The organism is Streptomyces sp. NPDC004542 (assembly GCF_040610035.1).
Taxonomy (GTDB): domain Bacteria; phylum Actinomycetota; class Actinomycetes; order Streptomycetales; family Streptomycetaceae; genus Streptomyces.
This window is the reverse complement of the sequence record NZ_JBEXLP010000031.1, coordinates 1-55,229: the sequence shown is the minus strand read 5'-3', so window position 1 is coordinate 55,229 and position 55,229 is coordinate 1. Positions and strand designations below refer to the sequence as shown.

The 55,229-nt window shown below is 71.9% G+C and carries 56 protein-coding genes and 1 riboswitch (1 of these 57 running past the window's edge); of the genes, 20 read left to right on the top strand and 36 right to left on the bottom strand.

The annotated features are described in order from the left end of the window. On the top strand, nt 1-170 hold the 3' portion of the coding sequence (locus tag ABZX30_RS18975; protein ID WP_355934832.1) for an alpha/beta fold hydrolase. It extends 610 nt beyond the left edge of the window; only the last 170 of its 780 coding nucleotides appear in the window; its start codon lies beyond the left edge, outside the window; the stop codon is at nt 168-170. Further along, nucleotides 163-804, top strand: a complete 642-nt coding sequence (locus ABZX30_RS18970) for a hypothetical protein (RefSeq protein WP_355934830.1) — start codon at nt 163-165, stop codon at nt 802-804. The genes ABZX30_RS18975 and ABZX30_RS18970 overlap by 8 nt, the downstream gene beginning before the upstream one ends. Before the next feature lie 9 nt (nt 805-813). On the opposite strand, the gene ABZX30_RS18965 is transcribed toward ABZX30_RS18970, so the two are convergent. From ABZX30_RS18965 to ABZX30_RS18940, 6 genes are all read right to left on the bottom strand, one after another. Further along, nucleotides 814-1,560 (bottom strand): endonuclease/exonuclease/phosphatase family protein, encoded by a 747-nt coding sequence (locus ABZX30_RS18965; protein WP_355934829.1) that lies wholly within the window; start codon nt 1,558-1,560, stop codon nt 814-816. 82 nt (nt 1,561-1,642) lie between these two features. After that, on the bottom strand, nt 1,643-2,596 hold the full coding sequence (locus tag ABZX30_RS18960; RefSeq protein ID WP_355934827.1) for an ROK family glucokinase: 954 nt from the start codon (nt 2,594-2,596) through the stop codon (nt 1,643-1,645). A 119-nt stretch (nt 2,597-2,715) separates the two neighbouring features. Next, on the bottom strand, nt 2,716-3,225 hold the full coding sequence (locus ABZX30_RS18955; protein WP_355934825.1) for a DUF5304 domain-containing protein: 510 nt from the start codon (nt 3,223-3,225) through the stop codon (nt 2,716-2,718). 67 nt (nt 3,226-3,292) lie between these two features. Further along, nucleotides 3,293-4,462, bottom strand: coding sequence for an ArsA-related P-loop ATPase (locus tag ABZX30_RS18950; protein WP_355934823.1), 1,170 nt, complete (start codon nt 4,460-4,462; stop codon nt 3,293-3,295). A gap of 43 nt (nt 4,463-4,505) precedes the next feature. After that, nucleotides 4,506-4,949, bottom strand: a complete 444-nt coding sequence (locus tag ABZX30_RS18945; protein ID WP_355934822.1) for an SRPBCC family protein — start codon at nt 4,947-4,949, stop codon at nt 4,506-4,508. Between the two features lie 139 nt (nt 4,950-5,088). Beyond that, the gene (locus ABZX30_RS18940) at nt 5,089-5,886 is read right to left on the bottom strand and encodes a metallophosphoesterase (protein ID WP_355934821.1); all 798 of its coding nucleotides are present in this window, start codon (nt 5,884-5,886) and stop codon (nt 5,089-5,091) included. 481 nt (nt 5,887-6,367) lie between these two features. On the opposite strand from ABZX30_RS18940, the gene ABZX30_RS18935 reads away from it, so the two are divergent. After that, nucleotides 6,368-8,164 (top strand): AMP-binding protein, encoded by a 1,797-nt coding sequence (locus ABZX30_RS18935; RefSeq protein ID WP_355934820.1) that lies wholly within the window; start codon nt 6,368-6,370, stop codon nt 8,162-8,164. Nucleotides 8,165-8,184: 20 nt separating this feature from the next. On the opposite strand, the gene ABZX30_RS18930 is transcribed toward ABZX30_RS18935, so the two are convergent. Together ABZX30_RS18930 and ABZX30_RS18925 are read right to left on the bottom strand one after the other, a co-directional pair. Continuing rightward, on the bottom strand, nt 8,185-9,771 hold the full coding sequence (locus ABZX30_RS18930) for a GMC oxidoreductase (protein ID WP_355934873.1): 1,587 nt from the start codon (nt 9,769-9,771) through the stop codon (nt 8,185-8,187). 83 nt (nt 9,772-9,854) lie between these two features. Further along, nucleotides 9,855-10,997 (bottom strand): glycosyltransferase family 4 protein, encoded by a 1,143-nt coding sequence (locus tag ABZX30_RS18925; protein WP_355934818.1) that lies wholly within the window; start codon nt 10,995-10,997, stop codon nt 9,855-9,857. Nucleotides 10,998-11,116: 119 nt separating this feature from the next. Here ABZX30_RS18925 and ABZX30_RS18920 point away from each other — a divergent pair, with 119 nt between their 5' ends. Further along, complete coding sequence (locus tag ABZX30_RS18920) at nt 11,117-12,352, top strand: glycosyltransferase family 87 protein (RefSeq protein ID WP_355934817.1); 1,236 nt, start codon at nt 11,117-11,119, stop codon at nt 12,350-12,352. On the opposite strand, the gene ABZX30_RS18915 is transcribed toward ABZX30_RS18920, so the two are convergent. Beyond that, complete coding sequence (locus ABZX30_RS18915) at nt 12,282-13,640, bottom strand: MATE family efflux transporter (protein WP_355934815.1); 1,359 nt, start codon at nt 13,638-13,640, stop codon at nt 12,282-12,284. The two genes, ABZX30_RS18920 and ABZX30_RS18915, sit on opposite strands and share 71 nt — an antisense overlap. 85 nt (nt 13,641-13,725) lie before the next feature. Here ABZX30_RS18915 and ABZX30_RS18910 point away from each other — a divergent pair, with 85 nt between their 5' ends. Continuing rightward, entirely contained in the window at nt 13,726-14,268 is a 543-nt protein-coding gene (locus tag ABZX30_RS18910; protein ID WP_355934814.1) for a PadR family transcriptional regulator, read from the top strand. Here ABZX30_RS18910 and ABZX30_RS18905 read toward each other — a convergent pair. The 5 genes from ABZX30_RS18905 to ABZX30_RS18885 all read right to left on the bottom strand — a co-directional run bounded on the left by ABZX30_RS18905 (nt 14,244) and on the right by ABZX30_RS18885 (nt 19,563). Next, complete coding sequence (locus ABZX30_RS18905) at nt 14,244-15,434, bottom strand: hypothetical protein (RefSeq protein ID WP_355934813.1); 1,191 nt, start codon at nt 15,432-15,434, stop codon at nt 14,244-14,246. The two genes, ABZX30_RS18910 and ABZX30_RS18905, sit on opposite strands and share 25 nt — an antisense overlap. A gap of 30 nt (nt 15,435-15,464) precedes the next feature. Then, on the bottom strand, nt 15,465-16,496 hold the full coding sequence (locus ABZX30_RS18900; protein ID WP_355934811.1) for an NlpC/P60 family protein: 1,032 nt from the start codon (nt 16,494-16,496) through the stop codon (nt 15,465-15,467). 200 nt (nt 16,497-16,696) lie between these two features. Continuing rightward, on the bottom strand, nt 16,697-17,731 hold the full coding sequence (locus ABZX30_RS18895; RefSeq protein WP_355934809.1) for an NlpC/P60 family protein: 1,035 nt from the start codon (nt 17,729-17,731) through the stop codon (nt 16,697-16,699). Between the two features lie 213 nt (nt 17,732-17,944). After that, nucleotides 17,945-19,288 (bottom strand): NYN domain-containing protein, encoded by a 1,344-nt coding sequence (locus ABZX30_RS18890; RefSeq protein ID WP_355934807.1) that lies wholly within the window; start codon nt 19,286-19,288, stop codon nt 17,945-17,947. 35 nt (nt 19,289-19,323) lie between these two features. Next, entirely contained in the window at nt 19,324-19,563 is a 240-nt protein-coding gene (locus ABZX30_RS18885) for a hypothetical protein (RefSeq protein ID WP_355934806.1), read from the bottom strand. A gap of 155 nt (nt 19,564-19,718) precedes the next feature. On the opposite strand from ABZX30_RS18885, the gene ABZX30_RS18880 reads away from it, so the two are divergent. Continuing rightward, complete coding sequence (locus ABZX30_RS18880; RefSeq protein ID WP_355934804.1) at nt 19,719-20,462, top strand: rhomboid family intramembrane serine protease; 744 nt, start codon at nt 19,719-19,721, stop codon at nt 20,460-20,462. Beyond that, a complete protein-coding gene (locus ABZX30_RS18875; RefSeq protein WP_355934803.1) occupies nt 20,459-20,740 on the top strand; it encodes an Lrp/AsnC ligand binding domain-containing protein in 282 nt (93 codons plus the stop codon). The genes ABZX30_RS18880 and ABZX30_RS18875 overlap by 4 nt, the downstream gene beginning before the upstream one ends. 188 nt (nt 20,741-20,928) lie before the next feature. On the opposite strand, the gene ABZX30_RS18870 is transcribed toward ABZX30_RS18875, so the two are convergent. From ABZX30_RS18870 to ABZX30_RS18835, 8 genes are all read right to left on the bottom strand, one after another. Beyond that, a complete protein-coding gene (locus ABZX30_RS18870; protein WP_355934802.1) occupies nt 20,929-22,290 on the bottom strand; it encodes an aminotransferase class V-fold PLP-dependent enzyme in 1,362 nt (453 codons plus the stop codon). A gap of 162 nt (nt 22,291-22,452) precedes the next feature. Then, nucleotides 22,453-22,569, bottom strand: a riboswitch (SAM riboswitch). Between the two features lie 77 nt (nt 22,570-22,646). Further along, nucleotides 22,647-22,814: a hypothetical protein gene (locus ABZX30_RS18865; RefSeq protein ID WP_355934801.1), complete on the bottom strand. Its 168-nt coding sequence runs from the start codon at nt 22,812-22,814 to the stop codon at nt 22,647-22,649. Nucleotides 22,815-22,860: 46 nt separating this feature from the next. Next, the gene (locus ABZX30_RS18860; protein ID WP_355934799.1) at nt 22,861-23,217 is read right to left on the bottom strand and encodes a PRC-barrel domain-containing protein; all 357 of its coding nucleotides are present in this window, start codon (nt 23,215-23,217) and stop codon (nt 22,861-22,863) included. 104 nt (nt 23,218-23,321) lie between these two features. Next, nucleotides 23,322-24,386: an anthranilate phosphoribosyltransferase gene (trpD, locus tag ABZX30_RS18855; RefSeq protein ID WP_355934797.1), complete on the bottom strand. Its 1,065-nt coding sequence runs from the start codon at nt 24,384-24,386 to the stop codon at nt 23,322-23,324. Nucleotides 24,387-24,506: 120 nt separating this feature from the next. After that, nucleotides 24,507-26,144, bottom strand: a complete 1,638-nt coding sequence (locus ABZX30_RS18850; protein ID WP_355934795.1) for a cytochrome bc complex cytochrome b subunit — start codon at nt 26,142-26,144, stop codon at nt 24,507-24,509. After that, a complete protein-coding gene (locus tag ABZX30_RS18845; protein ID WP_355934794.1) occupies nt 26,141-27,199 on the bottom strand; it encodes a Rieske 2Fe-2S domain-containing protein in 1,059 nt (352 codons plus the stop codon). Before ABZX30_RS18845 ends, ABZX30_RS18850 begins: the two co-directional genes overlap by 4 nt. Further along, a complete protein-coding gene (locus tag ABZX30_RS18840; protein ID WP_355934792.1) occupies nt 27,196-28,008 on the bottom strand; it encodes a c-type cytochrome in 813 nt (270 codons plus the stop codon). The genes ABZX30_RS18845 and ABZX30_RS18840 overlap by 4 nt, the downstream gene beginning before the upstream one ends. Before the next feature lie 64 nt (nt 28,009-28,072). Then, complete coding sequence (locus ABZX30_RS18835; protein ID WP_355934791.1) at nt 28,073-28,693, bottom strand: heme-copper oxidase subunit III; 621 nt, start codon at nt 28,691-28,693, stop codon at nt 28,073-28,075. A gap of 211 nt (nt 28,694-28,904) precedes the next feature. On the opposite strand from ABZX30_RS18835, the gene ABZX30_RS18830 reads away from it, so the two are divergent. Beyond that, on the top strand, nt 28,905-29,306 hold the full coding sequence (locus tag ABZX30_RS18830) for a hypothetical protein (protein ID WP_355934790.1): 402 nt from the start codon (nt 28,905-28,907) through the stop codon (nt 29,304-29,306). Nucleotides 29,307-29,361: 55 nt separating this feature from the next. Here the strand turns inward: ABZX30_RS18830 and ABZX30_RS18825 are convergent, their stop codons facing one another. From ABZX30_RS18825 to coxB, 4 genes are all read right to left on the bottom strand, one after another. Then, nucleotides 29,362-30,627: an Ig-like domain-containing protein gene (locus ABZX30_RS18825; RefSeq protein ID WP_355934789.1), complete on the bottom strand. Its 1,266-nt coding sequence runs from the start codon at nt 30,625-30,627 to the stop codon at nt 29,362-29,364. Nucleotides 30,628-30,763: 136 nt separating this feature from the next. Then, nucleotides 30,764-31,162, bottom strand: a complete 399-nt coding sequence (locus ABZX30_RS18820) for a cytochrome c oxidase subunit 4 (RefSeq protein WP_355934787.1) — start codon at nt 31,160-31,162, stop codon at nt 30,764-30,766. Continuing rightward, nucleotides 31,159-32,895: a cytochrome c oxidase subunit I gene (gene ctaD, locus ABZX30_RS18815; protein WP_355934785.1), complete on the bottom strand. Its 1,737-nt coding sequence runs from the start codon at nt 32,893-32,895 to the stop codon at nt 31,159-31,161. Before ctaD ends, ABZX30_RS18820 begins: the two co-directional genes overlap by 4 nt. Beyond that, nucleotides 32,892-33,851 (bottom strand): cytochrome c oxidase subunit II, encoded by a 960-nt coding sequence (gene coxB / locus ABZX30_RS18810; protein ID WP_355934784.1) that lies wholly within the window; start codon nt 33,849-33,851, stop codon nt 32,892-32,894. The genes ctaD and coxB overlap by 4 nt, the downstream gene beginning before the upstream one ends. Nucleotides 33,852-34,151: 300 nt before the next feature. Between coxB and ABZX30_RS18805 the strand changes: the two genes are divergently transcribed. Continuing rightward, nucleotides 34,152-35,531 carry an aminotransferase class V-fold PLP-dependent enzyme gene (locus ABZX30_RS18805; RefSeq protein WP_355934783.1) on the top strand — a complete coding sequence of 460 codons (1,380 nt, stop codon included), beginning with the start codon at nt 34,152-34,154 and terminating at the stop codon, nt 35,529-35,531. Here the strand turns inward: ABZX30_RS18805 and ABZX30_RS18800 are convergent, their stop codons facing one another. Beyond that, nucleotides 35,532-36,506: a carbohydrate kinase family protein gene (locus ABZX30_RS18800; protein ID WP_355934781.1), complete on the bottom strand. Its 975-nt coding sequence runs from the start codon at nt 36,504-36,506 to the stop codon at nt 35,532-35,534. It lies immediately after the preceding gene. A gap of 150 nt (nt 36,507-36,656) precedes the next feature. On the opposite strand from ABZX30_RS18800, the gene ABZX30_RS18795 reads away from it, so the two are divergent. Continuing rightward, nucleotides 36,657-36,866, top strand: coding sequence for a hypothetical protein (locus ABZX30_RS18795; protein ID WP_355934780.1), 210 nt, complete (start codon nt 36,657-36,659; stop codon nt 36,864-36,866). A gap of 102 nt (nt 36,867-36,968) precedes the next feature. After that, complete coding sequence (locus ABZX30_RS18790; protein WP_355934778.1) at nt 36,969-38,777, top strand: hypothetical protein; 1,809 nt, start codon at nt 36,969-36,971, stop codon at nt 38,775-38,777. 88 nt (nt 38,778-38,865) lie between these two features. On the opposite strand, the gene ABZX30_RS18785 is transcribed toward ABZX30_RS18790, so the two are convergent. Further along, nucleotides 38,866-39,222: an iron-sulfur cluster assembly accessory protein gene (locus ABZX30_RS18785; protein WP_355934777.1), complete on the bottom strand. Its 357-nt coding sequence runs from the start codon at nt 39,220-39,222 to the stop codon at nt 38,866-38,868. A gap of 254 nt (nt 39,223-39,476) precedes the next feature. Between ABZX30_RS18785 and nadA the strand changes: the two genes are divergently transcribed. Continuing rightward, the gene (nadA, locus tag ABZX30_RS18780; RefSeq protein WP_355934775.1) at nt 39,477-40,661 is read left to right on the top strand and encodes a quinolinate synthase NadA; all 1,185 of its coding nucleotides are present in this window, start codon (nt 39,477-39,479) and stop codon (nt 40,659-40,661) included. Nucleotides 40,662-40,719: 58 nt separating this feature from the next. On the opposite strand, the gene ABZX30_RS18775 is transcribed toward nadA, so the two are convergent. From ABZX30_RS18775 to ABZX30_RS18755, 5 genes are all read right to left on the bottom strand, one after another. After that, nucleotides 40,720-41,013 carry a hypothetical protein gene (locus ABZX30_RS18775; RefSeq protein WP_355934773.1) on the bottom strand — a complete coding sequence of 98 codons (294 nt, stop codon included), beginning with the start codon at nt 41,011-41,013 and terminating at the stop codon, nt 40,720-40,722. Nucleotides 41,014-41,190: 177 nt separating this feature from the next. Continuing rightward, entirely contained in the window at nt 41,191-41,868 is a 678-nt protein-coding gene (locus ABZX30_RS18770) for a response regulator transcription factor (RefSeq protein ID WP_355934772.1), read from the bottom strand. Beyond that, on the bottom strand, nt 41,865-43,088 hold the full coding sequence (locus tag ABZX30_RS18765) for a sensor histidine kinase (RefSeq protein WP_355934771.1): 1,224 nt from the start codon (nt 43,086-43,088) through the stop codon (nt 41,865-41,867). The genes ABZX30_RS18770 and ABZX30_RS18765 overlap by 4 nt, the downstream gene beginning before the upstream one ends. Before the next feature lie 45 nt (nt 43,089-43,133). Continuing rightward, nucleotides 43,134-43,412, bottom strand: coding sequence for a hypothetical protein (locus ABZX30_RS18760; protein ID WP_355934872.1), 279 nt, complete (start codon nt 43,410-43,412; stop codon nt 43,134-43,136). Between the two features lie 43 nt (nt 43,413-43,455). After that, the gene (locus ABZX30_RS18755) at nt 43,456-44,247 is read right to left on the bottom strand and encodes a PspA/IM30 family protein (protein WP_355934769.1); all 792 of its coding nucleotides are present in this window, start codon (nt 44,245-44,247) and stop codon (nt 43,456-43,458) included. A 297-nt stretch (nt 44,248-44,544) separates the two neighbouring features. Between ABZX30_RS18755 and ABZX30_RS18750 the strand changes: the two genes are divergently transcribed. From ABZX30_RS18750 to ABZX30_RS18740, 3 genes are all read left to right on the top strand, one after another. Further along, nucleotides 44,545-45,171, top strand: coding sequence for a DUF3043 domain-containing protein (locus ABZX30_RS18750; RefSeq protein WP_355934767.1), 627 nt, complete (start codon nt 44,545-44,547; stop codon nt 45,169-45,171). 83 nt (nt 45,172-45,254) lie between these two features. Beyond that, nucleotides 45,255-45,956 carry a methyltransferase domain-containing protein gene (locus ABZX30_RS18745; protein ID WP_355934765.1) on the top strand — a complete coding sequence of 234 codons (702 nt, stop codon included), beginning with the start codon at nt 45,255-45,257 and terminating at the stop codon, nt 45,954-45,956. Nucleotides 45,957-46,217: 261 nt separating this feature from the next. After that, nucleotides 46,218-47,288, top strand: coding sequence for a trypsin-like peptidase domain-containing protein (locus ABZX30_RS18740; RefSeq protein ID WP_355934763.1), 1,071 nt, complete (start codon nt 46,218-46,220; stop codon nt 47,286-47,288). Between the two features lie 67 nt (nt 47,289-47,355). Here the strand turns inward: ABZX30_RS18740 and ABZX30_RS18735 are convergent, their stop codons facing one another. Continuing rightward, a complete protein-coding gene (locus tag ABZX30_RS18735) occupies nt 47,356-47,568 on the bottom strand; it encodes a hypothetical protein (RefSeq protein ID WP_355934761.1) in 213 nt (70 codons plus the stop codon). Between the two features lie 113 nt (nt 47,569-47,681). Here ABZX30_RS18735 and ABZX30_RS18730 point away from each other — a divergent pair, with 113 nt between their 5' ends. After that, nucleotides 47,682-48,890: a bifunctional adenosylcobinamide kinase/adenosylcobinamide-phosphate guanylyltransferase gene (locus ABZX30_RS18730; RefSeq protein WP_355934760.1), complete on the top strand. Its 1,209-nt coding sequence runs from the start codon at nt 47,682-47,684 to the stop codon at nt 48,888-48,890. A 62-nt stretch (nt 48,891-48,952) separates the two neighbouring features. Here the strand turns inward: ABZX30_RS18730 and ABZX30_RS18725 are convergent, their stop codons facing one another. After that, on the bottom strand, nt 48,953-50,053 hold the full coding sequence (locus ABZX30_RS18725; protein ID WP_355934758.1) for a class I SAM-dependent methyltransferase: 1,101 nt from the start codon (nt 50,051-50,053) through the stop codon (nt 48,953-48,955). Nucleotides 50,054-50,186: 133 nt separating this feature from the next. On the opposite strand from ABZX30_RS18725, the gene cobT reads away from it, so the two are divergent. The 3 genes from cobT to ABZX30_RS18710 all read left to right on the top strand — a co-directional run bounded on the left by cobT (nt 50,187) and on the right by ABZX30_RS18710 (nt 53,948). Beyond that, nucleotides 50,187-51,329: a nicotinate-nucleotide--dimethylbenzimidazole phosphoribosyltransferase gene (gene cobT, locus ABZX30_RS18720; protein WP_355934756.1), complete on the top strand. Its 1,143-nt coding sequence runs from the start codon at nt 50,187-50,189 to the stop codon at nt 51,327-51,329. 67 nt (nt 51,330-51,396) lie between these two features. Beyond that, on the top strand, nt 51,397-53,193 hold the full coding sequence (locus tag ABZX30_RS18715; RefSeq protein ID WP_355934754.1) for a phosphatidylglycerol lysyltransferase domain-containing protein: 1,797 nt from the start codon (nt 51,397-51,399) through the stop codon (nt 53,191-53,193). After that, a complete protein-coding gene (locus ABZX30_RS18710; RefSeq protein ID WP_355934753.1) occupies nt 53,190-53,948 on the top strand; it encodes a hypothetical protein in 759 nt (252 codons plus the stop codon). Before ABZX30_RS18715 ends, ABZX30_RS18710 begins: the two co-directional genes overlap by 4 nt. On the opposite strand, the gene ABZX30_RS18705 is transcribed toward ABZX30_RS18710, so the two are convergent. Next, nucleotides 53,933-54,709, bottom strand: coding sequence for a hypothetical protein (locus ABZX30_RS18705; RefSeq protein ID WP_355934751.1), 777 nt, complete (start codon nt 54,707-54,709; stop codon nt 53,933-53,935). The two genes, ABZX30_RS18710 and ABZX30_RS18705, sit on opposite strands and share 16 nt — an antisense overlap. Before the next feature lie 60 nt (nt 54,710-54,769). Here ABZX30_RS18705 and ABZX30_RS18700 point away from each other — a divergent pair. Beyond that, nucleotides 54,770-55,229, top strand: a 460-nt coding sequence (locus tag ABZX30_RS18700; protein WP_355934749.1) for an adenosylcobinamide-GDP ribazoletransferase, incomplete at its 3' end; no start/stop codon positions are given.

The following is a 55,229-nucleotide window of genomic DNA, read 5'->3' as shown; positions in this document are numbered from 1 at the left end:
GTGTGCTGAGCCGTGTGTCGTCGGCGGACGTAACGGAGGTCGTGCTGGAACAGAGTTACCACGTGGCGACGTTGGACCACGACGCGGACCGGATCTTCGAGGAGAGCCTCGCCTTCATCGGCCGGCTCGCACCCAGTGTCGGCAAGGAAGGGACGGCCGCAGTTGGCTGAGCACGACTCCGACCGCGAGGACCGCGAGCCGGACGAGAAGGGCGTGCCCTTCGACGAGGAGGCCGCCTGGGCGGCGATCGTCGCCGGATACGGCGAGGAGCCGCCGGACCCGCCGGGCACCAGGCCGTTCAGGCCGGTGGAGGATCTCGCGCTGCCCGAGAAGGACCTCGGGAAGGATCTCAAGAAGAACCTCGGGAAAGATCTCGGGAAGGACCTCGGAAAAGATCTCGGGAACGAGCCCGAGAGGAACCCGGACGACGAGGAGGAGGAGCAGCAGCGGCCGCCCGTCCGGCCGCTGGGCGGCTCGATCTCCTTCGCGCCCGGCGTAGGACCGCGTGACTACACGGCGCCGGAGGCGTCCGAGGACGACTTCGACGAGGACGACGAGGGCCACTTCGTGCCGCCCGAGCCGCCCCCGCTGCCGGCCGCCGACACCACCGCCAAGTTCGCCTGGCTCGGCGTGGTGGGCGGGCCCGTCCTGCTCCTGCTGGCCGTGGTGTTCGGCTGGGAGATGACCTGGTGGCTGGCGACCCTCGGCATCGGCGGCTTCCTCGGCGGCTTCACCACGCTGGTGGTGCGCATGCGGACGGACGACGACGGGGACGACGATCCGGGGCGGGGCGCGGTCGTCTGAGGCGAGGCGCTACGCCACCGCGGGAATCCTGAGGGCGGCCAGCACGGGCAAGTGGTCGGTCGCCCTCGTCAGGTCGGCCTCGGTCACGCCGGGATGGTCCTGCGGTACCCCGCAGCCCAGGACCTCGATGCCCTTGGTGGCGAAGATCGCGTCGATGCGGCGGTGCGGTTCGTCGCGGATCCAGGTGTGCTCGCCGCCCCAGGGGGCGGTGGCCCAGCAGTCCTGGAGGCCGTCGGCGAGCCGCCGGAACGTCGGGCCCTCGGGGCGCTCGTTCAGGTCGCCGCCCGCCACGGCGTGCCGCACACCCATTCCGGCCAGCCGGTCGAGGAGCATGCCGCCCTGGTCGTGGCGCTCGTCCTGCTGGAGGGAGAGGTGGCAGCTCAGTACGCCGATGCGGGCGCCGCCGAAGCGGACCACTGCCGTGGCGAAGCCGCGCCGGTGGAGTCCGGGGGTGAGCGGGAGGAGCACGTCCTCCGTCCGCTCGACGGTGGCCCGCAGACCGCAGAGGATCGCCGGTCCCGCGGCTGTCGCGCCGCCCGTGAGGACGACCTGGCCGGAGGCCGCCGCCAGCCGGGCCAGCTTCTTGCGCCAGCGGAAGAAGCGGGGGGCTTCCTGGACGAGGACCAGGTCGGGGGCGCAGGCGGTGATGACGCGGGCGAGGGCGTCGGTGTCGTCGCGCAGGGAGCGGATGTTGTAACTGAGGACGCGGATGACGGCTGAACCGTCGGGTTCGGTGAGGGAGTTCGGGAGCGCCATGCCGATCAACATACGCCCGGGAACGCGGGGCGCGGGGTCAGTGCCCCGCGCCCCGGTACGGCAGAGGTACCGCAGAGCCCGCTTACATGATCGGGTCGGGCTCGCGGGCCAGGTCCGCCGCGCCGACCAGGCCGGCCTTGTTGCCCAGCTGAGCGGCGATCACGTCGGCGACCGGGCGCCAGTTGCCGCCGACCAGCCAGCGCTTGTAGGACTTACGGATCGGGTCGAGCACCAGCTCGCCCTCGTCGGAGAGCCCGCCGCCGACGATGAAGGCGGAGGGGTCGAAGAGGGAGGCGAGGTCGGCGAGGCCGGCGCCGGCCCAGCGGGCCAGCTCGCGGTAGGAGTCGACGGCGACCGGATCGCCCTGGCGGGCGGCCATGGAGATGTGCTTGCCCTCGATGCCGTCGGGGGTGCCGTCACCGAGGCCGAGCAGGATCTCGGCGTTCTCGGGGGTGGCGTTGGCGCGCTGCTTGGCGTATCTGACGAGGGCGCGTCCGGAGGCGTACTGCTCCCAGCAGCCCTGCGAGCCGCAGCCGCACAGCAGGCCGTCGGGGACCATCCGGATGTGGCCGAACTCGGCGGCCACACCGAAGTGGCCGCGGCGCAGCTTGTTGCCGATGATGATGCCGCCGCCGAGGCCGGTGCCGAGCGTGATGCAGATGACGTTGCGGTGGCCCTTGCCGGCGCCGAACTTGTACTCGCCCCACGCGGCGGCGTTGGCGTCGTTCTCCACGACGACCGGGAGGCCCACGCGGGCCTCGACCTTCTCCTTCAGCGGCTCCTGGCGCCAGTCGATGTTGGGCGCGAAGTAGACCGTGGAGCGCTGGCGGTTGACGTAACCGGCGGCACCGATGCCCACGCCGACGATCTCGTGTCCGGCGCGGGCGCCCTCCACCGCCGAGGCGATGGCGTCCACGATGCCCTCGGACGTGCCCGGAGTCGGCACCTTGAAGGTCGAGAGGATGTTGCCTTCCTCGTCGACCACGCCGGCCGCGATCTTCGTGCCGCCGATGTCGACGCCGATGGTGAGTCCCATGAATCCCTCAGTTTCGGTCGAGCCCCGCTACCGCCCACGGTACCCGAGGCCCTGCCGCGGAGTTCCCGTCGTCCACCGGCCGGGCAGGGCGGCCGAGTGACGGCGGGGACCCATGGGGCTCAGTCCAGGTCGATGCGTTCTCCGGGACCGGTGCCCTCACCCCGGTCGCCCCGATCGTTACGGTCGGACCTCGGGGCGTCCTGGAGGCCGCCCGGACGGGACGTCCAGCGCCGTTCCTGGGACTGGACGGCCGAGCGGTAGGCGGCCAGCAGTTCGCTGCCGGCCGCCGCCAGGTGGTCGAAGACGTCGGGGTTGCGCTCGATGACCGGCTCGACGGCCGCCTTGGCCTGCTGCACGGCCTGCCGGACCGCCTGCTGGGCGGCGGGTCCGGCGACCGCGCCGAGCAGCGGGGACTGGAGGCCGGACAGCTTGTCGGCCACCGCGTCGACGAGCTTGCGCAGCTCCTCCGCGGCCGAGCCCGGGGGCGGTCCGTGTGCGGCGCGGCGGCGGGCCTTCTCCGCCGCGAGGTCCTCGGCGCAGGCCGTGGCCCAGGCGTCGGCGTCGGTCGCCCGCACCTCGCCGGCCGCCTCCGGTCCGGGGGCGTCGGGCGTGGGGCGCTCTTCGCTCATGACGGTCTCCTGACTGCGGTTCGCCCCTCCGACGTTACCCGAACGGACCCGGTCGGTTCACCGTCCGTCAGCTCCCGCGCGGCCACAGGTCCGGGTCGGGCGCGAACCTGACGCGCAGCTCGTCCTCGCGCAGGGCGGCCCCGGCGACGGTGCAGCGGCGCAGCGCGGAGGGCAACGGGACGATCCGCCGGAACGGGCCGGCCGTGATCACCAGCTCGTCCCCGCGCCGGACGAGGTCGAGTTCGTCCCGTACGGCACCCGGCAGGGGGATGTGCCAGACCAGCACGCCGTCCTCGGCGATCCGGTCGAGGACGGGCCACTCGACCGGGGCGGACGCCGGGTCGACACCGGGCACGGCGAGCGCGGCGAGGTCGTCGGCGCCGCGCGGGTCACGGCCGAGGTGGGCGACGGTGCGGACGTCGTAGGCGGCGCGCCACTCGGCGAGGGTCTTGCCGTGCTGGGCGGCGAGGCCCGCCAGCCAGGGGTCACGGGCGGTCTCGGGCAGGACGCGGTTGGCGATCAGCACCTCGGTGCGCAGACCGCGCAGGGCGAGGCCGAGGCGGGCGCCGCGCACGGCGTCGTCGGCGGCCGGGCCCGGCTCGGCGACCAGGTGGACGGCGGTGTCGCGGTCACCGAGGACGGCTTCCACGGCGGCGAGTTCGACGTCCCAGCGGGCGGCCGTCTCGTACAGCCAGTCCGCGGGCATGGGCACCCCGGCGAGCCGTCCGAGGACCGGGCGCAGGGCGCGGGCCGCCTGCCGCTCGGGCGGGAGGAGGCGGCGCAGGTACCGGCGCAGCTCCTCCGGCAGGGAGAGCAGCGCGAGGGCCCGGGGGGCGGGCGGCAGGTCGACGACGAGCAGTCCGTACCGCTCGGAGAGGGCCGCGTCCCGCAGGGCGCGCAGGAAGGACAGCTCCTCGGCGCCGGGGAGCGGGGTGACCTCCTCGGCGTCCAGGCGGGCGGCGCCGAGCAGGTCGAGGACGTTCGTGGCGCGGCCCTGGAAGGCGGTGAGGTCGTCACGGAAGCGCTCGGTGGCGTCCGGCCGCCAGGCGGTGAGGCGGTCGGCGGCCCGGACGGGGGCCGCTCCCGTCGCCGTGCCCAGCGCCGCGCCGAGGGTGTCCGTGCGGTCGGCGCTCAGCACGAGGGTGTCGACGCCGTCGCCCGCCGCCCGCAGCGCGGTGGCCGCGGCGACGGTCGTACGTCCGCAGCCGCCCGGGCCCGTGATCAGGATGGTACGCATGTCGGTGAACGCTACCGTTGCCCGGGCAGCGCGCCGGGCAACGCTACTTCTCGCCCGACTCCACGCGCTTCTTCAGGCCCGCCAGCGCGCGGTCGATGATGACCTTCTCGGCCTTGCGCTTGATCATGCCGAGCATGGGGATCTTGACGTCCACCGTCAGCCGGTAGGTGACCTCGGTCGTCCCCGCGCCCGCGGTCTTCAGGATGTACGAGCCGTCGAGGGAGCGCAGCATCTGGGACTTCACCAGGGTCCAGGAGACCTCGTTCTCACCGGTCCAGGTGTAGGCGAGGGTCTGGTCGTCCTTGATGGCGCCCGCGTCCATGACGAGGCGGACCTGCTCGGCGCGGCCCTGGCCGTCGGTCTTGAGGACCTCCGCCTCCTTCACCTCGCCGGTCCAGTCCGGGTAGCGGGCGAAGTCGGCGATCACCCCCATGACATCGGCCGGTGCCGCCTCGATCGTGATGCTCGAGCTGGTGTGTTCCGCCATCGCCGTGGCTCCTCCAGATGCGGGCCGTTGCCGGTGTTCGTCGTGCGCGGTCACCGTGCGGGATCGTGCTGCGCACGGTGTGCAGCGGAAGGCTACCGCGCCCGCCACCAGCCGACTTCACCCCGTACCCCCTGGTCCCTCACCATTCCAGCGCCCAGGGCCTGCCGGTGCCGGCGAAGTGCCCCACGTTCACGCACTCGGTCGCCCCGATCCGCATCCGCCGGGTCAGCGGCTGGTGGACGTGGCCGAAGAGGGCGTAGCGCGGCCTGGTGCGGCGGATCGCGTCCAGCAGGGCGCGGCTGCCCCGTTCGAAGCGGCGGGCGACCGTGTCGTAGACCAGCTCCGGGACCTCCGGCGGGATGTGCGTGCACAGCACGTCGACCTCGCCGACGGCCTCGATCTTCGCCGCGTACTCCTCGTCGCCGATCTCGTACGGCGTCCGCATCGGGGTGCGCAGACCGCCGCCGACGAAGCCGAAGACCCGGCCGCCGATCTCCACCCGCTCGCCGTCGAGGACGGTCGTGCCGGGCCCGGCGTACTCCCGCCACAGCTGCGGCATGTCGACATTGCCGTACGTCGCGTACGTCGGCGCCGGGAACGCGGCGAACATCTCGGCGTACTGCTTGCGCACCGCTAGCTCGATGGCGGTGGCCCGGTCGGCACCGATGCCCGCCCACAGCCGGGCCCCGAACTCCCGTGCCTCCTCGAAGCGGCGGGCGGTGCGCAGCTCGACGATGCGGTCGGCGTTCTGCTCGCCGAACAGGTCGGGGAAGATGCCGCGCGAGTGGTCGGCGTAGTCGAGGAAGAGGACCAGGTCACCGAGACAGATCAGCGCGTCGGCGCCCTCGCCGGCCCTGGCCAGGTCACGGGCGTTGCCGTGCACGTCACTGACCACGTGGACACGGGTCCTGCGTGTGCCGGCCGATGTGGATGCCATGGCGATCAAGGGTAGGCCGCGCGGCGCAGTTGTGAACAGTGGCGTCCGGACCTGCGGTTACTGGCCAGTCCTGAAACGGGTGGACTACTGTGCGCAAAGGAATACACAAGCCGTGTGACGCGGCGAACATCTCGTCGGGACCCCCTGTCGAAGAAGCCATACCGGCGGGTAACGTCCGGGCAGTCCAGTCGTGCTCTGGATCTCAACCAGTGGGCCTCCGGGCCCTTCTGATGGATCTCCGGGGAGGAAGGAGCGGCGTCCGGTGCGGGCGATCGGCGTGCGGTGCGGAGGGTCATGCGGCCAAGCCACCTGTCCCTCCGCGCCGTGTGGCGAGCGTGCGTGCCGGGCGCCGCGACGCCGCGGAGATCCATCAGAAGGGCCCGGGCCCGCGGTGGACAACCGGAGTACCTGCCCGAGCCTTGGACCCCACCGTCGCATCACACAACGTCGTGGCGCCGGCGCCCTATGAGGAGCAGCAGTCTTGCGCGAGTTCAGCCTTCCGGCCCTGTACGAGGTCCCCGCGGACGGGAATCTGACCGACATCGTCCGCAGAAACGCCGCGCAGCATCCCGACGTCGCCGTGATCGCCCGCAAGGTGGGGGGCGCCTGGCAGGACGTGACGGCCACGGCGTTCCTGGCCGAGGTGCGGGCCGCCGCCAAGGGCCTGATCGCCTCCGGCGTCGAGCCGGGCGACCGGGTGGGCCTGATGTCCCGGACCCGCTACGAGTGGACGCTGCTCGACTTCGCGATCTGGAGCGCCGGCGCGATCACCGTGCCGGTGTACGAGACCAGCTCGCCGGAGCAGGTGCAGTGGATCCTCGCCGACTCGGGCGCCACCGCCTGCGTCGTGGAGCAGGGGGTCCACGCCGCCGCCGTGGAGTCGGTGCGCGAGTCGCTGCCCGCGCTCAAGCACGTCTGGCAGATCGACGCCGGGGGCGTGGAGGAGCTGGGCCGGCTGGGACAGGACGTCGCCGACGCGACCGTCGAGGAGCGCAGCTCGCTGGCGAAGGCCGACGACCCGGCGACGATCGTCTACACCTCGGGCACGACGGGCCGCCCCAAGGGCTGTGTCCTCACCCACCGCAGCTTCTTCGCCGAGTGCGGCAACGTCGTGGAGCGGCTGCGCCCGCTGTTCCGCACCGGTGAGTGTTCCGTCCTGCTGTTCCTGCCGCTCGCGCACGTCTTCGGGCGCCTGGTGCAGATCGCCCCGATGATGGCGCCGATCAAGCTGGGCAACGTCCCGGACATCAAGAACCTCACCGACGAACTGGCCGCGTTCCGTCCGACGCTGATCCTCGGCGTGCCGCGCGTGTTCGAGAAGGTGTACAACACCGCCCGTGCCAAGGCGCAGGCGGACGGCAAGGGCGCGATCTTCGACAAGGCGACCGACACGGCCATCGCGTACAGCAAGGCCCTGGACACGCCGTCCGGCCCGTCCGTCGGTCTGAAGATCAAGCACAAGGTCTTCGACAAGCTGGTCTACGGCAAGCTGCGGGCGGTGCTCGGCGGGCGCGGCGAGTACGCCATCTCCGGCGGTGCCCCGCTGGGCGAGCGGCTCGGCCACTTCTTCCGCGGCATCGGTTTCACGGTCCTGGAGGGCTACGGCCTGACCGAGTCCTGTGCGGCCACCGCCTTCAACCCGTGGGACCGGCAGAAGATCGGCACGGTCGGGCAGCCGCTGCCGGGCTCGGTGGTGCGCATCGCCGACGACGGCGAGGTGCTGCTGCACGGCGAGCACCTGTTCAAGGGGTACTGGAACAACGAGGCCGCGACCGCCGAGGCGCTGGCGGACGGCTGGTTCCACACCGGTGACATCGGCACCCTCGACGAGGACGGCTACCTCAGGATCACCGGCCGCAAGAAGGAGATCATCGTCACCGCGGGCGGCAAGAACGTCGCCCCGGCCGTGATCGAGGACCGCATCCGGGCGCACGCGCTGGTCGCGGAGTGCATGGTGGTGGGCGACGGGCGGCCGTTCGTGGGCGCGCTGGTCACCCTCGACGAGGAGTTCCTGGGCCGCTGGTGTGCCGAGCACGGCAAGCCGGCGGGCTCCACCGCGGCGTCGCTGCGCGAGGACCCGGATCTGCTGGCGGCGGTCCAGGACGCGGTCGACGACGGCAACGCCGCGGTCTCGAAGGCGGAATCGGTGCGGAAGTTCCGCATTCTGTCCTCCCAGTTCACGGAGGAGTCGGGCCACCTCACGCCGTCCCTGAAGCTCAAGCGGGGCGTGGTGGCGAAGGACTACGCGGCCGAGATCGAGGCGATCTACGCGAAGTAGTCACCCCCGGCTGCGACGGCTCATGGCGCGGTGTCCTCGGCCAGGACCCGCGCCATCGTGCGTTCGGCGAGGGCGGTGATCGTCACGAAGGGGTTGACGCCGATCGAGCCGGGCACGAGCGAGCCGTCGGTGACGTACAGCTTCGGATACCCCTTGACCCGGCCGTAGTCGTCGGTGGCCCGGCCGAGGACGCAGCCGCCCAGCGGGTGGTAGGTGAAGTCGTCGGCGAAGACCTTGCTGCCGGAGCCGAACAGGTCGTACCGGTAGAGGGTGGCGTTGGCCGAGTTGATCCGGTCGAACAGCTTCTTGGCCATGGCGACCGACACCGCGCTCTGGGCCGCGGTCCAGCCCAGCTTCACCGCCCCGGACGAGGCGTCGTAGGTGAACCGCGCCCGCTGGGGGTTCTTGGTGATCGCGAGGTACAGGCTGACCCAGTGCTCGAAGCCCATGGGCAGCGGGGCGATCTCGGCGAAGACCGGGTTGTCGGCGTTGGCCCAGTCGTCGATGCCCAGCACGGGCATGGTGGCCTGGTCGGCGCCGACGGTGTCCCAGATGTGGTTGGCGCGGCCGAGCATGGTGTTGCCGTTGGTGCCCCAGCCGGCGCCGACGCTCGCGTCCAGGTCCGGCAGGGTGCCGGTGTCCCGGGCGCGGACGAGGAGTTCGGTGGTGCCCAGGCTGCCGCCGCCGAGGAAGAGGTACGTGCAGCCGTAGGTCTTGGTCTCGACGACGGCGCCGGTGGTGTCGATGCGGTCGGCGGTCAGGACGTACGAGCCGTCGCTCGCCCGGCTGACGGTCCGCACCTTCTCCAGGCTGTGGATGGTGACGTTGCCGGTGCCGAGGGCCGCGGCCAGGTAGGTCTTGTCCAGGCTGCGCTTGCCGTGGTTGTTGCCGTAGACGACCTCCCCGGCGAGCGCGGACTTCGTGGCGGTGCCGGCCGCCTCGCGCTGCATGTAGCCGAAGTCGTAGACGTTCGGTACGAAGGTGGTCTTCAGGCCGGCGGTGTCGGCGGCCTTGCGGGAGGTACGGGCGAACTTGTACCACTCGGTCGACTCGAACCACGCCGGGTCGATGCTGTTGACACCGAGCATGGCGCGGGCGCGCGGGAACCAGGTGCCGTACATCTCGCTCGCGTCGACGGTCGGGAACTGCTCGGCGAAGTACGCCGGGGGCGGGGTGACCGCCATCCCGCCGTTGACCAGGGAGCCGCCGCCGACGCCCCGGCCGACGAAGACGGACATGGCGTCGTAGTGCACCCGGTCGAGGGCCCCGGGATAGGGGGTGATGTCCTTGTTGACGAGGTCCAGCCACAGGAAGGTGGCCAGCGGCGCCTCGGTGCGGGTGCGGAACCACATGGACCGCTCGTCCGGGGCGGTGGTGGAGCAGAACACCTTGCCGTCGGAGCCGGCGGTGTTCCACAGCCGGCCCATCTCGAGGACGACGGTACGGATGCCGGCCTGGCCGAGGCGGAGGGCGGCGACGGCGCCGCCGTACCCGGAGCCGATCACGACGGCGGGGGCGGACTCGACCGCGGCGGGCTCGACCGCGCGGGCCGACTGGAGGCCGACGCGGGTGAAGCCGAGGGTGGCCGCCGTCTGGAGGGCGGCCATACCGAGGACATGACGTCTCGTCAGCTGACGCTGCATCAGTTTTGCTGTCATGCGCGCAGCATCGGCGGATTATCCGCCTCCGGCTAGAGCAGAGTTCTCAACTTCTCCGCCAAAAGGTCCCAGCGCCACTTCTCCTCCACCCACTGCCGTCCCCGCTCGCCCATCCGGCGGCGAAGCCCGGCGTCGGCGAGGAGGGCGACGACCCGTTCGGCGGTCTCGGCCGGGGAGCCGCCGCGGACGACCCAGCCGGTCTCGCCGTCGAGCACCGCGTCGGGCGCGCCGCCCGAGTCGCCGGCGACCACGGGCAGCCCGGTGGCGGAGGCCTCCAGGTAGACGATGCCGAGCCCTTCGACGTCCAGGCCGCCCCGACGGGTCCGGCAGGGCATGGCGAAGACGTCCCCGGCGCCGTAGTGCGCGGGCAGCTCGGACCAGGGCACGGAACCGGTGAAGCGCACGGAGTCCGCCACCCCCCTCTCGTGGGCGAGGCGGCGCAGGTCCTTCTCGTAGGGGCCGCCGCCGACGATCAGCAGCACGGCGTCCGGCTCGGCCGCCAGGATCCGGGGCATGGCCAGGATCAGCGTGTCCTGCCCCTTGCGCGGCACCAGCCGGGAGACGCACACGACGACCGGCCGCCCGGTCAGTCCGAGCCGCTCGCGGACCTCGGCGCCGCCCGACTCCGGGTGGAAGGTCTTCTCGTCGACGCCGGGCGGCAGCTGCACCATCCGGCCGGCCGCCTGCACAGTCAGCGCGGTGGCGATCCGCGCGCGCGTGTACTCGCCGAGGTAGGTGAGGGTGTCCGTCGACTCCCCGATCCGGCGCAGCAGGTGCCGGGCGGCGGGCAGCTGGGCCCACCCGGCCTCGTGCCCGTGGGTGGTGGCCACGATCCGCCGGGCGCCCGCCTTCCTGAGCGCCGGGGCCATCAGCCCGAGCGGCGCGGCCGCCCCGAACCACACCGAGGTGCACCCGTGTTCCCTGAGCAGCCCGACCGCCCGGCGTGTGGCCTGCGGGGTGGGCAGCAGCATGGTCGTGCGGTCGCGTACGACAGGGAAGGGCTGCTCGGCGTCGAACGCGGCCGTGGCCCGGACGCCCTCCCGGCTCCGCTTCCAGGTGGAGGCGTAGACGACCAGCCGGTCCGGATCCAGACGCAGTGCCATGTTGTGCAGGAACGCCTGGATGCCGCCCGGCCGGGGCGGGAAGTCGTTGGTGACGATCAGGGTCTTGTGCATCGCCGCCGACCCTACCGAACCGGCCGTGCACCGGCGGGGGCGGCCGAGCCTGTGGCAGGCTCACAGCCGGGCAGGACATCATGTTCCCCTCGGACGGAAGCGGAACGACAGGGGATCGCGTGAAGAGCAACGGCGCCGGGTGGTCCCTGGCAGGGCTGTCGGTGACCTGGGCCGCGACCCGGCTGGTGGTCCTGCTCTACGCCTTCCGGGTGCTCGTCTTCCCGGGCGCGGACGTCACCTCCGACGTGTCCGTGATCTACCAGGGCTGGTACGAGGTGCTGCGCACCGGCGCCTTCCCGCTGGACGACGTGACCTGGCAGTACCCGCCCGCCGCCGCGCTGGCGATCCTCTCCCCCGCCGCCCTGCCCTTCCTCGGCTACACCCACGCCTTCTTCGTGCTGGCCTTCCTCGCCGACCTGGCCGTGCTGGGCCTGTTGCTGTACACCGGCCGCCGTCCCGGCAGGTCGCTGCGCGGCGCCTGGGTGTGGGTGGCGGGCGTCCCGCTGCTCGGCCCGACCGTGTACTCCCGCTACGACGTGATGGTGACCGCGGTCGCGGTGGCCGCGCTGCTCGCCGGTGCCCGGCACCCGCGGGTGATGGGCGCGCTGGCCGGCTTCGGGGCGATGCTCAAGGTGTGGCCGGCGCTGCTGCTGGTGGGCGCCGTGCGGCGCCGGGCCTGGGGCGCGGCGGCGGTGACGGCGTCGGGTCTGGCCGCGCTGTTCTCGGTCACCATGCCCGGCGCCTTCGCCTTCGTCACCTTCCAGCGGGACCGGGGCACCGAGGTGGAGTCGCTGGGTGCCCTGGTCTTCCATGTGGCACGGCACTTCGGCTGGCCGGGCGAGGTGCTGCTGAACTACGGATCGGTGGAGTTCCTCGGCCCGTACGTCGGCACGGTGAGCACCGTCGCGCTGGCGCTCACCGGGGCCTGCTTCGGCTGGCTGCTGCTGTGGCGGCTGAACGCGGACCGGCTGCGGACCCACACCCTGGCGGACGCCGCGTTCACCGCGGTGCTGATGTTCACCGTGACGAGCCGGGTGATCAGCCCGCAGTACCTGGTGTGGCTGGTCGGCCTGGCCGCGGTCTGCCTGTGCTTCCGGGCCGGCCGGATGGGCCCGCCCGCGCTGCTGGTGCTGGCCGCGACCTTCGTCACGGTGCTGGAGTTCCCGATCGGTTTCACGCACGTCGTGGCCAGCGACTGGTACGGCACCGGTCTGCTGCTCCTGCGCAACGGCCTGCTGATCGCCGCCTCGGTCAGCGCGGCCCGCCGCCTGTGGCGCTCCACCGTCATCCCGGTCCCCCTGCCCGCGCTGCCGAGCCAGAGCACCCCTTCGTCCCAGACCCCGGTGTCCTCCTGACCCCGGCCCGCGCGGCCGGCACCGCGACGGCCGCGCACTGTACGGCCATCGCGAGCGCCAGCGCCAGGCACACCCCCGGCAGCCCGAGCCCCGACAGGGCGTACGCGAGCGGCAGTTGGACGGCCGTGCCCAGCAGGGTCACCCGCAGCAGGGCGGGCGCCCCGCCGCTCCCCTCGAAGACCCCGCCGAGCGCGATGAACCCGGCCATCAGCAGCAGGTAGGGCCCGACGCAGCGCAGGAACAGCACGCCCTGGTGGGCGACACCGGGTCCGGCGCCGAAGGCGGCCATGATCCAGGGCGCGGTGACGGCCAGCAGCAGGGCCGCCGTGAGCCCCAGCGTCCCGGACACCAGGACGGCCTGCCGCCCGATGTCCCGGCGCGCGTCCCGGTCACCGGCGCCCCGGGTGTGCGCGGTGTGGATGGAGGCGGCCTGGCGTACGGCGTAGAAGGCCATGGTGGCGACGTACATCACCTTGTAGGCGATGGCGTAGGCGGCCACCGCCGTCACCCCGAGCCGCGCCACGATCGCCACCAGCAGCAGCGCGCCGCCCTGCCGGACGGTGAAGTCGGCGGACATCGGCAGCCCGGTGGTCAGCGTCCGGCGCAGGGCCGCGGCCAGGGGTTCGGCGGGGCGCTCCCGCGCCGCCGCCCGCAGCGGGGCGCCCCGGCGCAGGGCGGCCAGCCCGAACGCGAGGGCCACGGACCGGCACAGCACGGTGGAGGCGGCGGCACCGCGGACGCCGTACAGGTGGACGAGGAACGGGTCGCACACCAGGATCAGCCCGCCGGCCAGCAGGGCGAGCCGCATCGGGGTCCTGGTGTCGCCGGTGCCCTTCAGGATGCCGTCGACGAGCTGCTGGGCGAAGAAGACGGCCATGCCCGGCAGCGACAGGGCGAAGTAGGCGGTGGCGAGCCGGGGCGCGGCGCCCCCGTCGCCGAGCACCAGCCGGGCCAGGGGTTCGCGCAGCAGGTACCCGCCGACGGCGACCGGCGGGGTCACCAGTGCCCACAGCGCCACGCCTCCGCGTACCGCGGCCCGTACGGCGGCCGGGTCCCGGGCCCCCCGGGCGTGCGCGACCAGCACGGTGGTACCGGAGGCGAAGACCAGGGCGACTCCCAGCAGCACGTTCTCGGTGTTGGTCGCGACGGCGACGGCGGCCACGGCGGCGCCGCCGAGCCGGGAGACCCAGACGGTGTTGACGATCCCGGTGACGACGGAGGCGAGGAGCGAGAGGTAGACGGGGTGGGCGAGCGAGACGATCCGCCTGCGGTGGGCGCGGGCGTCCATGAGTTCCCCCTTCTGAGGTACCTCTCATCGAGGTAACTCGAAAAGAGGTACCATCAGGGGGAAGCCGCCCGCAAGGAGGATCCGCGTGCTCGAGCTGTCGATCCTGGGTTTCCTGGCCGAGGAACCGCTGCACGGATACGAACTGAAGGAGCGCATCACGGCACTGAGCGGACACGTCCGCCCGGTCAGCGACGGCGCCCTCTACCCGGCGATCAACCGTCTGGTCGCCGCGGGCAGGCTCGACGAACGCGCGGAGGACGGCGCGGGCGCCGCCCGGCGCCGGATGCTGTCGCTCACCGAGGCGGGCCGCGCGGACCTGCTGGAGCGGCTGCGGCACCCTAAGCAGGCGGACATCACCGACCAGGCGCGCTTCAACACGGTGCTCGCCTTCCTGCGCCACCTGCCGGACCCGGCCGAGCAGGCCGCCGTACTGGGCCGGCGCCTGGACTTCCTCCTGACCCCGGCGAGCTTCTTCTACCGGGACGGCGAGCCCGTACGGGCGGAGGAGGCCGGCGACCTGTTCCGGCAGGGCATGCTGCGGGTCGCCCGCGCCACCGGCCGGGCCGAGCGCGAGTGGCTGCGCGAGGCCATCGCCGTGCTGACTCAGCCGAGCCGGTCGCGCAGGTAGTCCTGCCACTGGGCGGTGAACGTCTCCGGTGTCGTGCCCAGCACATTCTTCAGCGCGTCCTCCACCGCTCCCGCCCGCTTGCCGTGCGCGCCGACGGCCCGGTAGAACGCGCCGAGCCGCGCCTCGCCCCAGCGGTCGGCGATCATCCGGCAGGCCAGCCAGCCGCCCTCGTACGCCCGGGCGAGGTCGACGGCGTCCGTGCTGAAGGCGAAGTCCTTGTCGGCCGGCAGCCGGGCCGGGACATGGCCGTCCTGGACCGCCCGCGCCAGCTCCGGCGCGGCCTGGGCCGCGGTGCGGCCCGTGCCGAGGTAGCCGGTCCAGTCGGCGTAGCCCTCGGAGAGCCACAGCGGGGTGGCGGCGTCGGTGTGGGCGCGGGTGGCCACGTGGGTGGTCTCATGGGTGAGCACGACCTGTTTGCCGACGTCGCCGAGGACGGCGTACGCCTCCGGATTGACGATGACCCGGTCTGCGGGCGCCCGGTCCGGTCCCCCCGCCTCGCCGGTGGTGACGGCGGCGATGCCCCGGTAGGAGGAGGCGGGCGAGCCGAGCAGCCCCGCCATGCCGTTCAGGGAGTCCGGTACGAGCACCACCACCCGCCGGGACCAGTCGGTGCCCCACTCCCGCGACACCGCCGGGACGGCGCGGTCGGCGAGCCGGACGTAGCCGCGCAGCTCGTCGGCGGACCGCCCCACGCCGAGCACCAGGCTGTGCGCGCCCCGCGCGGCCATCACCGTGCCCTGGTCCCACAGTTGCTGCCCGGCCTTCCTGGCGGGCCGGTCGGCGGTGACGTACCAGGCCCCGTCGGCGGTACGGCCGAGGGTGAGGGTACGGTCGGCGGTGACGGGCGCCTTGTCGTAGCCCCGTACCCGGTAGCGCAGTTCGGCGTCGGCCGTGGCGGTGGCGCCGCGGCGGCGCAGGCCGGTCAGGCGGTAGGTCCAGGACGCCAGCGGCACCGCCCGCAGCCGCCCGTACTGCGCGGGGCCGCCGGTCCTGTCGTACGCCGTCTCGTCGTGGTGCAGCAGGGCCACCGCCCGCCGGTCGAGCATCCGCTGCACCTCGGCCTTCACCGGGTCGGTGCCGGACGCTCCGCCGCACCCGGTCAGTGCGGCGAGCAGCAGACAGAGCCCCACCACCGGGGTGCCCCACGCCCGTCCGCGACCAGCCACTTTCCGATCGTACGGCCCGGCGCGAGAAAGTCAGGGCCGGGTGACCGAGGAGACCGGCATCATCCCGACCGGGTCGTAGCGCACCGGTGCGCCCGGATAGGGCGCGTGGATCACCTGGCCGTGGCCCACGTACAGGGCGACATGTCCGGCGTCCGGCCGGTAGACGACCAGGTCACCGGGCCGGGCCTGGGAGAGCGGGACCCGCCGGCCGGCGTAGCGCTGCTCCTGCGAGGTGCGCGGCAGATGGACGCCCGCCTGCGCGTACGACCACTGCGTCAGGCCCGAACAGTCGAAGCCGGAGGGGCCGCCTGCGCCCCAGACGTAGGGCCGGCCGACGGCGGAGCGGGCGGCGGCGACGGCCGCGGCGGCGCGGGCGTTCGGGGCGTCGGCGCCGAAGAGGTCCGGGATGCCGGGCACACCCGGGATCCCGGCGCGGCCGGAGCGGGAGGCCCGCTCGTAGGCGGTGCGCTCGTCGTCCGGCAGGGAGTTGAGCAGCCGCCGGGCCGTGGCGAGCTTCCTCTCCACGGTGCGCTTGTGGGAGGCGACCGCCTTGCGGCTCCGCTCCAGCTCGGCGAGGTTCCCGGCGGTCTCGGTGCGCTCCTGGGCGAGTTCGCGCATCGCGGACCGCAGTTCCTTCAGCCGGCCGGCCTGCCGGGCGCCGATCCGGTCGAGCGTGGCGGCCTTGTCGAGGTAGCCGCCGGGGTCGTCGGAGAACAGCAGAGCGACGGCCGGGTCGATGCCGCCGGAGCGGTACTGGGCACCGGCCAGTGAACCGAGTTCCTCTCGCAAGGCGTTGACGTGCTGCTGCTGGCGGGCGATCCGGTCCTGGGCCCGGCCCACCTCCTCGCGCAGCGTGTCGGCGCGCTCGTCGGCCTTGTCGTAGGCCTCGGTAGCCTGCTCGGCCTCGCGGTAGAGCCGGTCCACCTCGGCACGGGTGTCGGCGTGCGGCGCGGCGTCCGCGGAGACGGCGCCGAACGCGGCGGTCGCGACGGACAGCACACTCAGGGCGGCGCCGGCGCCCCGGTCGAACCCGGTCGGTGCAAGGCGGCGATGGGACCCCACGGGATGCCGCACTCCTTCCGCTGGCGGATGTCTGGAAAAGCTCGCCAGACAGTAACCGCGCGGACACACACCGTCCAAAGCCGGCCGGAGCCCCCCGGGGTCCCCCGACGCGAAACCCCGCCGCTGACGCAGGTCAACGGCGGGGCGTGGAGTCAGTTTCCGGTTGTCGCGAATCGCCCGTTCGGGCGGCACACGCAGGGTCAGACGCGGACGCCGAACTGGAACGGCATGTTGTTGATCGACTCGTAGCGCACGACCGCGCCCGTGTGCGGGGCGTGCAGGACCTGGCCGTTGCCCGCGTAGAGACCGACGTGGTGGTGGTCGGCGTAGAAGATGACCAGGTCGCCGACCTGGAGGTCACTCATGCTGGAGATGACCGTGCCGGCACCGGCCTGGGCCTCGGAGGTGCGCGGGATGGAGACGCCGGCCTGAGCGTAGGCCCAGGAGGTCAGGCCCGAGCAGTCGAAGGAGGACGGGCCGGAGGCGCCGTAGACGTAGGGCGAGCCGATCTTGCTCTGCGCGGCGGAGAAGGCGGCGGCGGCCCGGCCGGAGGCGGCCTTGCTGTCACCGAGGTTCACGCGCTCGGTGGAGGAGCGGCTGGCGCGGTTCTGCTCCGCGGCGAGGGCCGCCTTCTCCTTGGCCGTCAGGGTGTTGAGCAGCTTCTGGGCCTCGGCGAGCTTGCCCTGGACTTCCTTCTTCTTCTTGCCCAGCTCGGTGCGGGTGGAGGCGAGGTCCTTGAGCTTCTCGGTCGCCTCGGCGCGCTCCTGGGCCAGTTCGCGCTGCTTGTCCTGGATCTTCCTCAGCGCCTCGACCTGCTGGCCGCTCAACTGGTCGAGCGTGGAGGCCTTGTCGAGGAAGTCGTCCGGGTCCGAGGAGAGGAACAGCTGGACCGAGGGGTCGATGCCGCCGGCGCGGTACTGGGCGGTGGCCAGCGAACCGAGGCCGTCGCGCAGCTTGTTCAGGTCCTCCTGGCCGCGGGCGACGTTGTCCTGGATGGTGGAGATCTCCTTCTGGAGCTTCTCCTGCTTTTCCTTGGCCCCGTTGTACTTCTCGGTGGCCTGCTCCGCTTCCTCGTAGAGCTTGTCGACCTTCGCCTTGACCTCGCTCTTGCTCAGCTTCTCGCTGGGCGCGGCGTTGGCGGCGTTCGCGCTGAGCGCGACGGCGGCCGCGGCCGCGGTGGTCAGCACGGTGACACGCGTGCGACTGGGCTGCTTGGGTCGACGGTGAGACGCCACGACAGGCGAACTCCTTCTCGTGAGTGATCACCCGCTCGGAGGTTCGAGCCCAGACCCTAGTGACCCTCTTGTGATCAGATCAAATCCTCACACCAAAAAACCTCGTCACGCAATGCATTCTTTGCACATAACCCACATGGAGTTAAGCCCGGTTGACGCTACGTTGCGTGACGGATCCGTCAATTCGGGCTTTAAACCTCTACGGTTCCGTTTTCAGGACAGTCGCTTGAGAAGCACCGCAGAAGCCACCGGACGCGCCCCCGCCTTGGCGACCCCGTCGGCCACCTCGCGGTCGGTCGAGGCGACGATGACCGGACGGCCCGGCGGTTCCGCGCGCACCAGCTGCCGGATGAGCTCGTCGGCCGTGACACCCGGCTTGGAGAACAGCACGCGCACCCCGCGCGGCGGCGCGAGCAGCACCGGAGCGGCCAGTTCGGCCCCGTCGAAGACGCAGGTGACCTCGGCGCCGGTCTGGGCGGCCAGCTGGGAGAGCTGACCGAGCAGCCGCAGACGCTGCTTCTCCAACGGCATCTGCGGATAGCCGGTCTTGGTGACGTTGTAGCCGTCGACCACCAAGTGCGCCTGGGGCAGGGCGAGAAGCTGGTCGAGGATGGCCGGGTCGTGCTCGGACAACGCCCGCGCCGCGATGTCCTTCGGGGTCATTCGTCCCGGTTCGACCGCGTCCACCGTCTCCGCCGGCCGCACCGACACCGGGGGCAACGCCAGCTCCCGGCGCAGCCCCTGGGTGGCGTCCAGCAGGGTGTCGAGAAGCAGCCGGACGCGCATGTCCTCGACACTGCGCCCCTCGCGCGCCGCCCTGCGCGTGGCCTCCAGCGCGGCCTCGGCCTCGCTCAGGCGGGTCTTGAGCCGCCGCGCCTCGCTCTCCGCGGCGGACACCTGGCCGTGCGCCTCGGCGCGGACGGCCTCGATCTCCCCCCGCACCCTGCGCAGCGCCGCCTCACCGCGCTTGACGTCACTGAGGGCGGCGCGGAGCTTGCGGTGAAGCGATTCGGCTTCCCTCTTGGCCGCGTCCAGCTCGACGCGCAGCCGTTCGGTTTCGGCCCGGGTCTGCTCACGGGCCCGCTCGAGCTCCTCGCGGAGCCGCTCCAGCTCGGCGCGGCTCTCCTCGTCGGCACGCTCGGCGTCCGCCCGCTGGGCCTCCTCGCCGGCCGCGGTCACCAGCTTCACCCAGCCGGCGGGGCGCAGTACATAGGCCGCGGCCGCCACATCGAGCGGGTCCGCGGCCGGGGGCGGGGAACCTGAGTCGAGGGCGCCGGTGAGTTCCGGCTGGGCCTCTCTGAGCTTCTCGCCGATGCGCTGGCGGAACAGCGGATCGGTCTCCAGGGCCGAGGCCATCGCGTTGCCCGCGAACTTGGCGCGACGGTTGGGGGCGAAACGGGCGTACTGTCTGAGCTGCGCAGGCAGTTCGGCCACCGTCAGCCCGCCGAAGCCGTCCGAGACGATCTGCACGACCCGCCGTCGCACGCCGTCGGGCAGCGGACGGTCAAGCACCTCGGCGGTGCCGTCGCCCGGCCCCTCGCCCGTGGTCTCCACCATCCGTCACACCCCACTACATGCGCGACCGCTCCGTCTCAGGAGTCGGCGCCCGGCCTGTCCACGAGTTCCACCTGGTCCACCGCGTTGCACCAGCGGCAGCGCACCGACTCGATGGTCTCACTGACCACCTCGCGCTCCTCGACCCTGGGCTCACCGGCGAGGTCGAGGTGGACGTACTCGACGACCTTCGACGAGCGGGTCACGTCGAAGCGGGTGAGGTTGCCGCAGAGCGTGCAGCGCCACCGGGTCTGGGCGGTCGGCAGGGGAACCGGCATCGTGACTGTTCGCTTCCTTCTAGTGTCCGTGACGCGTGCTCTCCGCGACGCGTGTGGCTCGTAACCCTACGGCCTGGCGGTCCTTCGCCGCCCGTCCGTCCACGGCGGCGAGGCGGTCTGTTCGCTTGCGTCCGGTTACGTCATGATCTGTGTCCGTGACCAGCAACTGGAGCGCGGTGGCCGCCGGGGCCCTCGAGCGGGTCCGGCGCTCGCCGGCGCCGATGACGTACGCCCTGATCGGCCTGTGCTGCCTGCTCTTCCTGCTCGGGCCGGCGGCCGGGCTGAACCCGGCGTACGGCTCCGGAAACGCGCTGCTCGCCGCCCAGCGGGCCTACTTCCGGCACTGGGGCGTCATCCCCGCCGAGCTCTTCGACGGCCCGGCCCGGGCGGTCCTCACCCCGGCAACGGCACTGTTCGTGCACGGCAGCTGGGTGCATCTGCTGGGCAACATGCTCTTCCTCTACGTCTTCGGGGCGATGACCGAGGAACGGATGGGCCGCGTGCGGTTCACCCTCTTCTACATCGGCTGCGGCTACCTGGCGCTCCTCGGCTACGCCGCCGCCAACGCCACCTCCGAGCAGTCCCTGGTCGGGGCCTCGGGGGCGATCTCGGCGGTCCTCGGCGCGTTCCTGTACCTGTTCCCCGCCGCTCGTGTGACCAGTCTCCTCCCCTTTCTGTTCTTTCTCCCCCTGCGCTTTCCCGCCTGGGTCGTCCTGCCCTTCTGGGCGGCCCTGCAGTGGCTGGCGGCGCGCCGCGCGCCCCAGGGCCCCGGCGTGGCCTACCTGGCCCACCTGGTGGGCTTCGGGCTGGGCTTCGTCCTCGCGTGGGTGCTGTTCGGGCGGGCCACTAGAGTTGAGCCCGCCCCAGCTCCGGCCCCCGAGGGAGAGAACCAGCCGTGATCACCGCGATCGTGCTCATCAAGACCAGCGTGGACCGGATCCCCGAGATCGCGGAGCAGATCGCCGCGCTGGACACCGTCAGCGAGGTCTTCTCGGTCACCGGCACCTACGACCTGATCGCCATGGTCCGGGTCCGGCAGCACGAGGACCTGGCGGACGTCATCCCCGGCCGGATCAGCAAGATCCCCGGCGTGGAGGCCACCGACACGCACGTGGCGTTCCGCACCTACTCCCAGCACGACCTCGAGGCGGCCTTCGCGATCGGGCTGGACAACTAGGCCCGGCGGACCGGCCCCGGGAGGGACGGTGCCGCCGGACGCCGCCGCCCAGGGCCGGGTCGTACGCCCACGCCGTGGCGCCGTGGGCGGCCCGCCTGCGGGGGGAGAGGAGGGGGCTCCCCGATGCCGCCCGCCTCGGCGCCGGCCCAGGACGACCTCGCACGGGCCGATCACGGGGGCCGCGGTGCTCAGACGGCCGGGACGCAGCGGCCGTTCTCGGTGCGGTAGTCCCACTTCGCGCCGTCCCGCACGAGCTCCCGCACGGCGTCCACGAACCGCTCCACGTGCTCGTCCGGCGTGCCCGCGCCGAAGCTGACGCGGACGGCGTTGAGGGACTTCTCGCCCGGCGCGGCCTCGGGCGCGCCGCATTCGCCCTGGGTCTGCGGGTCGCTGCCGAGCAGGGTGCGCAGCAGGGGGTGGGCGCAGAACAGGCCGTCGCGGACGCCGATGCCGTACTCGGCGGAGAGGGCGGCGGCGAAGTGCGAGCTGTTCCAGCCCTCGACCACGAAGGAGAGGACGCCGACGCGCGGGGCGTCGTCGCCGAAGAGGGAGAGCACCCGGACCTCGGGGACCTCGGCGAGGCCCTCACGGACCCTGGCGATCAGCTGCTGCTCGCGGGCGACCAGGGCGTCGAAGCCCGCCTCGTCGAGCGCCTTGCACGCCGAGGCGATGGCGTAGGCGCCGATGACGTTCGGGGAGCCGGCCTCGTGGCGGGCGGCGGTGTCGTGCCACTCCACGTCCACTCCCCCGTCCGTGCGCCGGGCGACCTTGCGGCTGGCGCCGCCGCCCGCGAGGTACGGCTCGGCCGCGCGCAGCCAGTCCGCGCGCCCGGCCAGCACGCCGGAGCCGAACGGGGCGTACAGCTTGTGCCCGGAGAAGGCGACCCAGTCGACGTCGAGGTCCCGGACGGACACCGGGTGGTGCGGGGCCAGCTGGGCGGCGTCCAGGACGATCCGGGCGCCGTGCGCGTGGGCGGCGGCGGCGAGTTCCCGGACCGGCCACAGCTCGCCGGTGACGTTCGAGGCGCCGGTGACGCACACCAGGGCCGGGCCGTAGGGGTCGCGGTCGGCGAGGGCCCGCTCCAGCGTCTCGACGGCCTGCCGGGGGGTGCGCGGGGCGTCGAGGTAGCTGACCCGCGCGTCCTGCCAGGGCAGCAGCGAGGCGTGGTGCTCGGTCTCGAAGACGAACACCTGGCAGTCGGCGGGGAGCGCGCGGGCGAGCAGGTTCAGGGAGTCCGTGGTGGACCGGGTGAAGACCACCTGGTCGTCCTCCCGGCAGCCGAGGAACGCGGCGACGGTCTTCCGGGCGTTCTCGAAGAGGTCGGTGGACAGCTGGGAGAGGTAACCGGCACCCCGGTGCACGCTGCCGTAGTACGGGGCGTACGCGGCCACGTCGTCCCAGACCCGCTGGAGCGCGGGGGCGCTGGCCGCGTAGTCGAGCGCGGCGTAGGTGACCTCGCCACCGGTGACGAGCGGCACGGTGACGTCCCGGCCGAGGACGGGCAGCGGGGCGAGGACGGACTGGTCGGCGGCGACGGCGGAGACGGACATGGGTGTACTCCCGTGGAGGCAGGCGGAACTCACCGGGCGAGCGGACGGCGCTCGAGCTCGGACGAGGTGAAAAAGGGGGATGCGGAGGCGGGGCTCTGCGCCCTAACGCATTCGCTTGCTCACGGAAGGCTCCTCGACGACCAGGACCCCTGGCGTGCGAGGGGTCCGCGCTTGCCACAGACCTCGCTGCCTGCGGCCCGGTCTTCACCCGGGGCACCCCGCCACGGACGGAGGGTTGCCGGACAGTCGGCCGGGGCCGTATGACTGTCACTCATGACCTGGCAGTGAACCTACGCGAACCGATCACCGGACCGCAACCCGTGTCCGGATCGCGGGACGCCCTTCTCGCGGCACGGTCAGCGGACGACGTGGTGCCGGCGCCGGGACCAACGCGCGCCGAACAGCACCAGGTCGGCCACGAAGACCACCACGCCGATGACCAGGAGGTAGAAGAGCCCGTGCGCCGCCACCCCGATGAGGCCCAGGATGACCGCCACGAGGATGAGGAACAGGAAGAGTGCCATCGGTGACCACGTCCTCGGTCCGGGCCGGTCAGCAGCGTCAGTGGCGTCAGCCGCGCGCGAGGCGGCGTCCGCGTTCGGCACCGGCCTCGTAGGGCCTGTCGTAGTGCTCGAAGATCTCGTGTTCCCGCTCGGCCGGCAGAACGTCGTCCATCCCCATGGAGGGCGCCTTGCGCACCTGCCCGCGCGGATGGGCCACCTTCACATAACCGGGTCCCAGGGTCGCCTCGTCGAGGGGGACGAAGACGAGCCGGTGCCGGGTCGGCAGCCCGGTGCGGACGGTCGCCATGGCGGGCGTGTCGGTGGTGGTGTCCACGTAGACCGCTTCGAGGGCCCCGATCTTGCGGCCCCTGGGATCGATCACGTCGCGGTTGCGCCACTCACGGACGTCAGCTGAGTGGATCATGTCTCGCTCCTCGGGCCCGCCCTCCCGGACACCGCACACCCTGGAGCGGAGCGGCCGCGGGAGGGCTACCACGCTTTTCACTGTACTCCCGCGGCCGCCCGGCGCTACGCGTTGCTCGCGGCCACCCAGCGCTCCAGGACCCGCTTCGCCGCCCCCGAGTCGATCGACCTGGCCGCCTTGCGCATCCCGGCGCGGATCTGCGCGGCCAGCGGCTCCTCCGTCGGGTCCAGGGCCACCAGGGCCGCCGCCGAGTTCAGCAGGACGGCGTCGCGCACGGGGCCCGGCTCGCCGTCGAGGAGCCGGAGGGCGACCTCGGCGTTGTACGACGGGTCACCGCCGCGCAGGGCCTCCACCGGCACCAGCTCGATGCCGACGTCGCGCGGGTCGAAGCTCTCCTCGGTGACCTTGCCGTCGCGCACGACCCAGACGCGTGAGGTGGCGGTCGTGGTCAACTCGTCGAGGCCGTCGTCGCCGCGGAAGACCAGGGAGGAGTTGCCGCGCTCCGCCAGGACACCCGCGATCATCGGCGCCAGGCGGGGGTCCGCGACGCCGACCGCCTGCGCCTTCACCTTCGCCGGGTTGGTCAGCGGCCCGAGCGCGTTGAAGACCGTCCTGATGCCCAGCTGGCCGCGCGCGGCGGCCACGTGGCGCAGCGCCGGGTGGAACTTCACCGCGAAGCAGAAGGTGATGCCCGCCTCCTCCGCGACCTCGGCCACCCGCCCGGGCGTCAGGTTCAGGTTGACGCCCAGCTTCTCCAGGACGTCCGAGGAGCCGGACGCCGAGGAGGCCGCCCGGTTGCCGTGCTTGACGACCTTCGCGCCCGTGCCGGCCACCACGAGCGCCGACATGGTGGAGATGTTCACCGTCCTCGCGCCGTCGCCGCCCGTGCCCACGATGTCGACCGTGCGGCCGGACACCTCGATCACGTTGGCGTGCTCGTACATCGCCCGGACCACGCCGGTGATCTCCTCGACGGTCTCGCCCTTGGCGCGCAGCGCCACCACGAAACCGGCGATCTGCGCGTCGGTGGCCTCGCCGCGCATGATCTGGTCCATCGCCCAGGCCGTCGCGTCGGCGCTCTGGTCGCGGCCGTACAGCAGGGCGTTCAGCACCTCGGGCCAGGAACGGCCCGCCGTGGTGTCGCCTCCAGCGGGGGTCACAGCGCTCATCAGCCGCTCCTGGTCGTCGTGGAATAGTCCGCCCCCACCCTATCCAGCCCGGGGCACGGCGAAGGGCCCCGTCCGAACACCGGACGGGGCCCTTCATGCGCGGCGTGGCGTGCGCAGCGATCAGTGGTGGCCGTGGCCGCTCGTGATCTCCTTGTACTCGTCGACGGTCGGCTTCGGGATCTGGTTGTCCTCGCCGTAGTAGGCGCTGCTGAGCTTGGCGCGCAGCTTCTCGGAACCCTTGACCTTCCGCTCGACGCCGTTCTCGTCGACCGTCGGGCCGATCTCGGCCGGCTCGTACTGGTGGTGGGCCGTGAGGGTGTGCAGCTGCTCCTGGCTGAGCGGCTCGTGGACCTCGATGAACTCACCGTGCGGCAGGCGCTTGATGATGCCGGTCTCGCGGCCGTGCAGCACCTTGTCGCGGTCGCGGCGCTGCAGGCCGAGGCAGATCCGCTTGGTGATGATGAACGCGAGGACCGGTCCGGCGAAGAAGCCGATCCGGACGAACCAGGTGACCGCGTTGATCGACAGGTGGAAGTGGGTGGCCCACAGGTCGTTGCCACCGCCGACCAGACCGATCATGTACACGGTGACCCAGGCGACGCCGAACGCGGTACGCGTCGGGGCGTTGCGCGGGCGGTCCAGGATGTGGTGCTCGCTCTTGTCGCCGGTGACCCAGGACTCGATGAACGGGTAGACCGCGATGGCCGCCAGCACGACACCGAAGAGGACCAGCGGGATGAACACGCCCAGGACGAGCGTGTGGCCCCAGAAGTTGATCTCCCAGCCCGGCATGTACCGGACGAGGCCCTCGGCGAAGCCCATGTACCAGTCGGGCTGGGCGCCGGTGGACACCTGGTCCGGGCGGTAGGGGCCCATGGCCCAGATCGGGTTGATCTGGGCGACCGCCGCGATGGCCGCGATGACACCGAAGACCAGGAAGAAGAAGCCTCCGGCCTTGGCCATGTAGACCGGCAGCAGCGGCATGCCGACGACGTTCTTGTTGCTCTTGCCGGGGCCCGCGAACTGCGTGTGCTTGTGGTAGAAGACCAGGATCAGGTGGCCCACGACCAGGCCGAGCATGATGCCCGGCAGCAGCAGGATGTGGATCGAGTAGAACCGGGCCACGAAGTCGTGGCCGGGGAACTCGCCGCCGAAGAGGAAGAACGAGATGTACGTGCCGACGATCGGCATGGACAGGATCGCGCCCTCGGTGAAGCGGACACCGGTGCCGGAGAGCAGGTCGTCCGGGAGCGAGTAACCGGTGAAGCCGGTGAACATGCCCAGGACGAACAGCAGGAAGCCGAACAGCCAGTTGATCTCACGCGGCTTGCGGAACGCGCCGGTGAAGAACACGCGCATCATGTGCACGAACATGCCGGCCAGGAAGATCAGCGCGGCCCAGTGGTGGATCTGCCGGATGAGCAGGCCACCGCGCACGTCGAAGGAGATGTGCAGGGTCGAGCTGAACGCCTCGCTCATCAGCTGGCCCTGCAGCGGGACGTAGCTGCCGTGGTACTCCACCTCGTTCATCGACGGGTGGAAGAACAGCGTCAGGTACACACCCGTGAGGATGATGATGATGAAGCTGTAGAGGCAGACCTCACCCAACATGAACGACCAGTGGTCGGGGAAGATCTTGCGCATGTTGGCCTTGGCCAGGGAGTAGATCCCGAGCCGGCCGTCGGCCCAGTCGGCGACGCGCTCGCCGGCCGGTGCCTTCCCGCGGGTGCGGGGCTGGTCGTTGGCTGCAGTACTCATCCGCGCTCCCAGAATGCAGGACCGACGGGCTCCTCGAAGTCGCCGAGCGCCTGGAGGTAACCGTCTCCGTTCACGCCGATGCGGAGCTGGGGCAGGGCGTGACCGGCGGGGCCGAAGATCACTCGGGCACCGTCGGAGAGGTCGAAGGTGGACTGGTGGCACGGGCACAGCACGTGGTGCGTCTGCTGCTCGTACAGCGAGATCGGGCAGCCGACGTGGGTGCAGATCTTCGAGTACGCGACGATGCCCTCGTGCGACCACGCGAGCTCGCGCTTGTCCTTGATGTTGTCCGGCTGGAGCCGGATGATCATCAGGGCCGCCTTGGCGATCTCGTTCTGGAAGTCCTCGTTCGCCTCCTCCAGGCCCTCGGGCTTGGCGAAGGTGAGCGAGCCGACCTGGACGTCCTCGGGACGCAGCGGCTGGTTGGTGTTCATGTTGACCAGCAGCTTGCCCTTGGCCCACAGCGTGTGGCGGAGCTTGGACTCGGGCAGCGGGCCGAGGTCGCGCAGCAGGACGACGCCGGAGAGCGGCACCAGGGTGAGCGCGCCGAACATCGTGTTGCGGATCAGCTTGCGTCGGCCGAGCGCCGACTCCTTGGCGCCCTGCTTGAAGTCCGCGTGGACCTTCGCCCGGACCTCCGGCGAGGCCGCGATCGGGTGACGCTCGTCGGCGACCTCGACGTCGGACATCAGGGTGCGGGCCCAGTGGACCGCGCCCGCGCCGATGCAGAACAGCGCCGTGCCGAGGCACAGGCCCAGCGCGAAGTTGAGCGCGCTGATGTGCCCGATCGGGAAGACGAAGACCGACCTGTCGGCCGGGATCGTCACGTAGGAGGCGATGAAGCCGACGGTGGCCAGCATCGACACCGTGAACAGCAGGGCGACCATGCGCTCGGACCGCTTGGCGGCCCGCTCGTCGATGTCCTGGATCCGGTGCTCGTGCGGCGGCAGCCCCGGGTCGGCGAACGGGTTCTCCTCGTCCGCGACGCCCACGGCGCCGTGCGTGGTGTCCTGCGCGGCGGGCAGGTTCTCTTCTGGAATGTCTTGGCTACTCATGACTTCTTGGCCTTTGCGGTCCGAGCGGCGACCCAGACGGCGACCGCAACAAGTGCGCCGAGACCGAAGATCCACGCGAACAGACCCTCGCTGACCGGCCCGAGGCCGCCCAGCTCAAGACCGCCGGGGTTCACCGTCTCATCGCCGTTGACCGCGTGCAGGTACGCGATGATGTCCTTCTTGTTCTTCTCCGACATGGTGGTGTCGGGGAAGGACGGCATGTTCTGCGGGCCGGTCTGCATGGCCTCGTAGATGTGCTTCGGGTCGACGCCCTCCAGGGAGGGGGCGAACTTGCCCTTGGTGAGCGCACCGCCCTTGCCGGTGAAGTTGTGGCACTGCGCGCAGTTGGTCCGGAACAGCTCGCCGCCCTTGGCGATGTCACCGTCGCTCGGGTTGTACTGCTGCGAGGTCGGCACGTTCGGGCCGGCGCCCAGGGAGGCGATGTACGCCGCCAGCTGGTCGATCTGGGCCTGCGTGTAGATGTTCTTCTTCTTCTCGACCTGCGCGCCCTGGGAGGTGGCGGCCGGCATACGGCCGGTGCCGACCTGGAAGTCGACGGCCGCGGCGCCCACGCCCACCAGGCTCGGCCCGTCGGAGGAGCCCTGCCCACGGGTGCCGTGGCAGCTGGCGCAGCCGACCTCGTAGAGCTTCTTGCCCTCCTGAATGGTCAGGGACTGGGAGGATTCATCGGCCTGCGCCTTGCTCGCGGGCGCGAACGCGGCGTACAGCCCCCCAGTGGCCGCCAGCGCGAGGAGAAGGACGACGACCGCTGCCAGCGGATGGCGTCGTCGTGCGGAGAGCTTTTTCACGGATTACCCCGGTGTCAGGATCTTCTGCGTCGATGCTTCTGGATGTGTGCGGGAAGGGTCCCGGCTACTTGATCAAATAGATCGTGGCGAAGAGGCCGATCCAGACGACATCGACGAAGTGCCAGTAGTAGGACACGACGATCGCGGCGGTCGCCTGCTCGTGCGTGAACCTCTTTGCCGCGTAGGTGCGGCCGAGGACCAGCAGGAAGGCGATGAGACCGCCCGTCACGTGCAGGCCGTGGAAGCCGGTGGTCAGGTAGAACACCGAGCCGTACGGATCGGAGGAGAGCGAGAGCCCGTCCTTCTTCACCAGCTCCGTGTACTCGAAGATCTGACCGCCGATGAAGATCGCACCCATGATGAAGGTGACGATGAACCAGCCCCGGAGCTTCTTCACGTCACCGCGCTCGGCCGCGAACACGCCGAGCTGGCAGGTGAGGGAGGAGAGCACCAGGATCGTGGTGTTCGTCGCCGAGAACGGAAGGTTCAGGCTCGAGGCCATCTCCTTCCAGTGCGCCGGACCCGTCACCGATCGCAGGGTGAAGTACATCGCGAAGAGGGCCGCGAAGAACATCAGCTCGGAACTCAGCCAGATGATGGTTCCGACGCTGGTGAGGTTCGGCCGGTTGACCGACGGGTGCGCGTGCCCGGTATCTACTGTCGTTGCTGTCGCCACGACCGACATTATGTCGGTCGCTTATCTCGCCCTCACTCCGGGGGGTGCCGTTCGGAGTGTTCGCAGGATGTGCTGGGCCCGTATGGCCCATCGGACGGACTTTCGCAGTCGTGTTCGGATCAGTGTTGACAGGGTGCCCGAGGGGGTAGCATCCGCCGCATCGGTCCTGTCCGTACGACGGCGTAACGACGGCGTGCGCCCCCTGTGTATCGGAGGAACTATGCAGCCGACCGCCACGGTGCTGGTCTACAGCGACGACTCCAACACCCGCGAGCAGGTCCGGGTCGCCACGGGGCGCCGGCCGGCTCCCGACTCGCCCGTGGTGGAGTTCGTGGAGTGCGCGACACCGCACGCGGTCCTCGCGGAGCTGGACAAGGGCGGCATCGACGTCTGCGTCCTGGACGGTGAGGCCGTGCCCATGGGAGGCATGGGGATGTGCCGGCAGATCAAGGACGAGATCTTCGACTGCCCGCCGGTCCTGCTGCTGATCGGGCGGCCGCAGGACGCGTGGCTGGCGACCTGGAGCCGGGCCGACGCGGCGGTGACGCTGCCCGTCGACCCGGTGGAGTTCGCGTCGGCGCTGGCTTCCCTGCTGCGGAAGAAGAAGCTGCTGAGCGCGTAGGACGCGCGGGGCGCGGAGGTTCGCGCCCTTCCCGTCCGTCACACCGGCCTCCCCGTCACACCGCCGTCGGCTGGAGTCTCTCCGCGTCCTGCTGCGGGACCACGCCGGCGGACGTGCCGCCGGTCAGGGCGCTGCCGGTGAGCCACTTGTTCCAGTCGAGGTTCCAGTCGCCGAAGCCGTTGCCGAAGGGCTCCATCGGGTGGCCGCCCGTGTTGACGACCTTGACGATGTCACCCGGGTGGACGATGTCGAAGAACCACTCCGCGTTGGCCGTGCTCATGCCGGTGCAGCCGTGGCTGACGTTCGCGTACCCCTGGGAGCCGACGGACCACGGGGCCGCGTGCACGTACTCGCCCGACCAGGTGACGCGGGTGGCGTAGTAGACCGGCAGGTCGTACGAGTCCGAGGTGCCCTCGGCGATGCCGACGGTGGTGCTGCGCATGCGTACGAACGGCTCCTTCTCCAGCACGACCTTGACGCCGTTGCGGGTCTCGAAGCCGGGCTTGCCGGTGGTGATGGGGATCTGTCTGATCACCGCGCCGTTCTTGTAGACCGTCATCTGGTGGGTCGCCCCGTCCGTGAGGGCCTCGATCCGGTCCCCGATGGTGAGCTTCAGGGGCTTGGCCGCGCCGCCGCCCCAGAGGCGGTCGTTGATCCTGACGCCGTCCAGGTTGCTGTGCACCTGGAGGGTGGCGTGCGCGGGCCAGTAATCCCTGGGGCGGTAGTGGAGTTCCTTGCCGTCCACCCAGTACCAGGAGCCGGTCACGGCCGGGACGGAGTCGACCCTGAGGGCACGTTCGACGACGGCCCGCTGCGCCTTGTCCTTGACCTCCTGGTTCAGCTTCGCCGTGATGGGCTGGCCGACGCCGAACGCGCCCGCGCCGGGTCCGAAGGCGACTTCCAGACGCTTGGTGGTGGTGGGCTTGCTGGTGTCGAAGGTGAGGGTCCGGCGGCCGGGTGCCCCGTCCTCGTCCTCCGTGCTGATCCGCACCGTGTAGTGGGCGTCGGCGGCCAGCGGGGCGGTGCTGTGCCAGCGGCTGCCGTCGGCGGCGAGTTCGCCCGCCACATAGCGTCCCGTGGCGTCCACGGCGGTGACGTCCGTGATGCGCCCGTCGCCCTCTGCGGTGACCTCGAGGGGCTTGTCCGGGTCGGCCTTCTTCCCGTCGCCGGGGAGGCCGCTGAAGGAGATCTGGTCCGACGCGTCGTACGGCTTGTCCGCCAGAGGGTTGCCGTCCGATCCGCAGGCGGTGACGCCCGCGCCGAGGGCGGCCATCAGCAGGGCGCAGCTGACGACGGTGCGGGTGCGCGGAGAGGTGCTCATGAGATCACGCTAAGGAGCTTTGTCGACCTGAGCGCGCTGAACGGGGCGGACGGGGGACGCGCCGTGCGGCAACGGCGGGAGCCCGGACCTCCTGGCGGAGTGTCCGGGCTCCCGGTGCGCGGCATGTGCGTGCGTACTACTGGGTGCGGTTCTCACCGTGGTAGTACTCGAAGACCCAGCCGAACAGGCCGAGCAGGATGATCGGTGCCGCGAAGTAGATCAGCCACCAGCCGACCGCGATGCTGAGGAAGGCGATCGCACCGCCGGTGCCGAGCATGAGCGGCTGCCAGCTGTGCGGGCTGAAGAAGCCCAGCTCGCCCGCGTCGTCCGCGACATCGGCCTCCTTGTTGTCCTGGGCACCCACGTCGACCCGCCGGGCGGTGAAGCCCAGGTAGAAGCCGATCATGATGCACAGGCCGAAGGCCAGGAAGAGTGCCGTGGTGCCGGCCGGCTCCTTCGACCACACGCCGTACACGATGGCGATGGTCAGGACGAAGAAGCTCAGCCAGATGAACATCCGGCCCTGGATCTTCACTTGCCGGCCTCCTTGCTGCCCGCGATGGCGCTGCTGCTGCCGTGGCCGGCGTGCTCGAGCTGCTCAAGAGCGGCGATCTCGGGGTGGTGCAGGTCGAACGCCGGGGATTCGCTGCGGATCCGCGGCAGGGTGAGGAAGTTGTGCCGGGGCGGCGGGCAGGACGTCGCCCATTCGAGCGAACGGCCGTAGCCCCACGGGTCGTCGACGCCGACCGGCTTGCCGTACTTGGCCGTCTTCCACACGTTGTAGAGGAACGGCAGGATCGACAGGCCGAGCACGAACGAGCTGATGGTCGAGACCGTGTTCAGGGCGGTGAAGCCGTCGGCCGCGAGGTAGTCCGCGTAGCGCCGCGGCATGCCCTCGGCGCCCAGCCAGTGCTGGACCAGGAAGGTGCCGTGGAAGCCGACGAACAGCGTCCAGAAGGTGATCTTGCCAAGGCGCTCGTCCAGCATCTTGCCGGTGAACTTCGGCCACCAGAAGTGGAAGCCGGAGAACATCGCGAACACGACCGTCCCGAAGACGACGTAGTGGAAGTGCGCCACCACGAAGTACGAGTCCGAGACGTGGAAGTCCATCGGCGGCGAGGCCAGGATGACACCGGTCAGACCACCGAACGTGAAGGTGATCAGGAAGCCGGTCGCCCAGAGCATCGGGGTCTCGAAGCTCAGCGAGCCCTTCCACATGGTGCCGATCCAGTTGAAGAACTTCACACCGGTCGGGACCGCGATCAGGAAGGTCATGAAGGAGAAGAACGGCAGGAGCACGCCACCGGTGACGTACATGTGGTGGGCCCACACGGTCACGGACAGACCGGCGATCGAGATGGTCGCGGCGATCAGGCCCATGTAGCCGAACATCGGCTTGCGGCTGAAGACCGGGATGACCTCGGAGATGATGCCGAAGAACGGCAGCGCGATGATGTACACCTCTGGATGGCCGAAGAACCAGAAGAGGTGTTGCCACAGCAGTGATCCGCCGTTGGCGGCGTCGAAGACGTGGGCGCCGAACTTGCGGTCCGCCTCCAGGGCGAACAGCGCGGCGGCCAGGACCGGGAAGGCGAGCAGGACCAGGACACCGGTCAGCAGCACGTTCCAGGTGAAGATCGGCATGCGGAACATGGTCATGCCCGGGGCGCGCATGCAGATGATCGTGGTGATGAAGTTGACCGAGCCGAGGATAGTGCCGAAGCCGGAGAAGGCCAGACCCATGATCCACATGTCGGCGCCGACACCCGGCGAGCGGACCGCGTCCGACAGCGGGGCATAGGCGAACCAGCCGAAGTCGGCCGCGCCCTGCGGCGTGATGAAACCGGCCACCGCGATGATCGAGCCGAACAGGTACAGCCAGTAGGCGAACATGTTCAGCCGCGGGAACGCCACGTCGGGCGCGCCGATCTGCAGCGGCATGATCCAGTTCGTGAAACCGGCGAACAGCGGGGTCGCGAACATCAGCAGCATGATCGTGCCGTGCATCGTGAACGCCTGGTTGAACTGCTCGTTCGACATGAACTGCAGGCCCGGCCGGGCCAGCTCGGCACGCATGAGCAGTGCCATCACGCCGCCGATCAGGAAGAACACGAACGACGTGACGAGGTACAGCGTTCCGATCGTCTTGTGGTCGGTGGTCGTCAGCCACTTCACCACGACATTGCCGGGCTGCTTGCGCCTGACCGGCAGCTCGTTCTCGTAAGAGTCGGCCGCCGCGGCACCCTGGGGTTCGTTGAGGATGCTCACAGGTTGTTCGTCTCCCGGTTCTTCTCGTGGCTCGTCTGCGCGATGCCGGCGGGAATGTAACCGGTCTGCCCCTTCTTGACGAGGTCCTTGAGGTGCTGCTCGTACGCTGCCGGGGAGACGACCTTCACGTTGAACAGCATCCGGGAGTGGTCGACGCCGCAGAGTTCGGCGCACTTGCCCCTGAAGGTGCCCTCCTGGTTGGGAGTCACCTGGAAGGCGTTGGTGTGACCCGGGATGACGTCCTGCTTCATCAGGAACGGCAGCACCCAGAAGGAGTGGATGACGTCACGCGAGGTGAGGACGAAGCGGACCGTCTTGCCCTTGGGCAGCCACAGCGTCGGACCCGGGTTGCCGGTCTGCGGGTTCCGCGTGCCGGGCGTACCGACGTCGTAGACACCGCCGGCGTCGGCCGGGAAGTCCTTCTTGTACCGGTCCGGGATCGCGTTCAGCTGCGGATCGGTCTTGGCGTTGCCGGTGGAACCGGGAACGTTCTCGATGTAGTTGAAGCCCCAGCTCCACTGGAACCCGACCACGTTGACGGTGACGTCGGGCTTCTTGGAGAGGTCGAGGAGCTTCGACTCGTCCCGGGCCGTGAAGTAGAAGAGCACCGAGATGATGATGATCGGTACCACCGTGTACAGCGCCTCGATCGGCATGTTGTACCGGGTCTGCGGAGGTACCTCGACCTTGGTGCGGCTGCGCCGGTGGAACATGGCGCTCCACAGGATCAGGCCCCACACCAGCACGCCGACGGCGAGCGCGGCAGCCCAGGAGCCCTGCCACAGGGAGAGGATCCGCGGAGCCTCTTCCGTGGTCGGGGTGGGCATGCCAAGGCGGGGGAAGTCCTTGTATGTGCAACCGGTCGCGGTCGCCAGGACCAGGCCCGCGGTCATTGCCTGCAGCAGCTTCCGCCGCATCGGGCGCCGCGGCGAGCGGTCGGAGCCGTTGGGACTCACGTAGCGCCTTCCCGAGAGTCTCGCCCGCGCTGGTTGGCTGCGGCCTTCTCGCTGGTCGGTCGCCGCCCTGCGTCGGGCAGGGGTTTGATGTTTATGCGGACCAAACCCTACTGGACGCCTTCCGGCGGGTCGCGGGGAGGGGGGCATACGCGCGGCGGGTCGGACCGAAGGGGTGGATCGGGCCGGGTCGGGCGCCTGGCAGCACGGGGAGTCGGGGTCGCGGGCGGGTGCGGTGGTCCGTGGTTTCTCGCGCAGTTCCCCGCGCCCCTGTAATGCTCACGGACGTCTTAACGTTGCGGTGTGGCTTACTTCGACGCCGCTTCCGGCGCTCCCCTTCATCCCGTTGCCCGGCAGGCCCTGGTGGCCTCGCTCGACGAGGGGTGGGCCGATCCCGCTCGGCTCTACCGGGAAGGGCGGCGGGCCCGGATGCTGCTCGACGCGGCCCGGGAGGCCGCCGCGGAGCTGGTCGGGTGCCGGGTGGACGAACTGACGTTCACCTCCTCCGGCACCCGGGCCGTGCACAGCGGGATCGCGGGGGCGCTGGCGGGGCGACGGCGGGTCGGGCGTCACCTGATCGTGTCATCCGTCGAGCACTCTTCGGTGCTCCATTCGGCGGACGCGCACGAAGCGGACGGCGGCACGGTCACGCGGGTCGCCGTGAGCCGTACCGGCGCGGTGGCCGTCGACTCGTACGAGGGCGTCCTGCGGCCCGGCACCGCGCTCGCCTGTCTGCAGTCGGCCAACCACGAGGTGGGGACCGCGCAGCCGGTGGCGGAGGTGGCCGCGGTGTGCCGGGCGGCGGGGGTGCCGCTGCTGGTGGACGCGGCACAGTCGCTGGGGTGGGGGCCGGTCGAGGGCGACTGGTCGCTGCTGACCGCGAGCGCGCACAAGTGGGGCGGGCCGTCGGGGGTCGGGCTGCTGGTGGTCCGCAAGGGGGTGCGGTTCGCGCCGCGAGGGCCGGCGGACGAGCGGGAGTCGGGGCGGGCGCCCGGCTTCGAGAACCTTCCGGCGATCGTGTCCGCGGTGGCCTCGCTGCGGGCGGTGCGGGCGGAGGCCGCCCAGGAGGCGGCCCGGCTGCGGGAGCTGACGCGGCGGATCCGCGCGCGGGTGCCGGAGGCGGTGCCGGACGTGGAGGTGGTCGGCGATCCGGAGCGGCGGCTGCCGGGGATCGTCACCTTCTCCTGTCTCTATGTCGACGGGGAGACCCTGCTGCACGAGCTGGACCGGGCCGGCTTCTCGGTCTCGTCCGGGTCGTCCTGTACGAGCAGCACGCTGACGCCCAGCCATGTGCTGAGGGCGATGGGGGTGCTGAGTGAGGGCAACGTCCGGGTGTCGCTGCCGCCGGGCACCGCCGAGGACGACGTCGAGCGGTTCCTGTCGGTGCTGCCGGGCGTGGTGGCGGGGGTGCGGGAGAAACTCGGCGCCCCGGTGCCCGCCGCGGCCGTCGTACGACCGGACGAGGTGGTCGTCGACTCGCTCGGCAAACGCTGCCCGATCCCGGTCATCGAGCTGGCGAAGGTCATCGGGGACGTGCCGGTGGGCGGGACCGTCCGGGTCCTCTCCGACGACGAGGCGGCCCGGCTGGACATCCCGGCGTGGTGCGACATGCGCGGGCAGGAGTTCGTCGGCGAGGAGCCGGCGGACCACGGTGCGGCGTACGTGGTCCGCCGTACCGCCTGACTAGCCGAGGTGCTGCTGGACCTCGGCGGCGGCCTCGTGGCCGTAGGCCTTGGTGAAGCGGTCCATGAAGTGGGCCCGGCGCAGCTGGTACTCCTGCGTACCCACCGTCTCGATGACCAGGGTCGCCAGCATGCAGCCGACCTGGGCGGCGCGCTCCAGGGAGACGCCCCAGGCGAGGCCGGAGAGGAAGCCGGCCCGGAAGGCGTCGCCGACGCCGGTGGGGTCGGCCTTGCGCTCCTCCTCCGGGCAGCCGACCTCGACGGGGTCCTCGCCGGCCCGCTCGATGCGGACGCCCCGGGAACCGAGGGTGGTGACCCGGTGGCCGACCTTGCCGAGGATCTCCTCGTCGGTCCAGCCCGTCTTGGACTCGATGAGGCCCTTCTCGTACTCGTTGGAGAACAGGTACGTCGCCCCGTCCAGCAGTATCCGGATCTCCTCGCCGTCCATGCGGGCGATCTGCTGGGAGAAGTCGGCGGCGAACGGGATGTTCCGCGAGCGGCACTCCTCGGTGTGGCGGAGCATCCCCTCGGGGTCGTCGGCGCCGATCAGCACCAGGTCCAGGCCGCCGACGCGGTCGGCGACGGTCTTGAGCTCGATCAGCCGGGCCTCGCTCATCGCGCCGGTGTAGAAGGAGCCGATCTGGTTGTGGTCGGTGTCGGTGGTGCACACGAAGCGGGCGGTGTGCAGGGTCTCGGAGATGCGCACCGACTCGGTGTCCACGCCGTGCCGCTCCAGCCAGGCGCGGTACTCGTCGAAGTCGAAGCCGGCGGCGCCGACCAGGACGGGCCGGGTGCCGAGCTGACCCATGCCGAAGGCGATGTTCGCGCCGACGCCGCCACGGCGGACGTCGAGGTTGTCGACCAGGAAGGAGAGGGAGACCGTGTGCAGCTGGTCCGCGACCAGCTGGTCGGCGAAGCGGCCGGGGAAGGTCATGAGGTGGTCGGTGGCGATGGAGCCGGTGACTGCGATGCGCACGGCGTGGATTCTCCTGAGGGAGGGCGGTTTGACAGTTCACGCTACCCGGTCCGGTCGTCGGCGCCACCTGTTCCGGCCGAGGTGCGGGAGCGGGAAAACTACCCGATAGTAGATCTTTATCCGCTGACTTCACGTGCTTACGGTGCCGCTATGACGAACCTCAAGATCCACGCCCCCGCTCCGGCCGAGCTCGACGGCGATCTGGCGTCGCTGCGCGGTGACTGCGCGCGGATGGCTCCGCACTGGGCGGTACCGGCGCGGGACTCCGCCGTTCCGGTGCCTCCGTCGTTGATCCACGGCGTGACCGTCCCCGCGGCCTCCGCGCGGCTGCTGGACGCCATGTCGGACTACGGCGACTGATTCAGCCGGTCCGTTCGAGGGAACCGCTCGCCCACCCGCCGCGTCCCATCGCCGTCCCCCCGAGGAGGGGAGGCGGGATACGACCCAGCGAGGAGCGATGCGGTGAACACCGAGCGACCCGACAACGACGACGCGGCCGCGGGCACCGGCGGGGAAGCCTCGGCGGAGAACCGGACTCCGGAGCCCAAGGCCACTCCCGAGCGGGAGACCTCCCCCCAGCCGCCGGAAGCCGAAACCCCGGCGGCGCCCGAGCCCGAAGCCGCGTCCCGGCCCCAGCCGGATGTCTCGTCCGGGGCGCAGACCGCACCCCGGCCGGAGACCACGGCCGAACCGGAAGCCGCCGCCGAACCGGAAGCCCCGCCCGCGCCGGACCCCACGCCCGAAGCGGCGGCGAACCCGGCGCCCGAGCCGGGAACCACGCCCGAGCCCCGAACCGCCTCCCGAACGTCAGCCGCGTCCGAGGTGGCCGGCGACGAGGTTCCCCGGGACGGGGACGTCGGCGTGGCCGATGACGAACGGCCCGCCCGTCGCCGCTCCCCCGCGGTCATCGCCTCCGTCGCCGCCGCCGTACTGCTGGCCGGTGGCGGCGGGGCGTACCTCGCGGCCACCGCGACCGGCGCCCCGGGCGGCGGTGCGGGGTCCGCGGCTTCCGGCGGCACTCCCCCGCCCCTCGCCCTGGACGGTTATCCGGCGGGCTCGCAGGGCATCGCGCCGGGTGAGCCCAACCCGTACGGGGTCACGTACCGGGCCGGCGGCACCCTGCCCGACGGTCCCGGCTCGGCGCCGGTGTACCGGTCCTCCGCCGAGGTCACCAAGGACGAGGTGGCCCGGCTGGCGAAGGCGCTGGGCCTCGACGGCACGCCGGTGGCGGAGGGACGGACCTGGCGGGTCGGCTCCGGGAAGGACGGCTCGGGGCCGGTCCTCCAGGTGAGCAAGGAGGCCCCGGGCACCTGGACGTTCAGCCGGTACGCGCCCGGTACGGACAACTGCAGGAAGATCACCGTCTGCACCCACGACCCCGCCGTCCCGGCCACCGACGGGGTGAGCGAGCCGGCCGCGCGGAAGGCCGCGGCACCGGTGCTGAAGGCGGTGGGCCAGGACGACGCCAAGGTGGACGCGAGCCAGGTCATGGGCGCCCAGCGGGTGGTGAACGCCGATCCTGTGGTGGGCGGACTGCCCACCTACGGCTGGACGACCGGTCTGACCGTCGGCAAGCAGGGCGAGGTGGTCGGCGGTCACGGCCGGCTGAAGACGCCGGTGAAGGGGGACACGTACCCCGTCCTGGACGCCGGGAAGACGCTGGCCCTGATGAACGAGGCGCCCGGGACCGGCCACCGGATGGGCATCGGCGGTTGTGCCGCTCCCGTACCGCAGAAGGACCGGCTGGAGCAGCCGTGCGGGTCGGTGTCCCCGACGGCCGCGCCGACGCCGGCGCGGGAGACGGTCACCGTCCGCAAGGCGGTGTTCGGGCTGGCCGCGCACTCCGTCGACGGCAGGCAGGCGCTGGTGCCGTCCTGGCTGTTCCAGGCAGGGGGAACGGGTGACGCCTTCACGGTGACGTATCCGGCCGTCGACCCGAAGTACCTGGCGGCACCGGGCGCCGCGTCGAGCACGCCGTCGGCGGCCGAGCAGTCCGTGACGGTGACCGGCTACAGCGCCACGGACGACGACGTCACGGTGACGTTCGAGGGCGGGGTGTGCTCCGACTACAAGGCGTCGGCCGCCGAGGACTCCGGCAAGGTGACCGTCAAGGTGACCGAGACCCGCCGGACGGACAAGGTCTGCGTGATGATCGCCAAGGTCTACCACCGGACCGTGCACCTGGACCGGCCGCTCGGCAACCGGAAGCTGGTCGGCTCGAACGGCCGGCCGATCCCCGAGGAGGGACCGGAAGCACACCTGGATCGCTGAATCGCGGACACACGAAGGCGGCGGCCCGGTCGGAAGGGGCCGCCGCCTTCGTGTGGTGCGCTGCGGTGCGCCGTGTGCGCCGCGGGGCTCAGCTGAAGGAGTCGCCGCAGGCGCAGGAGCCCGTCGCGTTCGGGTTGTCGATCGTGAAGCCCTGCTTCTCGATCGTGTCGACGAAGTCGATCGTGGCGCCGCCCAGGTACGGGGCGCTCATGCGGTCGGTGACGACCTTGACACCGTCGAAGTCCTTCCCGACGTCGCCGTCGAGCGAGCGCTCGTCGAAGAAGAGCTGGTAACGCAGGCCGGAGCAGCCGCCGGGCTGGACGGCGACGCGCAGGGCGAGGTCGTCACGGCCTTCCTGGTCGAGCAGGGCCTTGACCTTCGACGCGGCGGCGTCGGTCAGGATGATGCCGTCGGTGACGGTGCTGGTCTCGTCCGATACGGACATCTACATCTCTCCCGGGTTGTACGGAGACTGCTTGCCGACGGTTGCAACCGGCGAGGCCGCGGATTCATTCCGGGCCGGGCTCTTGTCTTGTCGTTCCCTTCTCATGCTCGCACATGCGGTCAGCAGCGGAAAACGCCTCACCGGCGCCTGACCGGGATTCATGTCACACCGACGCAATGACCATCGTCAAAGTGACGTGAACCGGGTTATGATAGATAGCGTCAGTTCGACGAAAAGTAGAAAGGGTGCGTGCCGTGACCACCGCCCAGACCCCGGAGCTCGGCGTACAGCCGTCTCCGCTCGCCCTGCTGCTGCTCGGCCGTGAGGCCGACCCGAAGAGCGAGCGGGGCGTCGAGTGTCCCGGTGACCTGCCCTCGCCGTCCGACCCCGACCTGGTCGAGCGCGCCCGCGCGGCCAAGGCGAAGCTCGGCGACAAGGTCTTCGTGCTCGGCCACCACTACCAGCGTGACGAGGTCATCCAGTTCGCCGACGTCACGGGCGACTCCTTCAAGCTGGCCCGGGACGCGGCCGCGCGCCCGGAGGCCGAGTACATCGTCTTCTGCGGTGTGCACTTCATGGCCGAGTCGGCCGACATCCTCACCTCCGACGACCAGAAGGTCGTCCTGCCCGATCTCGCCGCCGGCTGCTCGATGGCCGACATGGCGACGGCCGAGCAGGTCGCGGAGTGCTGGGACGTCCTGACGGAGGCCGGCGTCGCCGAGCAGGTGGTGCCCGTGTCGTACATGAACTCCTCCGCGGACATCAAGGCGTTCACCGGCAAGCACGGCGGCACCATCTGCACGTCGTCGAACGCCAGGCGGGCCCTGGACTGGGCGTTCGGGCAGGGCGAGAAGGTGCTCTTCCTGCCCGACCAGCACCTCGGCCGCAACACCGCCGTCCGCGACATGGGCATGTCCCTGGACGACTGCGTGGTCTACAACCCGCACAAGCCGAACGGCGGGCTGACCGCCGACGAACTGCGCGCCGCCAAGATGATCTTGTGGCGCGGCCACTGCTCGGTCCACGGCCGCTTCAGCCTCGACTCGGTGAACGACGTGCGCGCCCGCATCCCCGGTGTCAACGTCCTGGTCCACCCCGAGTGCAGGCACGAGGTGGTGGCCGCGGCCGACTACGTCGGCTCGACGGAGTACATCATCAAGGCCCTGGAGGCCGCCCCGGCCGGCTCCAAGTGGGCCATCGGCACCGAGCTGAACCTGGTCCGCCGCCTGGCGAACCGTTTCGCGCCCGAGGGCAAGGAGATCGTCTTCCTCGACAGGACGGTCTGCTTCTGCTCGACCATGAACCGCATCGACCTCCCCCATCTGGTCTGGGCCCTGGAGTCGCTCGCCGAGGGCAACCTCGTCAACCGCATCCAGGTCGACAAGGAGACGGAGGCCTTCGCGAAGCTGGCACTGGAGCGGATGCTGGCGCTGCCGTAGGGCCCGGCCGCACCCCGCTTCGGGAGATGCCCCTTCCCGGCCGGAAGGGGCATCCGGGCTAACCCCCCAGCCGCACCCCCCGACTGACCGCCACCCGCAGCGCATCCTCCAGCGCCTCCGCCAACCGCACCCCGGCGAACCGCAGCTCACCGCTGCCCGCGCCCGGTTCGCCCAGCACCCCGCGCGCCAGCCCGAGCACCGCCTCGGCCCCCTCCAGTAACTCCGCCTCCACGGCATCCGCGAGCCGCGACAGCCGGCTGTCGCAGTCGTCCGTGCTGAGGTAACAAGGCAGCCCCTCAGGGCTTTTCCACGGCAGCAACCGCGGCGAAGCTCCCCTGACGTCACGCAGCATCCGCGCCTCTCCTTCCGAAACGGCCCCGTCGGAACACCCGACTCCGACATGACTACCCAGCGCGCACCGAACATCGCTGTGCGCACACAGCGCAGGTGGCCGCGGGCCGTGTTCGGCTCGGACAGGGACTCAGCGGGACGCGTGCGTCAGCTCCCCTCGAGCGGTGAGCGGCAGCCGTCAGTCCGCCCGCGGCCGCACCAGCCCCGACTCGTAGGCGATCACCACGAGCTGCGCCCGGTCCCGGGCTCCCAGCTTGGCCATGGCCCGGTTCACATGGGTCTTCACGGTCAGCGGGCTGACCTCCAGCCGCTCCGCGATCTCGTCGTTGGAGTGGCCGCCCGCGACCTGGACCAGCACCTCCCGCTCCCGCCCGGTCAGCGCCGCGAGGCGCTCCGCGCGGGCCGGGTCGTGGTCGCCCGCGTCGCCCTGGGCGAGGAAGCGGGCGATGAGGCCCTTGGTGGCCGTCGGGGAGAGCAGAGCCTCTCCCTCGGCGGCGACCCGGATGGCGTTCAGGAGTTCCTCCGGCTCGGAGCCCTTGCCCAGGAACCCGGAGGCACCGGCCCGCAACGCCTGCACCACGTAGTCGTCCACCTCGAAGGTCGTGAGGATGACGACGCGGACGTGCGCCAGCCCGGGGTCCGCGCTGATCAGCCGGGTGGCCGCCAGGCCGTCCGTGCCCGGCATGCGGATGTCCATCAGGACGACGTCGGCCTGCTGCTCGGCGCTCAGCCGTACGGCCTCCGCGCCGTCCGACGCCTCCCCAACGACCTCCATGTCCGGCTCGGAGTCGACGAGTACTCGGAAGGCGCTGCGCAGCAGTGCCTGGTCGTCGGCGAGCAGGACGCGGATGGTCACGCGGAGTCTCCCGGGGCGGCGGTGCCGGTCTTGACCGGCAGGATGGCGTGGACGCGGAAACCACCGCCGTAGCGGGGGCCGGTGGTGAGGGTGCCGCGCAGGGCGCTGACGCGCTCACGCATGCCCAGCAGGCCGTGGCCGCCGCCCGGGACGGCGGGCGCGTCCTCGGCGGGGTGGCCGTCGTCGAGGACGGTGACCTCGATGTTCGGCCCGACGCGGACGACGCTGACCTCGGCCTTGGCGTCCGGGCCCGCGTGCTTCTGCACGTTGGTGAGGGCTTCCTGGATGATGCGGTAGGCGGCCAGGTCGACGGCGGCGGGAAGTTCGGTGTCCTGGTCGGCGCGGGCGACCTCGACCCGGAGGCCGGCGTTGCGGAAGGTGTCGGCGAGGTCCTCGAGGCAGCTGAGACCGGGGGCGGGCTCGGTGGGGGCCTTCGGGTCGTCGGACTGGCGGAGCAGGCCGACGGTGGCGCGGAGTTCGTCGAGCGCGGAGCGGCTGGCCTCGCGAACGTGGGACAGGGCCTCCTTGGCCTGGTCGGGGCGCTTGTCCATGACGTGGGCGGCGACTCCGGCCTGGACGTTGACCAGGGCGATGTGGTGGGCGACGACGTCGTGCAGGTCGCGGGCGATGCGCAGGCGTTCCTCGGCGACCCGGCGGCGGGCCTCCTCCTCGCGGGTGCGTTCGGCGCGTTCGGCGCGTTCGCGGATGGCCTGGACGACCGCGCGGCGGCTGCGGACGGCGTCCCCGGCGGTGGCGCCGATGCCGGTCCAAGCGAGGATGGCGAGGTTCTCCTGGGCGTACCAGGGCAGGGGGCCGGCGAGCATGGCGGCGCCGGTGAGCACGGTCATGGTGAGCAGGCCCGCACGCCAGGTGGTGGCGCGGTCGGTGGTCGAGGCGACGGTGTAGAGGGCGACCACGGCGGACATCGCGACCGGGGCGCGGGGGTCGCCGGTGACGCACTCGATCAGGGAGACGGTGCCGGTGACCGCGAGGACCGTCTTGGGGTCGCTGCGGCGGAAGACAAGGGCCGCGGCGCCGATCGTGATGAGCAGCAGGCTGAGCGGATCGGGGCTGCGGACGCCCCAGGCGACGTCGTTCTCGCCCTGGGGCACCACGAAGGACCCCACCACCATGCAGATCAGCACGCCGGCCGCCAGTGCCGCGTCCAGCGCGAGGGGGTGCGCCTGGAGTCGGCGTCTGGCGCGGTCGAGGGTGCTCACGGATGAACAGTACGTTCCTGGGTGTTCCGCCCCCGGGCCCCGTCGTCAGCCCGGGATGAGGCCCTCGTCGCTCAGCAGTTCCCGGACCTCCTCCAGTGTCGCGTCGGGTGACGGGAGGATGAGGTCGGAGGGGTCCAGAGAGTCGTCGGGGACCGGCTCGCCGAGGGCGCGGACCTTGGCGAGGAGGGCGTGGAGGGTGCGGCGGAAGCCGGGGCCGTCGCCGTTGTCCATCTCGGCCAGCAGCTCGTCGTCGAGCGTGTCGAGTTCGGCGAGGTGGCTGTCCGCCAGCCTCACCTGCCCCTCCCCCATGATCCGTACGATCATGTCGGCCATGTCGCCCTCCAGGCTGTGGCTCTCGGCGCTCGGGCTACTGCTTGTCGAAGCGCGGGGTGTCCTGCGGCTGCTGCTGGGACTGCACCTGGCCGGTGCCGCCCTCGATCGCCTGCTGGGGCGTGCCTCCGGCCAGCTCGGCCTTCATGCGCTGCAGTTCCAGCTCTACATCCGTACCACCGGACAGCCGGTCCAGCTCGGCCGCGATGTCGTCCTTGGCCATGCCGGTGGGGTCGTCCAGGGCACCGGAGGCGAGCAGCTCGTCGATGGCGCCGGCCCGGGCCTGCAGCTGCTGCGTCTTGTCCTCGGCGCGCTGGATGGCCAGGCCGACGTCGCCCATCTCCTCGGAGATGCCGGAGAAGGCCTCGCCGATGCGGGTCTGCGCCTGGGCCGCGGTGTAGGTGGCCTTGATGGTCTCCTTCTTCGTCCGGAAGGCGTCGACCTTGGCCTGCAGCCGCTGGGCCGCGAGGGTGAGCTTCTCCTCCTCGCCCTGGAGGGTCGAGTGCTGCGTCTCCAGGTCCGTCACCTGCTGCTGGAGCGCGGCGCGGCGGGAGAGCGCCTCGCGGGCCAGGTCCTCGCGGCCGAGCGCGAGCGCCTTGCGGCCCTGGTCCTCCAACTTGGTGGACTGCTGCCGGAGCTGGTTGAGCTGGAGCTCCAGTCGCTTGCGGGAGGTGGCCACGTCGGCGACGCCGCGGCGGACCTTCTGCAGCAGCTCCAGCTGCTTCTGGTACGAGTAATCGAGGGTCTCGCGCGGGTCCTCGGCCCGGTCAAGGGCCTTGTTCGCCTTCGCGCGGAAGATCATCCCCATACGCTTCATGACACCGCTCATGGGCTTCGCGCGCCCCCTTCTGACGGACTCCAGCTCACAGATCCTGCGACAGAACCCACAGTACGGGCCCTGCATCCATTACCGCACTGTTCGGGGAAGGATGCGCTCATCCCCAAGGACGACTGCGTACGGCTCCGCTCCGGCGTAGGGAGTAGGTGGCCCCCCGGGGTGGCCGGGCGGTGGCTCCCGGCCGAACCGTCCGCGACGTCCGCGACGTCCCCTCTGCTCCCTCTGTCTCCTCTGTCCCCCTACAGGACGACTGGCGTTGCCGGATCGTTCCCCACGGGGCTGGGGTCCATGCGCCGCGACCCCGTACCCTTGGGTTTTGTGTTCCGTAGCCGTGCCAAGGAAGAGAAGGCCCCCACCGACAAGGTGGCGGTGACCGACTCCAAGCAGCCCCGAGACCCGCAGGCCCCCAAGGGCAGGCCCACGCCCAAGCGCAGTGAGGCCCAGTCCCAGCGCCGCAGCGTCGCCAGCACTCCGACGAACCGGAAGGACGCCGCCAAGCGGCAGCGCGAGGAGCGCCGCGTCCAGCTGGAGCGGCAGCGGCAGGCGCTGGCGAGCGGCGACGAGCGGTATCTGCCGGCCCGTGACAAGGGTCCGGTCCGCAAGTTCGCGCGCGAGTGGGTCGACTCCCGGTTCAACGTGGCGGAGTTCTTCCTGCCGATGGCCGTGGTCATCCTGGTGCTGAGCGTGGTGCGGGTGCCCGTGCTGCAGACCGTCGCGCTGCTGCTGTGGCTGATCGTGATCGTCCTGATCGTGCTGGACTCGGTTCTCAGCGGCTTCCGGCTCAAGAAGCGGCTGGCCGAGCGCTTCCCGGAGCAGAACCGGAAGGGCGCGGTGGCCTACGGCCTCATGCGCTCCCTCCAGATGCGCCGGCTCCGGCTGCCGAAGCCTCAGGTCAAGCGCGGAGAGCGGCCCTGAGCACGGACGCTTTCCAGGGGGGTGCGGCGGAGGCCTGGCTCAGCAGGCTGGGCGGCCTGCGGGACGTCGTACGACAGGAGCTGGTGGCCCGGCAGCTCGACGAGCAGATAGCCGGGCGGTTCCCGGTCGGGCAGCGGCTGCGGGTGCTCGACGTGGGAATGGGCCAGGGCACGCAGGCGCTGCGACTGGTCCGGGCCGGGCATCAGGTGACCGGCATCGAGCGGGACGCCACGATGATCGCGGCGGCGCGCGAGGCGCTCTCCGGTGAGCCCGAGGGGATCCGCGAGCGGATGCGGATCGTCCAGGGCGACGGCCGGGACACGGGGGTGCACTTCCTGCCGGGCAGCTTCGACGTGGTGCTGTGCCACGGGGTGCTGATGTACGTGGAGGAGCCCGATCCGCTGCTGGCCGGGCTGGCCCGGATGCTCGCTCCGGGCGGGCTGCTGTCACTGCTGGTGCGCAACGGCGACGCGCTGGCCGTGCGGCCGGGGCTGTCCGGGGACTGGGCGGGGGCGCTGGCCGCGTTCGACAGCACCTCCTACCACAACCGGCTCGGCCTCGACGTCCGGGCGGACCGGCTCGCCACGCTGACGGCCACGCTCGCCGGGATCGGCGCGCCGCTGCACGTCTGGTACGGGGTGCGGGTCTTCACGGACACGGCGGCGGACGACGCGGAGATCCCGGCCGAACTGGACACCCTGCTGGCCGCCGAGGAACGGGCGGGCCGGACGGACCCCTACCGGGGGGTCGCGGCGCTGCTGCACCTGTGCGGAGTCCGGGGCTGAGAGCCCCCGCCCCGCGATACGACCGGCCCGGACCGGCACCCCCGGCTGCGGAGACGCGACCACCAAGCACGCCGAGCCACCGGAACCCGCCACCGGGCATCGCACCGCCGCCCCACCCATGCGGAGTGCGGGGGCGCGGCCGGCAAGGGGCGGGAAGGTCCTCGTGGCCGGGTCGTCGGGGTCCGCTCCGGGGCCGGGGCGGGTTCACGTTCGGATGAGTCCGGCGGGCCGGGTGATCGTCCGGTGGGGAGACTCGGGGGCATGGATGCCTCCCGTGTGCCCGTCCTGCGGACCGTCGCTCCCCTCGTGGCCTTCGCGTGTGGCGCGGCGCTCGTCTCCGGGTGTTCCGGCGCGGAGCCGTCGGCCGGGCAGGCGCGGGCGGCGACGCGGGCCGCCCTGCCCCTGCCGGGGGCCGACCTGCAGAGCGCGTATCTGAAGGTGATCAGGGACGTCCTGCCGTCGGTGGTGCAGATCCAGGCCGGCGACACCCTCGGCTCCGGGGTCGTCTACGACGGCAAGGGACACATCGTCACCAACGCGCACGTGGTCGGGGACCGGAGAACCTTCGGGGTGACCACCGCCAGCAGCGAGGACCCGCTCACCGCGACGCTGGTGTACTCCTATCCCGAGCAGGACCTGGCCGTCCTCAGGCTGGACAGGGTCCCGGCGGGGCTGAAGGCGGCCCGGTTCGGGGACTCCGAGAAGGTGCAGGTCGGGCAGATCGTCCTCGCCATGGGCTCACCGCTCGGGCTGTCGTCCAGCGTGACGCAGGGCATCGTGTCGGCGACCGGACGGACCGTCAGCGAGAGCCGGGACGGCGGCGGAACGGGCGCCACGATCGCGAACATGGTGCAGACGTCCGCGGCCATCAACCCGGGCAACAGCGGCGGGGCTCTGGTCGGTCTCGACGGGCAGGTCATCGGCATTCCGACGCTCGCCGCCGCCGACCCCGAACTCGGGGGCAGCGCGGCGCCCGGGATCGGGTTCGCGATCCCCGCCTCGATGGTGCGGACGGTGGCCGGCCAGATCATCGCGCACGGCAGGGTGACCGACTCCGGCCGGGCCGCGCTCGGCATCACCGGGCGGACCTTCGTCGACGAGTCGTTCCGGCCCGCCGGGGTCGCCGTGGTCGACGTCAAGGCCGGCAGCGCGGCCGACAAGGCGGGCATCAGGCCCGGCGACGTCGTCACCGGGCTGGGCGGCACCGACATCACCACGGTCACCTCGCTGTCCGAGGCGCTGGCGGCGGACCGGCCGGGCCGGCGGACGACGGTGACCTTCACCCGCGACGGCGTCACGCGGACGGTGGACGTGACGTTGGGCGAGCAGTGAGGACGGGCGGGCGGTGAGGAGGGGCGGGCGAGCAGCCGTCACAGGGCACTCGCCCCGCCCCGGACGGTCAGGACTCGTCGGTGTGCAGGCTCATCGGCCCGTAGATCTCCGTGTTGTCCTCGAACAGCCGCACCTGGTCGACGCCGCCCTCCAGCAGGGCCTTGTAGTGCTCCCCGAGCCAGGATTCGGCATCCCCCTGCGTGGTGAAGTCCTCGGGCTGGACCGCGGGCTGGACCTCCGTCCCGTCGGCCTTCTCGAACCGCCACGTCCAAGCCACCATGTACGCCTCCCTGGTGCGACCACGTGCAGAGCGAAAGCCGGATCTTGGTCCGGCTCCTGCACCGAGCCTAGCCGGACGCGCAAGACCCGCGGCGACAAGCGAAAATCAGGTCCGTGGAACTGACTCTGCTCGGCACCGGTGCCCCCGCGGGACTGCCCCGCCCCGACTGTCCCTGTGCGGCCTGCGCCACCGCGCTCGGCCCGGACGCGCGGGCGGCCACCGCGCTGCTCGTGGACGGGGTGCTGCTGCTCGACCTGACGCCGGGCGCGGCGTTCGCGGCGGCGCGGGCCGGTCGTTCGCTGGGCGGAGTGCGGCAGGTGGTGCTGTCGCATCCGCACGACGGGCCGGCGGTCGAGGTGCCGGCCGGGCTGCCGCAGCCCGTACGGGTGCCGGACGGGCGGGAGTTGACGCTGCTGACGGGACATCGGGTGCGGGCGCTGGCGATGGACGCGGGCGGCACCGGGTACGCGGTGACCGGGCCGGACGGGCAGCGGCTGCTGTACCTGCCGCCGGGCGGCGCGCCCGCCGGGCTGGAGAGCGGGGCGGCGCAGGGCGCGGCGTACGACATGGTGCTCACCGACGTGGTGGGGCGGCCGGACGCGCTGGCCAGGCTGCGCGCGGTGGGCGCGGTGGGGCCGACCACGGATGTCGTCGCCGTCCACCTCGACCACCACGTGTCGCCGGGGGCGGAGGTGCGACGACGGCTGGCGGCGGCGGGGGCGCGGGCGGTGCCGGACGGGACGACGCTGGTGGTGGGAATGTACGAGCACGTGCCCGACGTGCCGCGGCGGACGCTGGTGCTCGGGGGTGCGCGGTCGGGGAAGTCGGTGGAGGCCGAGCGGCGGCTCGAGGCCTTTCCCGGTGTGCTGTACGTGGCGACGGGCGGGTCGCGCAACGGGGACACGGAGTGGGCGGCGCGGGTGGCGGTGCACCAGGAGCGGCGGCCGGGTTCGTGGCGTACGGCGGAGACGTGCGACCTCGTGCCGTTGCTCGCGGAGGACGGGCCGCCGGTGCTGATCGACTGTCTGTCGTTGTGGCTGACGGACGCGATGGACTCCGTCGGCGCGTGGGACGACGCGGAGTGGGCGTCCGGCGGGGAGCGGGCCTTGCGGACGCGGGTGCGAGAGCTGGCCGCGGCGGTGCGGGCGGCCCGGCGGACCGTGGTCGCGGTGTCGAACGAGGTGGGGTCGGGGATCGTGCCGGCGACGTCCTCCGGACGGCGGTACCGCGATGAACTGGGGCGGCTGAACGCGGCGTTCGCGGCCGAGTGCGAACAGGTGGTGCTGGTGGTGGCGGGGCAGGCGGTGGTGCTGCGGGGCTGAGCCCGGCCGACACCAGCCGGCCCGTCAGTCGTCAGCCGGCCCGTCAGGCGTCAGCCGGCCCGTCAGTCGTCAGCCGGTCCGTCCGGGCGTTCCTTGCGGGCGATGAGGCGGTAGGTGTTGGAGAAGCGGGTGCGGCGCAGGAGCGGGGCCAGGGTGTGGTCCAGGAGGGCCGCCACGTCGACGAGGGGGCTGGTGGCTCCGAGGAGGGCCGCGCGGAGCGTCTGCCGGAGTGCGCTCGGCGGGGTCGTCCGCCACGGGGCGTCCGGGGCCGGGAAGGCATGGCTCAGGGCCAGGGCCAGGGCCGCCGAGAGGTCGTGCGGGATGTGCGGGGCCCTGCGGTCCGTGCGCAGCACCGTGCAGCCGCGGGCCTCCAGTTCCGCCCGGAGGTTGGCCGGCGGCATCAGGTGGAGGTGGCGGGGCTGGCCCTGGGGCAGCCACCACTTGCCCAGGAGGACGGCGAAGTGGCTGCGCGGGTCGGCCATCTCCACGAGCAGATGCCCGCCGGGGCGCAACGCGGCGAGCGCGGCGTGGAGTTCGGCCCGCGGGTCGGGGGTGTGCTCCAGGTGGTGGAACATGCTGACGACGTCGTAGCGGGAGCGCAGGCGGGCCAGGACGCCGGGCGTGGTGAGCTGGCCGCGGTGGGCCTCGTCGATCCAGCCGGCCCGGCGGGCCTCCTCGACGCGGCCGGTGGTGCCGACCGCGTCGAAGGCGGTGTACGGGAAGAGTTCCCGCGCGGTGCGCGGGAAGTGGGCGCGGCCGGTGCCGACGTCCAGCCAGCTTTCCGGTTCGGGCTCCAGGGCCAGGATCGCCCGGGCCGCGTGCCGGTGGCGCCGGCGGCCGGAGCCGGCGGCGAGGAGGCGTTCCGCGAAGTCCTCCAGGTGCCCGTCGTGGATGTCCCCGTGGTGGAAGGCGAGCCCCTCGGCGGTGAGCGGGGGGTTCTGGAAGGCGTGCTCGCAGTCACGGCACTGGTCGAGGACGAACGTGCCCGGTTTGCGCTGGAGCAGGTCGGGTCCGCGCAGCCGGGTGCGCAGTCGGCTGGAGCCGCACCAGGGGCAGTCGTCGCGGCGCGGCCCGGTGAACCGGTCGGTGCCCAGGGAGAGTTCGGCGGCGTACAGGGCCCGGCGCCGTTCGACGGCGGCCAGGACGGGGGGCGAGGGCGGCATGGACGACTCCCTGTGCGACATTACGCTGCAAAGCGGAACGTATGGGATGCCGATCTTGGGTGCAAAGACATCGCGGGGACGTGGTGACGATGTGGCGCGGAACCGTTGGATCGCTGCCGGTACTGTTCGGCGAATGAGCTCGCTTAATCTCGACGACTTCACCGATCTGATCGAGCGTCCGGACGGGGGCGTGCGCCGTGACGCAGAGGCCCGCCGAGAACGCCGGATCGTGCCGCCCGGGTCGCTGGGCCGGCTCGACGATCTGGGTGAGTGGCTGGCCGCCGCACAGGGCGCCGTACCGGTGCGGCCGGTCGAACACCCACGGATCGTGCTCTTCGCCGGCGACCACGGCATCGCCGCACTGGGCGTCTCGGCCCGACCCGCGGGCACGGCCGACCGGCTGGTGCGGGCGGTCCTGGAGGGCGCCAGCCCGGTGGCGGTGCTCGCGCGCCGGCTGGACGTGCCGGTGCGGGTGGTGGACATGGCGCTGGACTGCGACCCGGAGTCGCTGCCGGCGGAGGTCGTACGGCACCGGGTGCGGCGCGGCAGCGGACGTATCGACATCGAGGACGCGCTGACCCCGGAGGAGGCCGAGGCGGCCTTCCGGGCGGGCGTCGCCGTGGCCGACGAGGAGGCCGACTCGGGTACGGATCTGGTGGTGCTCGGCGATGTGAGCGTCGGCGGGACCACGGCGGCCTCCGTGCTGGTGGCCGCGCTGTGCGGGACGGACGCGTCGGTGGTGACCGGGCGGGGCGGCCGGGCGATCGACGACCTGGCGTGGATGCGCAAGTGCGCCGCGATCCGGGACGCGTTGCGGCGGGCGCGGCCGGTGCTCGGGGACCAGTTGGAGCTGCTGGCGACCGTCGGCGGGGCCGACCTCGCGGCGATGACCGGGTTCCTGTTGCAGGCCGCGGTGCGCAAGCTGCCGGTGATCCTGGACGGGGTCGTGGCGTCCGCCTGCGCGCTGGTCGGGCAGCGGGTGGCGTTCCGGGCGCCGGACTGGTGGCTGGCCGGGCACGACAGCGGGGAGCCGGGGCAGGCCAAGGCGCTGGACCGGATGGCCCTGGAGCCGCTGCTCGGGCAGCGGGTGACCGTCGGCGAGGGGACCGGGGCGCTGCTCGCCCTGCCGCTGGTGCAGGCGGCGGCCGCGCTGGCGGCGGAGCTGCCCGAACGGGAGCCGGAGGAGACGCCCGGGGAGACGCCGGCGGAGAAGCCCGGGGAGGAGCCGGCGAAGGAAGCGTCCGGGGAGCTGTCCGGGGAGTTGTCCGGGGATTGACCGCCGGCGGGGGCGGTACGGCCGTAAAGGCATGGTTCGCCGGAGCGGAGCCATATGATCCCCCGTTATGGGAGATGCCCGAATTGCCGTGGACCAGGAAGCCGCCAGGGACCGGCCGGACGGGAACGGGCGGCGGTCCACCGGGGCGTCCCGGCGGGCCGCCGCCCTCGCCGTCTGGTACCTGCGCGCCGTCGCCTTCATCAACTTCCTCAGCGCCGTGTGGGTCTCCCTGGGCCAGGACGTGCGGCGCCACAACCAGGAGAACTTCTTCACGCCGTACCTGTTGACGGCCGGTTTCGCCTCGGGTGTGTTCACGACGTTCCTGGCCATCACCATGCGGCGCCGCAAGCGGGCCGCGTGGATCCTGAACCTGGTGCTCAGCGGCCTGTTCCTGGCCCTGTTCGCGTTCGCCATGGCGTTCCCGGAGATCCAGCGGTACGCGCAGAACTGGGTCTCCCTGGTCCTCACGGCCGCCTTCGTCGGCGCGCTGCTGGTGGGACGCCGGGAGTTCTACGCCAAGGGCGACCGCTCCAACCCCAGGCTCGCCGTCCTGGTCGCCGTCGGCGGCGGGCTCGTCGCCTCACTGCTGGCCGCGCTGCTGGTCACGGTCACCAACCAGGCCCCGGACGCCGCCCGGTCGACGTTCCCGCAGCGCTGGCACTACGGGACGCTGCGGCTGGTCTCGGTCGCCGCCGACGAGACGCGGTTCCCGGGCATCTCCTCCCCGAACTGGGTCAACGTCGCCGTCAACGTGATGAGCACGGGCCTGGTGCTGGCCGTGTTCTACGCCGCGTTCCGCTCCCGGCGCGCCGTCGACCCGATCACCGAGGACGACGAGAAGCGGCTGCGGGCGCTGCTGGACAGACACGGCGAGCGGGACTCGCTCGGCTACTTCGCGCTGCGCCGGGAGAAGAGCGTGGTGTGGTCGCCGACCGGGAAGGCGGCGGTGGCCTACCGGGTGGTGGGCGGGGTGTCGCTGGCCTCCGGGGATCCGATCGGCGATCCGGAGGCGTGGCCGGGCGCGATCGTGCCGTGGCTGGACCGGGCGCGGGAGCACGGCTGGATCCCGGCCGTGATGGGCACGAGCGAGGAGGCGGGCACCGTGTACGCGCGGCACGGGCTGGACGCGCTGGAGCTCGGTGACGAGGCGGTCGTGGAGGTCGCCGACTTCACGCTGGAGGGGCGGGCCATGCGGACCGTCCGGCAGGCGTACAACCGGGTGAGGCGGGCCGGGTACGCGGTGCGCATCCGGCGGCACGCGGACATCCCGGCCGCGCGGATGGCGTACCTCGTGCAGCGGGCGGACGACTGGCGCGACGGGGCCACCGAGCGGGGGTTCAGCATGGCGCTGGGCCGGCTCGGGGACCCGCGGGACGGGCAGTGCGTGATGCTCGAGTGCACGGACGCGCGGGGCGAGCTGCGGGCGCTGCTGTCCTTCGTGCCCTGGGGGCCGCACGGGCTGTCCCTCGACCTCATGCGCCGTGACCGGGACTCCGACAACGGGCTGATGGAGTTCATGGTCATCGAGCTGCTGCGGCGGGCCGCCGAGATCGGGATCACTCAGGTCTCGCTCAACTTCGCCATGTTCCGTTCCGTCTTCGAACGCGGTGCGCGCCTCGGCGCCGGGCCGGTGCTGAGGCTGTGGCGGTCGCTGCTCAGTTTCTTCTCGCGCTGGTGGCAGATCGAGTCGCTGTACCGCGCCAACGCCAAGTACCGGCCCATCTGGGAGCCCAGGTTCCTGCTCTTCGAGAAGAGCGCGGACCTGCCACGCATCGGCCTCGCCTCCGCGCGGGCGGAGGGGTTCCTGGAAGCGCCGGGGCTGCCGAAGTGGCTGCATCGCAGACACCTGGAGACGCGCGGATGACTCCGCTCGCCCGCTGGGCCCGCGCCGAATGGGGGCCGTTGTACGGCACCGTGCGCGGGTCGCTGCGGGAGCGGCGGCTGCGGGCGGTCCCGATGACGGCCGGGGCGGTGTGCCTGACGGCGGTGGTGCAGCTCGTGCAGAACCAGTCCTGGGGTTACCGGCCGGTGCAGGCGATGGGGGCCGTACGGGCCGCGGACCCGCTGTGGCTGGCGCTGCTGCGGACCCCGCTGTCCCTGTTCGTGCCGGCGCTGGACCTGCCGGTGTGGGGCGCGCTCGTCCAGATCCTGTGCGTGTCGGGCCTCGCCGAGGTCTGTCTGGGCCGCCGGCGGACGCTGGCCGTCGCGTACCTGGCCACGCTGGCCGGCACCCTGTACGCGCGCGTCGGCATCGCCCTGGGTCCGCACCACCTGCTGGGGTTGCCGGGAACGGATGCCCAGGTCGTCGACACCGGCCCGTCCGCGGCCGTGGTGGGGCTCGCCGTGTACCTGGGCCGGCGGTACGGCGCCCACGTCACGGCGGGCGGCGTGGCCGCCGCGATACTGGCCGAGGCCCTGCTCAAGGAGAACCTCGCGGGCAAGGAACACCTGGCGGCCCTGGCGGTGGTCGCCCTGCTGTGCGCGGCGGAGGCGGCACTCGGCCGCCGCCCGCCCGCGCCCGCCGGCAGGGCCGCGGACGACCCCGCGCGGGGCGCGGGGCGCGGCGCGGCCGGCCTCCACGCACCCGCGTCCGGCCGTGCTCGTCAGGGCCCCCGCTGATCCCCGGCCCGCGTGACCCGGGGAACATCCGGCCGGCCGCCGATCCAGTCCTGGACGGCCAGGCCCACCCGCAGCCACCGGCGGTCGTGACGGTAGGCCCGCAGCCAGGACCGGGCGCGGGCGCGGGCGCGGCGGCGGTAGAAGCGCCGGGCCCAGTAGGAGCAGGGCAGAGCCAGCCGCACCGCGCCGACCAGGGCGACGACGGGGACGACGATGCCGAAGACCGCGGTGCGGAGCTTGCCCTTGGTCAAGGCGACGAGGGAGAGGACGAAGTTGCCGGAGACGGTGGCGATGACGGTGCCGCGGCCCTGGAGTTCGCCCTGTGAGAGGTCGTTCACGCCGAACGGGGAGAAACCGGCGAGGACCAGGCCGACCAGGGCGGCGGTGAGGATGACGACCTCGACGCTCCTGCGGCCGTCCTCGGTCCAGTAGACGTCGTGGAGGTGCAGGATCAGCGCGAACTCGTCCAGGACGAGCCCCGCGCCGATGCCGAAGACGACCGCGAAGAAGCCCGCGCCGAAGCCGTGCCGGACGCTGGCGACGACCCCGAAGCCACCGACGACCATGAGGACGACACCGGGCACCACGTGGTGGATGTGCAGCCCGCCGGCTCCGGTGACGTTGCCGAACGGCCCCTTGCCCGCCCGGATCATGCGGGTGATCGCGCGGGTGACCAGGAAGGTGAGGACGAAGGCGGCGAGGGCGAGGAGCAGCGGGAGCTTGCCCGGCTCGCCGATGTTCCGCCACCACCAATGTCCCATATGCGCACTTTAATGGCGGGGGCCGCACGGGTCCGCATGGCCGCCCGGTAACCTGCGCCGGTGCCCGAGCCCACTGCCCCCTCCTCCCCCGCGCCCTGGCCGGACGGCCTGCGCTTCGCCTTCGGCACCCTCACCGTCCTGCCCGTCCGGGTCACCCGCTGGGACCGGGCGGCGGCCCGCGGCGGCATGCTGTGCGCCCCACTGGCCGGCCTGGTGGTCGGCGTGTGCGCGGCCGCGCTCGGCGTGCCGCTGCTCCTCCTCGGCGCCGGCCCCCTGCTCGCCGCCGTCGCCACCGTCGCCGTACCCGCCGCGCTCACCCGGGGCCTGCACCTGGACGGGCTGGCCGACACCGCGGACGGGCTGGGCAGCGGCAAGCCCGCCGAGGACGCGCTGCGGATCATGAAGCAGTCGGACATCGGGCCGTTCGGTGTGCTCACGCTGGTCCTCGTGCTCCTGGCCCAGGTGGCCGCGCTGGCCCAGGCGTACGGCGGCTCCTGGGCCCGGGGCGCGCTCGCGGCGG

What these genes read in the sequence shown, in the direction of transcription:
- ABZX30_RS18965 (WP_355934829.1), bottom strand. Translation starts at nt 1,560, where the DNA reads ATGGCGCTCCCGAACTCCCTCACCGAACCCGACGGTTCAGCCGTCATC.
- ABZX30_RS18960 (WP_355934827.1), bottom strand. Translation starts at nt 2,596, where the DNA reads ATGGGACTCACCATCGGCGTCGACATCGGCGGCACGAAGATCGCGGCC.
- ABZX30_RS18955 (WP_355934825.1), bottom strand. Translation starts at nt 3,225, where the DNA reads ATGAGCGAAGAGCGCCCCACGCCCGACGCCCCCGGACCGGAGGCGGCC.
- ABZX30_RS18950 (WP_355934823.1), bottom strand. Translation starts at nt 4,462, where the DNA reads ATGCGTACCATCCTGATCACGGGCCCGGGCGGCTGCGGACGTACGACC.
- ABZX30_RS18945 (WP_355934822.1), bottom strand. Translation starts at nt 4,949, where the DNA reads ATGGCGGAACACACCAGCTCGAGCATCACGATCGAGGCGGCACCGGCC.
- ABZX30_RS18940 (WP_355934821.1), bottom strand. Translation starts at nt 5,886, where the DNA reads ATGGCATCCACATCGGCCGGCACACGCAGGACCCGTGTCCACGTGGTC.
- ABZX30_RS18930 (WP_355934873.1), bottom strand. Translation starts at nt 9,771, where the DNA reads ATGGCCGCCCTCCAGACGGCGGCCACCCTCGGCTTCACCCGCGTCGGC.
- ABZX30_RS18925 (WP_355934818.1), bottom strand. Translation starts at nt 10,997, where the DNA reads ATGCACAAGACCCTGATCGTCACCAACGACTTCCCGCCCCGGCCGGGC.
- ABZX30_RS18915 (WP_355934815.1), bottom strand. Translation starts at nt 13,640, where the DNA reads ATGGACGCCCGCGCCCACCGCAGGCGGATCGTCTCGCTCGCCCACCCC.
- ABZX30_RS18890 (WP_355934807.1), bottom strand. Translation starts at nt 19,288, where the DNA reads ATGGTGGAGACCACGGGCGAGGGGCCGGGCGACGGCACCGCCGAGGTG.
- ABZX30_RS18885 (WP_355934806.1), bottom strand. Translation starts at nt 19,563, where the DNA reads ATGCCGGTTCCCCTGCCGACCGCCCAGACCCGGTGGCGCTGCACGCTC.
- ABZX30_RS18870 (WP_355934802.1), bottom strand. Translation starts at nt 22,290, where the DNA reads ATGTCCGTCTCCGCCGTCGCCGCCGACCAGTCCGTCCTCGCCCCGCTG.
- ABZX30_RS18865 (WP_355934801.1), bottom strand. Translation starts at nt 22,814, where the DNA reads ATGGCACTCTTCCTGTTCCTCATCCTCGTGGCGGTCATCCTGGGCCTC.
- ABZX30_RS18860 (WP_355934799.1), bottom strand. Translation starts at nt 23,217, where the DNA reads ATGATCCACTCAGCTGACGTCCGTGAGTGGCGCAACCGCGACGTGATC.
- trpD (WP_355934797.1), bottom strand. Translation starts at nt 24,386, where the DNA reads ATGAGCGCTGTGACCCCCGCTGGAGGCGACACCACGGCGGGCCGTTCC.
- ABZX30_RS18850 (WP_355934795.1), bottom strand. Translation starts at nt 26,144, where the DNA reads ATGAGTACTGCAGCCAACGACCAGCCCCGCACCCGCGGGAAGGCACCG.
- ABZX30_RS18845 (WP_355934794.1), bottom strand. Translation starts at nt 27,199, where the DNA reads ATGAGTAGCCAAGACATTCCAGAAGAGAACCTGCCCGCCGCGCAGGAC.
- ABZX30_RS18835 (WP_355934791.1), bottom strand. Translation starts at nt 28,693, where the DNA reads ATGTCGGTCGTGGCGACAGCAACGACAGTAGATACCGGGCACGCGCAC.
- ABZX30_RS18830 (WP_355934790.1), top strand. Translation starts at nt 28,905, where the DNA reads ATGCAGCCGACCGCCACGGTGCTGGTCTACAGCGACGACTCCAACACC.
- ABZX30_RS18825 (WP_355934789.1), bottom strand. Translation starts at nt 30,627, where the DNA reads ATGAGCACCTCTCCGCGCACCCGCACCGTCGTCAGCTGCGCCCTGCTG.
- ABZX30_RS18795 (WP_355934780.1), top strand. Translation starts at nt 36,657, where the DNA reads ATGACGAACCTCAAGATCCACGCCCCCGCTCCGGCCGAGCTCGACGGC.
- ABZX30_RS18785 (WP_355934777.1), bottom strand. Translation starts at nt 39,222, where the DNA reads ATGTCCGTATCGGACGAGACCAGCACCGTCACCGACGGCATCATCCTG.
- ABZX30_RS18775 (WP_355934773.1), bottom strand. Translation starts at nt 41,013, where the DNA reads ATGCTGCGTGACGTCAGGGGAGCTTCGCCGCGGTTGCTGCCGTGGAAA.
- ABZX30_RS18760 (WP_355934872.1), bottom strand. Translation starts at nt 43,412, where the DNA reads ATGATCGTACGGATCATGGGGGAGGGGCAGGTGAGGCTGGCGGACAGC.
- ABZX30_RS18755 (WP_355934769.1), bottom strand. Translation starts at nt 44,247, where the DNA reads ATGAGCGGTGTCATGAAGCGTATGGGGATGATCTTCCGCGCGAAGGCG.
- ABZX30_RS18750 (WP_355934767.1), top strand. Translation starts at nt 44,545, where the DNA reads ATGCGCCGCGACCCCGTACCCTTGGGTTTTGTGTTCCGTAGCCGTGCC.
- ABZX30_RS18740 (WP_355934763.1), top strand. Translation starts at nt 46,218, where the DNA reads ATGGATGCCTCCCGTGTGCCCGTCCTGCGGACCGTCGCTCCCCTCGTG.
- ABZX30_RS18735 (WP_355934761.1), bottom strand. Translation starts at nt 47,568, where the DNA reads ATGGTGGCTTGGACGTGGCGGTTCGAGAAGGCCGACGGGACGGAGGTC.
- ABZX30_RS18725 (WP_355934758.1), bottom strand. Translation starts at nt 50,053, where the DNA reads ATGCCGCCCTCGCCCCCCGTCCTGGCCGCCGTCGAACGGCGCCGGGCC.
- cobT (WP_355934756.1), top strand. Translation starts at nt 50,187, where the DNA reads ATGAGCTCGCTTAATCTCGACGACTTCACCGATCTGATCGAGCGTCCG.
- ABZX30_RS18715 (WP_355934754.1), top strand. Translation starts at nt 51,397, where the DNA reads ATGGGAGATGCCCGAATTGCCGTGGACCAGGAAGCCGCCAGGGACCGG.
- ABZX30_RS18710 (WP_355934753.1), top strand. Translation starts at nt 53,190, where the DNA reads ATGACTCCGCTCGCCCGCTGGGCCCGCGCCGAATGGGGGCCGTTGTAC.
- ABZX30_RS18705 (WP_355934751.1), bottom strand. Translation starts at nt 54,709, where the DNA reads ATGGGACATTGGTGGTGGCGGAACATCGGCGAGCCGGGCAAGCTCCCG.